Raw genomic sequence first — 53,654 nt, 5'->3', positions numbered from 1 at the left:
GAGAATTCACGTTCCCCTACGAAAGATAGTGTTCGCGTAGACGTTCATTTCTGTTGTTGACATGGTTGTTTAGACATTATATGTGAATCCGGATACCATTGATAAGTATTAACAAAACTGGTAGTGCCGTCATATGTGTAGTGGTAGCATGAACCAATCGTCTACGATAACCGACACGACGATCGCGGACCGCCGTACTCTCGCGACGACGCTCGGCGTCGACGCGCCGAAGGACGGGGAGGTAACGTGGGACCTGCTCGCGGGGCAGGTCGAACCGCAGGCCGAGTCGACGTTCGGCTCGAGAGGCGAGGCGATCCGAACCGATCTCGGGGAGCGGCTCGATCCGGTGTTGCTCGGGGAGGTGCTGGCGGATCTCCGGACAGAGATCGATCGCCTACCGGACGTTCGCGATGCGGGCATCCCTGACGGACCGGAGGGGCCGTATACCGAGGTCGCGGAGCCGGGCTGGCACCTGTACGACCACCTGCTCGAGGTCGGGCTCTTCGAGAGCCTCGACGAGAACCTTCCCCGGTTCACCGCGGAGCACATCGAGAGCACGGCGCGAGAACTGGTCCTCGCGGAGCCGCTGTCGTCCGCGCTCGACGACGTCGGCTTCGACGAGTCGGAGAAGCTGGCCCTGCTGAGCGCCGTCGCGAACAACACCGAGCGTCTCGCGCGGTGGGTGCCGTCGAACCAGATCCCCGAGGGCGTGGAGTTCGACACGTCGAACGTCCCGCCGCTCCATCGGCGCGCGATGGGCGGTACGCTGCTGTGGATCCAGGGGCTCGACAGGCACCTCTGGCAGTACGAGGTGTTGATCACGGACGAGATCCTCGACGACGCTATCCGCTACGTGAAGGCGATGCTGGGCGGGCTGTTCGCCTCGGCGACGGCCGTCCACGACCTCGCGACGGACGAGGCGTTCACCGACGAGCAGTTGACCGCCGCGCTCACGGCGGGCACGGCGGTACAGATCGTCGCCCAGGAGGACCTCCTGCACGACGTCTTCTACATCACGGACGACATGCGCGCACCGAGCGAGTTGAGGTGATCAGACATGGCACTTCGCAACGACAGGGCCGTCCAGGCCGCACGAGACATCGAACTGGTACAGACCGACGACGGCTACACGCTGGAAGGGGGCCCGGAGAACTCCGTGACGGAACAGCACGACACCGATCGCATTCCTGAGGGCGACGTCGACCAGGAGATGCTGAGCAACACGGGGGACGATCCCGAGTCCTGGTTGATGTACGGCGGGAACTACGAACAGCACCGGGCGACGCCGGCCGACACCATCACGCCCGACAACGTCTCCGACCTCGAACTCGAGTACGAGATGTCCGTCGGCACGGGGTCGAGCATGGAGGGGACGCCGATCGTGGTCCCGGGCGATCCGCCGGTGATGTACCAGACCAACGGGCCCAACCACATGAAGGCGATCGATCCCCGCGAAGGAGAGGTGCTGTGGAGCTACACCTACGCGGTCCCGATCGGGGTCGAACTCTGCTGCGACGACAACAACCGCGGCGCAGCCGTCTGGGGCGACAAGGTGTACATGACGACGCTCGACTCGGGCGTCGTCGCGCTGAACCGGTACACCGGCGAGGAGGAGTGGTACACCAGCACCGCGGACCACGAGGTCGGATACTCCGCGACGTGGGCGCCCGTGATCCACGACGGGACGATCTACACCGGCAGCGCTGGCGGCGAGTACGGCGTCCTGGGATTCGAGGCCGCGATCGACGCGGAGAGCGGCGACATCCAGTGGCAGACCGACATGCTCCCGGAGAACGAGTGGATCGGCGAGAGCCGCGAGCACGGCTGCGGGACGACCTGGATGACCCCGACGATCGACGAGGAGGAGGGCGTCCTCTACACGGCGGTTGCCAACCCCGGACCGGACTTCGACGGGACCGTGCGACCGGGTCCGAACTTCCCGACCTGCGGGACGATCGCACTGGACATGGAGAGCGGCGAGCACCTGTGGGGCTTCCAGAGCAGCCCGCAGGACGTCTGGGACTACGACGCGGTCGCGCCGCGGGTGTTGCTGCGCGACGTGGAAACGGAGAACGGCTCCATGAATATGGTCGTGGGCTCGGACAAGACCGGCTGGGTGTACATGATGGACGCCGAGTCGGGACAGCTCCACGAGCGCAGCGAGGAGATCTGCCAGCACATCAATATGTGGGAGATGATCCCCCACATCAGCGAGGACGAGCGGCTCCCGTTCGTCCCGGGCGCACCGGGCGGCAACGACTGGCAGCCGCCGTCGTACAACCCCGAGACGGGGTATGTGAACGTCGTCCACCAGAACTTCCCGCAGGATCTCTACTGGCGCTACGAGGAGTACAGCGAAGGGAACCCCTACTGGGGCGGCGGACTCGACGATCCGGCCTCGGAGATGCCCGACGAGTGGAACGGAAACATCACCGCCTTCGCCGCGGTCGATCCGTCGACGGGCGAGCGGATCTGGACCGACTGGATCCGGAGCGAGGACGAGTTCTACATGTGGGGCGGCTCGATGTCGACCGCCACGGGGCTCGTCTTCAACGGCACCCAGAACGGCAACCTCGTCGCCTACAACGGCGAGAACGGCGCCCGTCTCTGGGAGTATGACTTCGACGTGCCGATCAGCGCCTCGCCGATGAGCTGGTACGACTCCGGCGAGGAGAAGCAGTACGTCGCCGTTCAGGTCGGCGGCAGCGGCTGGCTCCGCCAGGGAACCCGCGGCGACACGCTCGCCGTGTTCTCGATGGATGCCTGACAACCAACGCACCACCTTACCACACACGATACACCAATGACGAACGAACAACGCTCACGTGAAGACGTCTCGCGCCGCGGCGTGCTGAAGGGGACGGCCGCTGTCGCCGGAACGGCGGCGACCGGCACCGCGGGCGCCTATCGCGACGTAATCGATTTCGACCTCCCGGCGGCCCAAAACAACGTCGAGGGTCGAACGATCTCGCTGCTCGGCATCGTCGGCGGCTGGGTCGGCGTCGCCCCGGCGGAGATCGACGGGGTCTCGAACCCGACGCTTCGCCTGGTCGAAGGCGTCGAGAACGAGATCATCTGGACGAACGGCGACGGGGCGAATCACAACTTCACCGTCGCGAACCAAGAGGGAGAGGCCATCGAAGCGTCGGACTTCATAAACGAACAGGGTGAATCACTCTCGTTCACGTACACGCCGGAGGGGGACGAAGCCCAATACTACTGCATGCCCCATCCGGTCCAGATGCGCGGACCGATAGAACTGATCGATCCGGGGGACGTCCACGAACTCCGGGTGCGGGTCGAGGACGAGGAGGGCAATCCCCTCGGAGCGGAGGTGTTCGTCGACGACACGCACGCGTTCTCCGACATCGCCGCCCGACCCGATCCGACGGAAGGGGGTACCGGCGAATTGGAACCCGGCGGCGATGGAAATGAAACGGCCGGCGGGAACGAAACGGCCGGCGGGAACGAAACGGCCGGCGGGAACGAGACAGCTGGCGGCGGGAACGAGACAGCTGGCGGCGGGAACGAGACAGCTGGCGGCGGGAACGAGACAGCTGGCGGCGGAAACGAAACGGCCGGCGGCGGCGCACAGGACCAGGGGGCAGCGGCTGAGGAGCCACCAGCCGTCGCCCGCTTCGACATGCTCGAGAACGGCGACTACACCGTCGAAGTCTGGACGTACGGCCACGAGCGCGTCCGGGAGGAGGTGACGATCGACGGCAGCGACGAGGAACTCACCGTCACGCTGCCGGCGATCGAACCGGGCGAGCCGACCGAAACCTTCTCGCTCAGCCTCGAAGAGGGACAGTGGATCGGCGTGGAACCAGACGCCATCGCCGACGAGGAGAACCCGACGCTCGAACTCCAAGCGGGCGAGAGCTACGCGGTCGAGTGGGAGAACACGATCGGTCGACACCAGCCCGAGGAAGAGAACCGGTACTTCGAGCCGCTCCCCGGGCACAACTTCGTGATCGCCAGCGACGGCGATACCAACGAGTGGAACACGTACGTCCGATCGAACTTCACGAGCGAGGCGGACGAGACCCAGACCGTCGAGTTCGTCGCCAACGAGAACATGGGTGTCTATCTCGACCAGTCGCAGCTCAATGCGGTCGGCGAGGTCACCATCAGTGAGGCGGCCGACGACGGGGGGGACGATGCCGGCGAGGGAGACGACGCCGACGGCGAGGCGAATAACACCGACCTCGGAATGCCGGATACCGCCGACGAGACGGCCGGCAACGAAACGGATCAGGATGGAAACGAGACGGCCCAGGAGGGCAACGAAACCGAGGACGGCTAACCTCCTCCACCGTCGCCGAACGGTCCGGCGCCCCGGATTTCTTCAGCGCGATACCTAGACGTAGTTGACCACCCAGTACCCTGCGTACAGCGCGAGGAGGATCGCCCCGCCGAACCGCGTGACGCGACCGCGGGCGAGCATGACGCCGACGACGAGTAGGCAGGCGGCGAGAAACGGCCAGTGGACCGTCATCACCGCGCCGGCGGTATCGATCGGGCTGAGCAGGGCGATGATCCCTACGTTCGCGGTCACGTAGAACGCCGTGCTGCCGACGACGTTGCCGACGGCGAGGTGGGGTCGGTCCTGTCGGACCGGTTCGACGGTGAGCGCCAGCTCTTCGATCGAGGCGATGAACGAAAGGACCGTCGCGCCGAACGCGAGCCCCGAGACGCCGAGCGCGACGAAGATTCCTTCGGCGCTCACCACCGTGATCCCCGAGCCGATCGTCATCCCGACGATCGCGAGCATCGCGACGGCGAGACAGAAGTACCCGCTTCGATCCTCGAGTTCCGGGACGAACTCGTCGAGGTCCAGATCGAGATCCGCTAGCGGGCGGTCGTCGGCGTTCCGAGCATCGTCCGTAGCGGTCGACCCCGGAATTTCATCATCGCCAGACCCGGCGCATTCGCTCGGATCGATCGCCGGAGTCGCCCCGCCGTTCTCGATCGGCCCCTCGGATTCGTCGGTCGACGCCGCGTCGAGGTCGACGGCCTCCTCGACCTCGCCGGAGAGGAGGTACGTCGTCTCCGATCGGCGCTCGCGCCAGAAGATGCCGGCGAGCAGGGGGACGAACAGGACCGTGAGGATCGCGCCGTCGGTCCAGTCGAGCGTCCCGTCGAGGGCGAGCGCGAACGCGGGCAGCGGTACGAGGACGAGCAGGAGCAGGTAGATCCGGGGGATGTCCATCCGAAACGGGACGAACAGACCCGCGATGCCGACCGCGACGGCGAGGACGAACAGCGACTCGCCGAACACCGTCCCGAGCGCGAGGTCCGGAAGGTCGACGAACGCCGCCGTGACGCCCAGAATCGCGTTCTCGAGATCGACGCCGGCGAGAATCACGGCGAGAAAGAACCCCGAGATGCCGAGCGAGACGGCGCTCTGGGCGACCGCCTCGATGAAGATCTCGACGCACCAGATCACCAGCAAGACGCCTGCCAGGAACAGGACGGCGAGGCCGACGAGTTCCGGAGCCGGGAGCGCCATACGAGCGCTGCCACCACGGCTGCGCACTTAGTTCCGGGCGCGGTTCGCGGTCCGCAATCAGAGCGGACCCGGAATCGGGACGCCGCCGAAGACGAGGAGCGCGAGAAGCCAATAGGCGACGTACAGGCCGGCGAGGACGTAGCCGTGTCGGCGTCGAACGCGGCCGGTGGAGATGGCGTACGCGGCGACGGCGGTCAGGACGATCACCGCGGGGAGGTGGAAGGCGAGAACGGCCCGCGGGATCGTCACGTCGGCGACGAACGCGATCACGCCCACGTTGGCCGTCACCGAGAAGATGACGCTCCCGATGACGTGCCCGATGCCGATCTCCGGCACCCCCCTTCGAACGGGTTCGATCGTCAACAGGAGGTTCTCGAACGTCAGAAACAGCGTGAGCACGGTCGCCCCGAAGACCGTCTCCTCGATCCCCCAGGACTCGACGATCACCTCCGACCCGACCTCGAGCAGCGTCGATCCCAGGACGACGCCGACGAGCGCGAGCAGCGACAGGCCGAGCCAGAAGAATCCCTCGTACCGGAACTCCGTGGCGAATCGATCCTCGGGGATCTCCTCGAGGACCGTGGCGCGATCGACGTCCGCGAGGCTCAGGCGTTCGAGCGGGACGCCCCCGTCGGCCTCGATCCGCTCCGCGATCTCCGAATCCCGGAACACGGGGACGTCACGCTGGACCTCCCGGACGACGATGTAGCCGAGGAGAACGAAGAACATTCCGACGAGGAGGGCACCGTGGACGGCGGTGAGCGTCCCAGCGAGGACGAAGGGGACGAGGACGAACGGGGAGAGCACGAACAGCAGCAGATAATCGCGCGGAACGTCGACGGGAAACGGCCGGACGATCGCCGCGACGGCCAGGGGGATGCCGGTGATCGCGAGTGCGGTCCCGAGCGCGGTCCCGAGCGCGACCCCTTCGAGTCCGCCCGCCCCGAACACCAGCGCGACGGCGGTGTCGTCGAACTCGAACCCCGTCAGGACGAGCGCGAGCGCGAAGATCGAGACGCCGAGACCGATCGCCGTTCTGGTAAGATAACTGATTAGTTTCTCGACGCTGTAGGTGAGCACGATCGCACCGCCGACGAGAACGGCGTACGCGAGCCACGTCCCCTGTCCCTCGATAGCACCCTCGACGAGGTCCTCGATCATGGGCCATACCATGTTGAATGCCACCATATAACTATCATGTCAGATAGAGAATTCCGGTGGAAAACTATACACGCGATCGTCCCGGCGAGCGACGACCGGCGCGCAATCGAGATCCGTTTCGGCTCCGTCGACGAGTAGCCGGACCGATCGCCGGCCGACTCGTCGACGGGGCCGGCTAATCGTCCGCGACGGCGGTCGCCGTCTGACCCGTCGGTTCGTCGACGAGCCATCCGCCGGTGGTGGCCTCCTCGGCCACGTCGGGTTGGAACACCCAGGCGCTCACCGCCAGGATCGGGATCATCGTGACCGCGACGACCGCGTATCCCGCGTGGAGGGTCGGCAGAAACGGTGCGGCGAAGAGCAGCGGGTAGATCGACCCGCCGGAAGAGCCGATGCCGCCGACGACGCCGGCGACCGCGCCCGAATCGTTCGGGAACATCGCGGGAACCTGGGCGAAGATCGCGCCCTCGGCGAATGCACACCCCGTGCCGACGAGGAACCCGGCGACGACGGCGGCGTAGACGTTGCCGGTCATCCCGGCGGCCGTCATCCCGAGCATGGCGAGCACGACGAACACGAGCGTCGCGAAGGTCCACTGCTCGCGATAGCGGCCCTCGAACCACGGGAGGAGGTTCCGCTCCTTCCGCGCGACGAGATCGCTGACGTAGCCGCCGATCGGACGGAGGAATCCGGCCGCGACGGAGAACGTCGCGGCGAACGTGGCCGCGACGACGATGTCGCCCTGGCCGAACGCCTCGCGATAGTAGGTTCCCAGCCAGCCGTTCATCGCGAGTTCGAGGCCGAACGACATGACGTAGGCCACCGAGAGCACGACCGCGCCGTAACGGGTGGCGATGTAACACCACCGTTCGAAGCTCACGCCGGCTTTCGTCGACTCCCGCTTTTCGGCGCTCTTTGCGGCGTCGCCGAAGACGACGTACACGACGCCGAGGACGATCGCGAGGACGCCCGTGTAGAAGAACGCCGCTCGCCAGTTCGCGTCGAACAGGGGCCCGACGTACCCCTCGCCGAAGATCCGCGGCAAAGTGAAGTACGCGCCCAGCCCCGCGCCGGCGTTTCCGATGCCGGCGAAGATCCCCTCCGCCGTCCCCAGTTCGTCGGCGTCGGTCTGGTCGGCCCAGAATCCCGCGGTCGGCTCCTTGTGAACGATCCGACGGGGAATCCCGAGGTGGTTGGCGAGCGCGCGAACCTCGGCCTTGTACAGGTCGCCGATCGGATACGCGTCGGTGGCGCCGTCCCCGTACTTCGTGAAGTAGCCGAGCAACAGCTCCGATCGGTTCGCAGTTCCGAGTACCAGTCGGGATCGGCTGTTCGCCGCGTAGTACGCACAGCACATTCGCAATCGCGCGACCGCGTTCCCGACCTCGATCGGCGCCCCCGCCGATCGCACTCGTTCGTTCCCGGACGCCTCGGTCCCGAGTTCGTCGACGATCGTCCGCCGAAACGCCTCGAAAACCGGGCGTAACTGCAGTTCTTCGAACTCGATCCCCAATCCCGCGGCGATCGTTCGAGCGTCGCTCACGTCGGCCTGCTCGGCCTTGTGACACGGGAGACCGAGGCCGAGCACGCGATCGACGCCGAGCGCCTCGACCGCCAGCGCCGCCGTCACGGTCGAGTCGATCCCGCCGCTCATCGCCACGACGACGCCGTCCGCGTTCGCGTCGGCGACGAGCGATCGAACGCCGGCGCAAATTCGCGCCCGGATTTCATCGAGCGCTCTCTCGTCCGTGAGGAACGGCCGGCCGGTACGATCCTGCTCCGAATAGATGAACGTCTCCTTATTCTCGATCATCGATGACGTTCAGGGCAATATCAGAGAGTTAGTTAAACATTTGTCCCGACCAAACTCATATACCTTAAATAACTAGTCCGATCCACCGAGACGGGCTGCCTCGAGCGCCCGCTCACGACTCTCCCGAGTCGCCGCTTCCGTCGATCGGATCGGCCTGGAGGAGGAACGTCCGCTCCGGCGGCGGCGCGATCCGCAACTCGAGGGACCTGGTGAGTCGGTAGTACTTGCGGTTGCCGCGCATGTACCACTCGACGAGGTCGGCGTCCTCGAGCGTCGAGAGGTGGTGAACCGCGGTCGCGCCGTCCATCCCCGTCGACTCCGCGAGTTCGGAGACGTACCGCGGCCCGCGGGAGAGTTCACGAAGGATTTCGAGCCGCGTCCCGTTCCCTAGCACCTCGATCAGTGACATGTGCACACAGTGGGCGCCCGGCGCAAGAAGGATTTCGCAGGTACGGACCCCGTACATACAGGATTCGACGAACGTTGGTCCAGGTTTATGCTCGTACGCGTGCTACCGAGTGGCATGTCCGATCGAGTTACGCTCCCGGAGGACCGCGATCGCGACCGCCGGACGATCACCGACGGCTTCTTCGAACGGGAGGTGTACCTCTCCCGGCAGGAAACGGCCGCCTTCCTCCGTGATCTCGCCGATCAGATCGAGGCCGATACGTCGGTGACGATCGCGGGCGACGAGTGGGAAATCCCCTTCGAGTACCGCGATCCGATCGAGGTCGAGATCGAGTTCACGAGCCAGCGCGAGCGCGAACTCGAGGTCGAGGTCGAGTTCACCGAGTCGCGCGACGGATCGGGATTGTCGGTTCGGTAGTGCCGGCGCGCCGTCCGATGGCGGCCGACGCCGCGATCGACCGGTGCCGGTTACACGGGATTCTCAGTCCTTCCAGAGCCGCCAGAGCGCCCGGTACAGCGTCCACGCGTCGCAATCGAGGCGACCGCACGCCGATCGGCAGGCGTCGAGGTACGACTCGTAGGCCGCGATCGACGGCGGATCGGGATAGGGGTCGGCCAGTTCTCCGTGCTCGCAAAGCGCCGACCACTCCCGCTCGCCGACCGCGAGACACGCCTCGGGATCGGAAAACTGCAGGAACGCCGAGCCGACCGGCACGTCGACCCCCTCGAGAGCCGTCAGCCGATCGAGCCGATCGGCCGGGTCCGGCGCGCCCGCGACCGCGACGATCGCGTCTCGGACGTCCGTGAAGTCGTTCCGACCGAACCGCTTCTCGCGTTCCCGACGCTCGTCGTTCGGCACCGCGCCGAGAAACCGCCGGTAGTGCCACTGGACGACCCACTCGGCGTCTCGCCAACCGAACTCGCCCGCCGCGAAGGCCTTCGGGAGGGTTTCGATCTGCTCCTGCTCGACGGGGTACAGCGGCTCTTCTGCTCGATAGTCAGCGGCTTTTTCGGTGACGATCGATCGAGTCAGCCCCATCGTTCGTGTCCTTCGCGGTGACGGGGCGTGAGCGTTTCCCTGCGATAAACCGCCGACGTCACTCCGTTCGGCGACCCGTCTCGCACGTCGCGCCGGGAACTCGCATCAGTTCGGGAGGGCGCGTGCTAGAAAGACTCATACACGTGGAGGAAGACGGTACAGGTGTCAGTCGGCCGCGGTAACACACCTAGTAAATCAGAACAATGTCCAGTGACAAGCGCGATCCGGTCAAGACGATCTGTCCGTACTGCGGGGTCGGGTGCGGCATCCAGATCCAGCAGGGCGAGGAACCGGGCGACGTACAGTTTATGCCGTGGGGCGACGCGCCGGTCAACGAGGGGCGGATCTGCATCAAAGGCGGCGCGGCGACGGAGGTCGTCGACCACGAAGACCGCCTCACCGAGCCCCTAATCAAGGAAGACGGCGAGTTCCGCGAGGCGACCTGGGAAGAGGCCTACGATCGCATCGTCGGCGAACTCGAGCGGATCCGCGAGGAGTACGGCCCCGACGCGACGGGCTTTTTCGGCTCCTCGAAGACGATGAACGAGGAGAACTACCTCCTCCAGAAACTCGCCCGCCGGTACGGCACCAACAACGTCGACAACTGCACGCGGATGTGCCACGCCTCGACGGTCTGGGCGCTGCGGACGAGCCTGGGCGCGGGCGCGATGACCAACAGCATGCAGGACCTCCGCGAGGAGGCCGACGTCTTCTGGATCCAGGGGGCGAACCCGGGCGAACAGCACCCGATCGCCAACAGCCAGTACTTCCGGCAGGCGGTGCTCGAGGGCGCGACCGTCATCCAGGTCGACCCCCACGCGAACAAGACGACCCGATCGTTCCAGATCGACGACACCGATCGGCACCAGCACCTCCAGTTGAATCCGGGGACCGACATCCCGCTGCTGAACGTCGTCATCAAGACGATCCTCGAGAGACACGAGGAGAACCCCGACGCGGACTGGATCGACGAGGAGTTCATCGAGGAGCGCACTGAGGGGTTCGAACACCTGAAACGGACGCTTCGGGACTTCGATAAGAAGGCCGCCGCGGAGGAGTGCGGCCTCGATCTCGAGGAGATCGAACTCGCCGCGGAAAAGTACGCGACGGCGGACAACGCAGCCATCTTCACCGGGATGGGGATGAGCCAGCACGCCTGCGGCGTCGACAACGTGCAAAACGAGATCAACCTGGCGCTGATCACGGGGAATCTCGGCCGTCCCGGCACCGGCGTCAACCCGCTGCGCGGCCAGAACAACGTCCAGGGAACCTGCGACGTCGGCGCGATGCCGAACGTCCTGCCGGGCTACCAGCTGGTCGACGACGACGATGCTCGCACGGCCGTCGAAGCGGAGTGGGGCTTCGACGTTCCCGACGAGCCGGGGCTCACGAACGTCGAGCTCTCCCACGAGTTCGGCGAGTCCGTCCACGGGCTGTACGTGATGGGCGAGAACCCCGTCATGTCCGAACCCGACGCCAACCGCGTCGCCGAACGGATCCAGCGCCTCGAGTTCATGGTAGTCCAGGATATCTTCATGACCGAGACCGCGAAGTACGCCGACGTGATCCTGCCGGCGACGACCTGGGCCGAGCGCGACGGCACCGTCACCAACACCGATCGACGCGTCCAGCGGATGCGCGGGGTCGATAAGGTCCACGAGAATACGAAACACGACCTCGAGATCCTCTCGGAGATCGGGACTCGGCTCTTCGGCGCCGAGGAGTTCGACTTCGACGGCCCCGAAGAAGTCTTCGAGGAACTGCGGCAGGTCTGTCCGATCTACCACGGGATGACCTACGACATCCTCGGCGAGGAGGGCGTCCACTGGCCCTGCTACGAACCCGGCGACGAGGGGGACCTGTTCCTCTACGAAGCGGAGTTCGACACGGAAAGCGGCCTGGGCCACATCGAGGGCGTCCGCCACACTCCGCCGGACGAGACGCCCGACGACGAGTACCCGCTGATCCTCACAACCGCGCGTCTCGAGGAGCACTACAACACGGGGACGATGAGCCGCCGATCGCCGACGCTCAATAGACAGACCCCGGAGAACTTCGTCGACGTGCACCCGAACGACGCGGCGCGCTACGGGATCGAAGACGGCGAGAAGGTGGTCCTCACGTCCCGCCGCGGCGAGATCACCGTCGAGGCGCAAGTCACCGAGGACACCAAGGAGGGCGTCGTCTGGACCACGCCGCACTTCGCCGCCGCGTCGGCCAACCGGCTCACGAACGACGTGCTCGACGAGCGGGCGAAGATCCCCGAGTACAAGGCCGCGGCCGCAGAGATCGAGGTCGGCATCGAACCCGCCGGCGACTCACGGTCAGCGGCGGACGACTGACCGAGCGGTCGACGACTGATCGCCACCTCGTCGGGTCACTCATCGGTTTCCGCGGGCTCGTACCACATCGCGACGAGCAGTGCCAGCGCGAACAGGGCGACGCCGAGGAGGGCGTTCGAGACCCACCGCTCGCCCGTCCCGAGTGCTACCGTTCCGCTCGCGATCAACACCGTCACGATCGCGACCGTGGTCGCGCCACCAGCCAGTATCGAGAAGCGTACACCAAACCCGACCATAGCGTCACTCCTATCCAGCCAGTTGAGATAAGGCGACGGCCTGAATTCGCAGCCGTCACTCGACGTCGTCGTGGGTGAGCAGCGATCGATCGCGGTCGCCCGCGGGCGCCTCGTACGTGACGACTTCGAGCAAGTTGCCGCTCGGATCCAGGAAGTAGAACCCCTCGAATTCGCCCCAGTCGTAGGGGCCTTGCTTCGGAAACTGGTCGTTTAAGTCGGCCATCAGCGACTCGTAGGCGTCTCGATCGGTCTCGAACGCGAGGTGGGCTTTGTCGAGCGGGTGATCGAGACCGCGTTCGTCCCACCGATCGGCGCGCCCGGTTTCGACGAGCGTGACGACGGTCTCGCCGACCCGGAACATCGCGTGGGCGCCCTGGAAGTCCGACGGATCCCGCAGTACCTCGAGATCGAGGACGTCGCGGTAGAACGCGTAGCAGGTCTCGAGGTCGTCGACGTCGACGTTGACGTGATCGACGGCGTCCATGATCCGCTCAGACCTCCACCCGTCCGGCGTAGTCCCGGATGACTTCGGCGTCCCTGTCGACGAAGTCGTTCGTCCACACAGCTTTCGGGTCGACGTCTCCCTCCAGCAGGTCGGTCTCGGAAAGCGTGCGCCCGAGCGTGCGCCACCGGTCGCCGTCGTGGGTGCCCCACCCTCGCCGGCGGACGGCGTCGGTGAACTGGAGGTCCGTCGCGGCCGTCTCGAACTTCCGTCGCTCGACGGGGCGTCGTCGCTCGAGCGTGGCGTTGCGCTCGACGAGGACGTCGATCGCCGCCTCGGGATCGCGCGTCGCCGTCGCCCACCCGCGGGCCGTCGCGCGAAGGAACGCGCGGACCGTCTCCGGATTCTCTCGGGCGAACTCGGGACTGGAGACGATCGTCATGCCGTAGACGTCGAGGTGGTTCCCGATCGGCAGTTCGTCGGCGGTCCGATCGTGTTCGCGCTCGAGTTCGTAGCCGTTCGTGACGACGCCGACGGCGGCGTCGACCTCGCCATCGAGGAGTTTGTGCTGGACGCGGTGGTGGGTGTGGTCGTCGACGCCGAGCAACTCGACCTCGTCGCGGATGCCCTCGTCCTCGAGCAACTGGGCCGTCAGGATTCGGGTCTTGGTCGCCGAGGGGGCGATCGTCCGACCGACCAGTTGGGCCGGACGCTCGAGCGGTTCGCCGAAGACGTCCCGAAGGGTGTAGATCGCCGCCGGCGTCTTCCCCGTCACGGCGGCGACGGCGAGCGGATCGAGGCCGCGGCTCTGAACCGAGAGGACGGCGCTCGCACCCGCAAGCGCGAACTCGGCTCGCCCCTTCGCGGCCCGTTCCGCGGCGAACGGCGAGCCGTGGCCCTCGACGAACCGCACGTCGAGGCCCTCGTCCCCGTAGAAACCCCGCTCGCGGGCGAGGAAGTACGGCGCCTGGAACCCGTTCGGCTCCCAGTTGAGCTGGAAGTCGACGGCCGTCGGTTCGGTCGCTGCTCGTTCGTCGGCGGTCGCGGCGTCGGCGGACCGTTCGGACGTCATTGCGACGGCGGCACCTCCAGCCGGAACGTGTCCTCGGGAATGCGATCGACGCCGAGCGCCTCCGCGCCGGCGACCTCGAGCAGGTGATCGAACAGCCGCCCCATCGCCGCGATCGTCTCCCGGTCCCAGTCGGTGACGACCATCTCCCGCCACCCGTCGCGGATTCCGCGAACGACGGCGGGGTCGTCCTCGTACATCATTCGATCGGCGAGTTCCGCCCAGAGATCGTCGTCACGGCGCAGCCGATCGACCGCGTCGGCGTACGCGCCTCTGAACCCGCGGACGGCTCGAGGATTCGCCGTCAGGTACCGCTCGCTCGTGAGGAACGTCGAGATCGGCAGCGTCCGGTCGGCGCCCGAGAGACGTTGCACGAGGTCGGCCACCGGGAGCGCCTCGCGGTACGGGCCCGTCTCGACGATTTCGGGGACGATCTGCCAGAACTGGAGGGCGGCGTCGACCTCGCCGTCGCGCAGCATGCGCGTGAGTTGGACCTTCGATCCCGACTCGACCGACGTCGCCTCGTCCTCTGGATCGAAGTCGTGGTACTCCCGGCACGCGGCCCGCGTCAGGATCCAGTTCTTGTCCAGTCGACGGACCACGCCGATGCGGCAGTTCCGAAGGTCCGAAAGCCCCTCGATCGGCGACGCCTCGGGGACGACGAGGCCGCCGACGGTCCGCCCGTAGGGGTGGACGGCGACGATCGGCGCGCCGCCGGCCCGCTCGCGTGCCGTCGAGATGTAGTCGATATCGATCAGGTCCGCGTCCCCGCCGTGAAGTTTGGCCTCGACCGTCTCCTTGCCGTCCTCGAGTTCGTCCGAGACGAGTTCCACGTCGAGGTGGAAGCCGTGGTCGCGATCGAAGCCGAATCGCTTGATCGCGTACAGCAGATACCGCGGGCTGCCGTTGTGCTCGAACCGGGCGCGCATCACCGGCAGGTCGCCGGGGTCGTCGTGGAGTTCGTCCAGCGCCGCCTGTTGGGTGTCGATATCCATGGTTCTCGTGGATTAGTGGGGTGCGACGATCGCGCCGATCTCCGCCCGCTCGTCGATCAGGTCCCGGTCTTTCATCCACTCGAGGTGGGCGGCCAGGTCATCGGGGTCGGCGAGTTCGGGAACCTCGTACCGCGGGACGGTGACCGACTCGCGGATCGCGGCCAGATCGACGTCGTCGAAGAGATCGGGCGCGACCTCGAGATCGGCTTCGAGCATCTCGAGGTACTGCGCGCGGAACGCCGACGGGTTCTCGTTGATCTCCTCGACGGCGCGGCCGTACGCTCGCATGAACGCCGCCAGCGCGTCGTCGTCGAGATCCTCGGTCCCGACGACGCCGACGTGGTTCTCGAACTCGAGTATCCGCCGGAAGCCGAGGTGGTCCGCGAGCGCGCTGTGCGGATCGAGCAGCGTTGCGGCGTCGACCGTCCCCCCGCGGAGAGCCCGCAGCCGATCGGTCGGCATTCCCTGGTGAACGAGTTCGATCTCGCCGGGGTCGAGGTGCTCCTCGAGCGCCCGGATCGCCGTGTACTCCTGGCCGGTTCTGCGGTTCACCGCGACGGGAACGTTCGCGAGATCGCTCGGTTCCTCGATCGACGTCTCCGGTCGGACGTACAGCGCGTACGGCAGGTCGGCGAACGCGCCGTGGGCGACGATCCGCCCGTCATCGAGCGACCAGGTCCGCTTGAGGCTCTCCCACTTGCAGACCGGGTAGAGGTCGACGTCCGCGTCTCCGGTCAGGGTCTCGTCCCCCGGAACGTACTTCCAGTCGACGCGCCGCCGATCGCGCTCGATCAACTCGACGTCGAGCCCCTGGTCCGCGAAGTACCCCCGCCGCGCTGCGACTCGCTGCGGCAGCATGAACGAGAACGGAAGGTGAAACACCCGTAGCGTGTCACTAAGTGACATACGATGCTGCTGACGGGAAGTGGTGCCATAAAACGTTTCTAGGAAACGTTTATACGAGACGTCGGTCCCGGACACTGTCATCGCCGGACGGGATAAGATTCACGTACCGGATCATCGTGTTCCCATACCGTGGTGGTTGGTTCCATGGATCACGTCCGGGCGGCCGACGCCGAACTCGAAGAAGTCACGACCGGGGTCTACCTGGGCGACCTCTCGACGGGCGATCGGGCGAGCATGAAGTACTGGCGGATCGAGCCGGGGGCCACCCTCCCGACTCACAGCCACGAGCACGAACAGATCGGCTACGTGCTGCGGGGGGCGCTGACGGCGATCGTCGACGGGCAGGAAGTACGCCTCGAGGAAGGCGACGCCTACAGGTTTCCGAGCGGGCAGCGCCACGGCGCGGAAAACCGGGGCGACGAACCTGCGATCGGCCTCGGAGTTCTCGCGCCGCCGCGAACCGAACCGGACTGGCGGGAGTGAGTTGACCGACCGCGTTCGGCACGAGTCGACGCTCGCCGACCGTTACGCGTCGGATACCGCACGGTCCGGCACCCACTCGAGGACGGGACTCGACTCGGGAACGGCCAGCGAGACGATCGATCGCCCGCACGCCTCGCACGCGACGTCGATGGCGATCTTCGGGCGTCGACAGCAGTGTTCGAGGCGCTCGACGCGAGCGTCGAGTCGGCCGTCGCATGCGGGACAGCGCTCCCTGAGGAGCCGCAGTCCCGCGAGCACGTCGCGGCGATCGTCCGGATCGAGCGCGGCCCAGCCGTCGAGTTCGTCGCGGAGTTCGCGATCGGCGGCGACGTCCGCGGCGAGCGCCGCGTCCGACTCCCACCGGACCAGCCGATCGCCGTCGAACTCGACGGTCGCGTCCCCGCGTCGATCGACGGTGTCGGCGTCGAACGCGGCCGCGATCGCGTCCGCGTCGGGCGCGGCGACGTCGTCGGTCGGGTTCGTCTCGCGATCGAGCCGATCGCGCCATCGCGCTCGAAACTCGACCGTCAGCCGAACGTCGCCCGCCTCCCGGATCACCACGTCGGCGGTCGAAAGCGCGGCGACGGCGTCCTCGAAGTCGGCCGTCTCGATCGTCGGTCGCTCCCAGCCTCGTTCGGGAGCCTTACCGAACCAGGACAGGACGGACGCCGGGAAGTACCGACGGGTGAGCGCGGGGGTGCCGGGAATCAGATAGCCGCGGAGGTAGATGATTGCCAGGAAAACGGCGAACGCGAGCGCGCCGACGGGGGCGGAGCCGACGACGCCGAGGCCGATCGCGAGGCCGATCGCGATCGCGACGTTCACCGCGGTACACGGCGAACAGCGGTTCTCACCGGTGTACTCGGGCCGTGCGAACCGCGCGAGCACATCCGACGCGTCGATCACTGGCGATCACTGCGGGAGATACGCCGCCCGCGCTGAAAAAAGCACGACCGATGGTATCGAACGGCCCGTTCGGGGTCGACCGATAGCGACCGTCGATCGACGGACGCTACTCTCGGGGAACAACTCCTCCACGGAGCACTCGAAGTAATCGGCCGACCGATAGGCGAGTTCGAGAGACGGATTGTACCGCCCTCGCTCGAGCGCGCTGATCGTCTGTCGGGTTACGCCGATCTCTCGCGCGAGTTCTTCTTGGGTCACGTCCTTCATCGCACGGTGGACCTTGATCGTGTTCTCCATGCTATCCGCCCAGCGGATCTCCGTACCTCACGACGACGTACCCGATACCCAGCGAGACGAGTCCGGCCGCGATATAGACGGTCCTGACGCCCTCTTCCGACGTTATCCGGAAAAACGAATCGAAGACGATCGCGTTGATCAGAATTCTCTTTTCGCGCGGCGAGGACGGGTCCGTCCTCCTCTTCGTGCTCCGCTACCCGGACGAAGTGCATCCCACGGACGACCGCGAAAACGCAGTTCGATCGCTCGTCGCCGGTTCGTTCCCCCCGAAAGCCCGAGCGGACGACGAGTCGGCCGCTACTCTCGATCGGCGTCGTCCCGCCCGATCAACAGCGGATCACGGATTTCGAGGGCCGTCTCGAACTCGTCCTCGCGATCGGCGCGCCGACCGACCCGAAGCAGCTGTTCCTCGTGCGCGCGGCGGACTGCCGACCGCTCGCGATCGCTGAACCCGAGATCGTCGCCGAGTTGCTCCCAGTGGTTCCGGTCGACGAAGAACGCCTCGAACGCCTCGCCCTCGTAGACGCGCTCGTACTCGCGGCGATACCGCTCCCGGTCCGCCGTCAGCCGCTCCTGTACGAGGTCGACGAGATCGGGCAGCCGCGCCGGCTGCACGCTCGACTTCGCGGCCGTGAGCAGAAGCACCTGCCCCTCGATCGGCTCGCCGGCCATCAGCCACCCGCGCGCATCGCCTTCTGGGCGAACCGATCGACGAGCGGTTCGAGCGTCTCCTCGTCGCCCTCGAAGACGACCGTCACTTCGGTCAGCGTCAGCGAGGGGCCGATCCCGACCTGCTCGGAGGAGAGGGTCGCCGACCAGTCGTCGCCCTCGACCGCGCCGTTGTCGACGCGCTCGCCGCCCAGATTCGTCAGATAGCGGATCGCGAGGCGTTCGGAGATGCCGCGAAAAGAGCGCTCGATACGCGTTCGCCGTTCCATACCGCGGCTTCGATCGCCAGCCTGATAAAATCGCGTTCGACGGCACGGAGTCCCGTTCTGGAACTACTGTACGGTATCTTCGATCGATGGGGACACTACGAAAGCCCCTGGCGCTGCCGACTCCCAGGCTCGCTGCGGTCCTCGCCTCACTCCGTTCGGCTGCGGTCCTTGTGTCGCCCGGGTTCGCCGGCAGCGCCAGCCCCTTTCAGTCCCACCCGCGATGGCATCCCGGTCAGCCGAAACGGGTGGGACTGAAAGGGCTGACACGCTCGACCACCCAGGTGGTCGAGCGTGTCAGGGGCTTTCGTGGTGTTCTCGATCGCGTCAGCGCTCACCACGCAGACTCCGAAATAGGTCAGCCGATCGCTCTGAACAGCACGACCGCGCCGACGCCGGCACACAGCGCGAGCAGGATATTCTCGGTTCGCCACATCACCAGGACGACGAGACCGGCGGCACCCCACTCGGCCGGGCCACCGGCTGCCAGTTCCGGGCCGAGGATGGCGATCACGATCGCGCCGGGCAACACCGAGAGGCCGGCTTCCAGCCGATCGCTCACCTCGATCCGGCTCAGGAGCCACAGTCCGCCCACCTTCGTCACTGCCGTCACGCCGGCCATCGCGAGTATCACGGCGACGACGAGGGGATCGAGCGCGAGAGCGCCCTCATGGATCATACCGGATCACCTCGACGCTGGCGGCGACGAGGCCGCCGAGCAGGATGTACCACCGGCCGGGGAGGAGGTCCGCCGCGAGAACGGCCGTTCCGAGCGCGACGAGCCACGGGACGAGCGTCGATCGGCCCTCCCAGAGTTCGGCCGCGAGCGCGACGAAAACGGCCGCGAGGATGAAGTCGAAGCCGTACGCCGCGGGATCGCCGACAGTCCCGCCGAAGAGCGCGCCGACGATCGTCGCGCCGACCCAGAAGATCCAGATCGCGATCCCGCTGCCCAGCAGGAACGCGCCGCGGCGGTTGCCCGCCTTGAAGTCGCGCATCGTCAGCGCCCAGTTCTCGTCGGCCATGAGCAGGAGGCTCCCGTAGCGCCGTCCCGCCGAGAGGTGGCGGAACCACGGCTGCAACGCCGCGCCCATCAGCGAGTACCGGAGGTTGATCGCGAACGTCGTCGCGACGATCGCCGCGATCGGGATCGGGTCCGCCCAGAGTTCGACGGCGACGATCTGCGACGCGCCGGCCAGGACGAGCGCGCTCATCATCGCCGCCTCTGCGACGCTCAGGCCGGCTTGAGTGGCGAGCACGCCGAACGCGATGCCGTAGCCGCCGACGCCGAGCGCGATCGGGACGCACGTGAGGAAGCCGGCGCGGACCCCCCGCCGATCGAACGGGACGGGGGCGCGGTCCGGACCTGCCGCTCGCTCGCCGTCCGTCTCGTCCGACGGCCCTGCCTCCCGACTCGTCGCGGTCGATAGTCGTGCGGCCTCGTCGCCCGTCCGGGACTCCGATCGCATTGCATCCTCCTCGAAGCGCGACGCGTAAAGCGATCTCGAAAGGGGAACACCCGGTCGTCGAGACCGGCGCGACGGGGAGCGTCGCGTCCGTCCGACGATCCGACGGACCGAAGAAGACGACCGCGAGAATCGATCGGTTACGCCGCCCCGCCGGCGACCGGCGGGAACACCGACACCACGTCGCCGTCGTCCAGGTCGGTCGCCGGACCCGCCATGTGAACCACGTTTCGCCCGTTCTTGAGGACGTTTAGCTGCGGGCGGATCGCGTCGCCGTCCTCCGCGAGCAACCGTCCGTCGAGGCCGTCGTACTCCGCTTCGAGGCCCGCGAGAACGTCGCCGACGGTCGCGTCGTCGTCGACCGTACGCGTTCGCTCTTTCGTGCCGACCGCCTCACGAAAGGTGGCGAAGAACCGAAGTTCGATCTCCATATTCGGTTCTCGTCCCGCGGCGACATAAGTCCGGGCGATCGGCGGGAAGCGTTCGCCAGGGGCGATTCGCGGATCGAGAGCGGGCGCCGGCCGGGATCCGCGCTCAGGGGGCCGACGCCGCCGGCGAGGACGTGTAGGAGACGGCGTCAACGTCCGCGCGCTCGAGGGCGTCGTCGATCGCGCTCGCGCCGATCTCCGTCGCGGCGGCGGGATCGTCGGCGTCGACGACGACGGTCACGGTGAACGCGACCGCGATCGTGTACGGATCGAACGGCGCCGTCGGGTGCTCGTACACCGTCGCGTCGTCGATCGCCCAGTTCGCGATCGTCCCCTCGGCCGCGAGCGATTCGAGATTCGCAGTCAGTTCCGCGGCGGCGGCGTTGCAGGCGGTCGTGTCGGTCCCCTCGTGCAGCGTCACGAGCGTCGTTCCCTCGCGAGACACGGCAAACTCCATGCCCCCTGTACCCAATGCTGGGATTTGAACCCTTGGGCTGCGTGAACGTGTCTCGGGTCTACCCGTCAGCAATCCGACCGATATCCCGATCGGGTCCGATCGCGCCCTCGGTCAGACTCAGCCCGTCCACCGATCGCTTCGCGAGGCGATCACGTCCAGTCCGGGACTGTAGTAGCGGATCGGCTCCTGGTCCGGCCGTCGGAAGCCGTTGGCCGCGAGCAGCGTATTCGTCTCGACGACGGCATCGGCCGGGTAGAGCGTCCACGGGTTGTGGTCGACGGTCGTGGTCCGAAGGGTACCGTCCGGCGCCTCCGTGTAGAACCGGTAACGTTCGACGAGAAACCGGGCCAGCGGATCCTCGGGCGCAGAGAATGGCTCTCCGGTCGGCCAGTAGCTGGCCTCGTAGCGCGCGGGGCGATCGCCGGGATGACGGCGCCGACTCGAGAACCGAACCCGGCCGTCGTCCCACTCGAGCGAGATGCGAGCGTAGTAGTACGGCAGGTGGTGGAACGCGCGAGCGCCGATCACGCTCGCGATCCCCTGGGCGTCGAGGCTGAAGAAGTAGACCCCCGGCTCGCCGTCGCAGGTGACGTACGTCCGCAGGTTGAGTTCGGGTAGTGCGACGCCGAGACCGATCGGAAGTCCACGCGGCCGAACGGCGACGTTGGTGAACGGGACCGCCGAGAGCCAGCCCGTCCCGTCGTGTTCGTCGACGGCGAGTCGATCGGGAACGTGGGCGTCGAGGAGGGACGCGTCGATCGGCCAGTTCTCGAACAACAGGTGTCGCCACCCCATCTCCAGCGGGAGGACCATACGCAAAACCTGTCGGCGGAGACGAAAACGTTCCCGTTTTCGGCGAGTCGCGATCGGCGATTCCGACCGGTGAGAATCCGCTGCCGCCCCGAGCGGTCAGGACTGCAGCGAGTCGTAGACCCCAGCCACCTGTTCGAGCGAGTGCTCGACCGAGAGCATCGCCCGACGGCGCCGGCAGAGATCCGAGAGTCGATCGTTCTCCGCGAGCGCCCGGTGGATCGCCCAGCGGAACTCCGCCAGGTCGCCGGATTCATACCGGTAGCCCGTCTCGCCCTCGATGACGCTGTCCGTGAGCGCGCCCGCGTCCACGGCGACGACGGGCGTCCCGCAGGCGGTCGCCTCGAGCGCCACCAACCCCTGCGTCTCGACCGGACTGGGGAAGACGAAGACGTCGAGCGCCGAGTAGAACTCGGGGAGTTCCTCGCGCTCGAGGAAACCGAGAAAGCAAACGTCTGCGTTCGCGTTCGCGGCGTACGCCTCGAGGGCCTCGCGATCGGGGCCGTCGCCGCCCAGAACGAGCGCACAGTCGGTTCCGTCGACGACGTCGATCGCCTCCCGCAGGTTCTTCTCCTCGCTGTGTCGGCCCGTGTAGCCGAGCAGCGGCCCCGAAGGGATATCGTACCGGTGTCGAAACGCCGTCGTGTCCATCGGGCGGAAGAACTCGGTGTCGATGCCGTTCGAGACGACGGTCGCGTTGACGTCAACGTCGACGTTATCGACCAGGTGCTGGCGCGCGAACGACGTCGGGGCGATCACGTGGTCGACGCGCTCGAAGAACGATCGCTCGTAGCCCCGGCAGATCCACTTGAGGCCGCCGACCAGCGAGTCGGGGACGTGCTGGTCCGCGCGATCGGCCAGCAGCGTGTGGTAGGAGGCGACGACGGGAACGTCGTACTCGTGGGCGAAGCGCAGCCCGGCGATCCCGACGGTAAACGGCGTATGGAGGTGGACGACGTCCGAGGGTTCGAGATCGTCGGGGATCGCTGGGAGTCCGAGCCGGTACTGCGGGTACAGCGGCGCTCGCACGCTCGGGAGCGCGTACTCCCCGTCACCGGGTTCGTAGCCGTCCATCTCGGGGAAAACAACGTCCATCGACTCCCGACATCGGGGCCACCGCTTGCGCCAGAGGGATACCGTGTACGTGACGCCGTTGACCGTCGGCAGATATAGGTCCGTGAACGCGGTGACTGTCGCCGTGTTGGCCATCGTTCGGCGGTTTCTCGTCGCGAACCAAATTGGTTGTGAAACCGATACGTCGACGCCGGCCGGCTGACGCGCGCGAACTCGTCCAGCCGATCGATCCGGTTGTCCCGCTGATCCGGTCGCCGCACCGATCCGATTGCCGCGGTGCGATTCGATCGGTCCGGACCGCCACGACGCGTGTCAGTCGATTCGAAACGCGATGTCGTGTGCGGAGAGGAGCGACCGCATCTGTTTGACGCCAGTAGCCGTATCCCAGCCGTCGCCCCGGTAGTGTTTGAGCGGGTGGCGGAGCCACGAGTACTCGCGGTGGGCAAACACGTCGACCGCGTCGCCGCCGTTTTCGAACAGCGCCACGTGCAACTGCCACGTCGCGATCGGCGACTTCCGTCGGACCCAGCTCCCGGCGGAGAGCCGGCCGTCCTCGTGTACTTTCAGGGACGCGATCGGTTCCGGTTCGAACGCCATCTCCTGAAGCTGCGCTCGAAACTCATCGAGGCCGTAGTGGGCCGTGCCGACGTACTCGTCGGGGTGCTGGATACACTGTGCGAACCCACCGAGCGGTTCCTTGACTCGGTGGAGCGTCGGGAGAACGCGACGCCGAATGCGCGTCGTCAAATCGATCGTCTGCGACCGGTTTCGATCGTCGTCCGGTCGTCCGTCAATCGCTGCCACAGTACGGCTATCGAGCACGCGGTCAAAGCCCTTGTGGCTTGTGCCTGTTCACACGCAGCGTACTCGACAACAAACGTTCACGTTCGCTGATTCGCGCGCGGAGAGGGTCACCGTGTCGCGAATTCGCGGACTCCCGCGGCCGAGGCGGACGCTCGAGGAAACCGACCAGTTCGGCGGGACGGACGATCCATTAGAGATCCCGCAGACGAATGCCGTCCTCGACCAGTCGCTGGTTGCGCTCCCGATCGAGGTGGTCGGCGAGGTCGTCGTGCTCGTAGAGCTGGGCGATCACGTCGGCGTACAGCGTCCGCCACGCGATCGCGTAGATCGGCGACTGTCCCCACGCGCGCAGCTCCGGGACCAGGTCGTCGTAGGTTTCGTGGCGGTCCTCGAACCGATCGATCGCGTCGAGCACGATCCCTGCCGCCTCGCGCTCGTCGTCGGCTTCCTCGATCGCCTGGTTCAGTCGTCTCTCCCACCCCGCGACCGCCTGCTGCATGTCCGGGCCGGCGACCGCGTCGTCGTCGGGCAGGCGATCGAGCAGCGGTTCCGGCACGCCGAGAGAAATCTCGTCCATACGATCGCGTACGGACCCCGCCGGCAAGAAACCTCAGGCCGTTCGATACCCGCCGTCGCGGATCCGCCGACTCGATTCCTGCAGTACCAGATCGTCTGCCCTCGCAGCACAGCGAGCGCGAATCCGGTTGGTTCTCGCAACGGTGAGCCACACGGGATTTCGTATAGCGCTATACGATGTATTCTGTGCGTTACTCCGCAGATCGAGTCGAAATCGCCGAACGGATCCGTCGCGTACAGCCGCTCTCGCTCGCAGTTCGGCGAGCGACGCGCTGCGCGCGAGTCGCTCGCGTCCGACCCCGAACTCACTTCGACGGCCGTACGAATCCAGTCGGCGAGGGCTCGCGAACGTGATCGTTCGCGATCGACGGAAGCAACCGGAGTGCGGTCGGCGAAATTCCGATTGACTCTCGACCCGCCAGTGCAACAGGAAGGAGCGATCGCTGCACGCCGGTACCGACACCGCCACGCGGCGTCGCGCGCCGACTCCCGCGCGGTCGACGTCCTCGACTCACCGAAGCGTTCCGAAACGACGGCGATCGGTCCGATCGAGAACTCCGATCTCGAGACCCTCAAGTGGGGTTCGCGAGCTGAGGACGCCCCTTCGGTACTTCGCAGCTTCGACTGTCGACCCGGGTCGTCCGCGACCCCAGTCGAACGCGCGACCAGTTCCTGTAGGCGTGCGAATATATTTGGCGTTCGTACCGGAATCCGACGATATGGATCTCGGTATACGGACGGCAGTCTCCGCCGACGCTCGCGGCGTCCGAAACGTTCATCTCGCATCAATCGAGGGGTCGCGGGGACGGACTACATCGACGAACAGGTCGCAGCGTGGGCGCACGACCACGACCTGGAGCGGTATCCGATCGAATCCGATGGAACGTACTTCGTCGTCGCGGAACGCGACGATCGGATCGTGGGCTTCGGCTGGATGAAACCTGACGCGGACGACTACTTTCAGCGCCCGATCCGGGGAGAGATTACCGCTATCTACGTCCATCCGTCGATCACCCGCCGCGGCGTCGGATCGCGCACTCACGACGAACTCGAAGCCCACGCCCGGCGAGAAAGTGTCGAGGTGCTCGGACTGTGGGCGTCCCGCAACGCCGTGGCGTTCTACGAGGCGCACGGTTACGATCGCGTGGCCGAACACTCGCTTGAGTTCCACGACGCGAGGGACCTGTCGTTGAGATGCGCAAGGCCTTCGATCGATAGCGGATCGCGCCGTTCGAGGCGCTCGCCGTCGGTTCGAGACGAGCGAGTCGAGCGCCTGGCCTATCGGCGTCGGCGCTCGGCAGCGACTGCCGTGCGATAAATCACATATCACGATATCAAATCGCAGAATCGGCGCAACACAGTTTCGGAGGATGAGGTGTTTCAGACCTGTTTCACGCAGGCTTCACCGCGATCGTCAGGGGCGGTCGGGGTTCTAAACCCGATTTCCGGGTGAAAATTAAAGAATGTGGGAACAAACTGTGACCATCGGTGGGCTCTCTGTTAATGCCTCAGAAAATGATTCTACGAGGAGTTCAAGCTTCTTCGTATCTGGATGAATTTCCGTGGCGAATGCAAACATACAGTACTATCTCCGTTTCTACCCAACCACGCATCAGAGTATAAAGTACGGATACGAAACCAGGACGGACAGCACTTGAGGTGCTCAATTACGCAAAATTGAAGAACCGATTACTGTCAGCACACTTCTGGACGGCATCACGCAGTTCGTGGCTGAAGCGGTGGTTCTATGCTCGCCAGAACGCCGATTGAGCCGGGAACGTCTCGGAGCCGAGATCCCGACGAAGCGACGGATTCACGTATAGGTAGTCGTGGAGTGCAGTGTCGTCCCAGCCGTTGAGTTTTTCGAGGAGAAACACTCGGACCAGGATCGTCATCGGGTACGTCCCCGAGTACGGCGCGAACGTACACTGATCTATCGGTAGCTGACGGACCAGTGTCTCGATGTCAGCATAGACGGTCGTGTGCTCGCACCACGACTGCACAATAGTCGTGACCGCTGAGACGAATTCGTTGATATCATCATTTGTCCCATCGGATTCAACAGCAAACAACGGGGGGACGGTCCGACGAGCGCCATCTAGTGAATCAGTTAGCTAACTCGTGAACTCGCCACGCGTCGCAACAAGACGACGACGATCCCACCAAACACGAGGTCAAACACACCAAGCACTACTACCGCTGGCACAATGGTATTCCAGATACCGGAGAACGCCGTCACATCGATCACCGTGAGGACATCCTGGCCGAGCATCAGCGCACGGACGGCATCGACACCGTACGTGACCGGGTTGACCGTCGCCACTACCTGCATCCACTCCGGCAGGGCGCTGACCGGGACGAATGCACTCGAAGCGAACAGCAAAGGAAACTGCAACATATACGCCCACATCGCGGTCGATGTAGCATTCTTCGTCACGAGCGCAGCGATGTTTGAGAAGGCTACAAACCACAGCGAAAACACGATGGCGATGGCGAAAACTCCGAGTACGCCTCCCAGTCCTGTTTGGATGTAGGTCTCGACCGAGCCGCCGGAATCGATCCACAAGATGAGGTATCCGAGCACGAGAATCATCGCCGTTTCAATGATAATTCGGATCACATCAGAGAGGGCTTTTCCAAGAAACATCGCCCCACGGTGGGTCGGTGAGACGAGTATTTTTTCGAACATGCCACTCTCCATGTCGTCGATCAACCCCAATCCAGAGTGGATGGCTACCGTCATGGCTGAGAGGATGACGATGGCTGGCGTGAGGAAGGTGATATAGGTAACATCCGCTCCAATCAATTCTTGGATTGGCCCTTCGGCAATCTGCCCGAACACCTGCGTGAATAATATCAGAAATATAAAGGGCGTTAACAGTGCCTCGAACACCACGGACGCGTTACGGACGGTTTTCCGAAGCCAGCGTTTGAGCGTGATCCAGACATCGACAGGAAAACTGTTGCCAGCCGCCCGGTGTTCGGCTACCCGCTCCGTTTCGGTCGTACTCATCGACCCACCTCCGTCTGGACGGTGTCACCCGGCTGGTCTTCGTCGGCCGTCTCTTCGCTCGCTGTTTCGCCAGTGATGGCGAGGAAGACGTCGTCGAGGGTCGGCGACCGAACGTCGAATCCGGTGACCGTGAAGCCAGCATCTCGCAGTGCGACCAAGAGGTCGGTCCCGGCTTGGCGTGCGTGTTCGGACGTGATAGCGATGCCCTCGTCGGTGCGTTCGATGATGTCGTTCTCGAACAGCCCCGAGTTACGTGCTACGCCCTGGGCTCGGTTACGCGTCTCGGCAGTCGGATCTTCGAGCGTAATATCGAGGACGTCGCCGCCGACCTGCGATTTGAGCGCGTTCGGTGAATCAGTGGCGATGAGTTGTCCGTTTTGAATCACCGAGAGACGGTCGCAGAGCTCGTCAGCCTCTTCCAGGTATTGGGTCGTGAGAAACATCGTCGTCCCTTGCTCGTTGATTTCACGGAAGTGCTCCCACAGGCGGTTTCTGGCTCTCGGATCTAACCCAGTCGTGGGTTCGTCGAGGAACACGAGCGGTGGCTGGTGAACCAGCGCGGTCGCAACGTCGAGGCGCTTTTTCATCCCACCGGAGAACTCTCCAGGCTGCTTGTCGGCGACGTCCGCGAGATCGACGAGATCTAACAGGTCGTCGATCCGCTCGGCGCGCTCGCTTCGGGGAACGCCGTACGTTTCACACGCGTACTGGATGTTCTCGCGGGCGGTGAGTTCCTCGTCCACGCTCGTCTCTTGGGCCATATAGCCGATCGACGAGCGGACAGCGCGGGAGTCGTCAATAACATCGAAGCCGTTGACGGTCACCGACCCGGCAGTGGGCTGTAGCAACGTCACGAACGTCTTGATCGCGGTGGTCTTCCCCGCCCCGTTCGGCCCTAAAAACCCGAAGAACTCGCCCTTCGGGACGTCGAGGTCGATGCCACGCACCGCCCGGGTGCCGTCCGAGTACGTGAGTTCGAGGTTCCGCGCTACGATCGCCGTCGAGGACGTCTCCTGTGTCTCGGTTGGTGCGATAGGCACGGTCACACTTCCTCCTCCCCTTCGCCGTTCTCTAGCACTTCGTTCGTTATCTCGACATCACTGACCGCGAGAAATCCCGTCGGAGTCGTCGTCCACAGCAGGGGAGAGCTAACTCGCTGCTCTTCGTACGATCCGGCTGGATCGCTGCCAGTCACGAGTGTATCATCTGCCAGTCGTCCAGTAACTCCTGTCGGAGCATCGGTGCATCTTTTGTTGATCTCTCGCGTCTGCATTTTCTGTCTCACGGAGGGAGAGAGACGCCGTTTCCCCTCCAGGATTACTCCGCTCATGAGCGTGATGTTTATAAGTCCACCATTCTCACTCGCGTGCATGATACGGTCCGTAGCACTTCATCCAGAGAGACGATTCGAGCGAGAACGAATAATGCGATAGAGTACGTGAACCTCGACTATAATGAGATACATAACCGTCGTCATCGCCCCAACCGAGGAATACCTTCGATCGAGCAGCGACCAACAGATGCTGGAAACCGCCGACGATCCGAGAGAGATATGGATCGATGATACGCTCGTCGCGACCCAAGAAGCGATACACTACGGCAATCTTCTCGATGATGGGACCGCCGTTGCGATCGTGCAATTTCGAGGTGATGCTGATCGGCTCGCTGAGCTGGAAGACGAAGTTCCGGAGATCATCTCGTGCACCGTGACGGGTGGTGAGACGTGGCTGGCGTATCTGCACTACGAGCCTGACGAGGTTGAAAGAGCCATTTCCGAAGTGATCGATACCGAAGCGATCAGCATCGACTGGCCGGTGAGAGAGACTGCTGACGGGGTGCAAGTCACGCTCTTCGGTGAGGACGCGGCCCTCCAGCAACTAATTGCGAGTATCCCTGATGAGATGGACCTGAGACTCGAGCGGGCAGGAGAGTATCAACCACAGTTGGATGACCCAGTGGCGCAACTCACCGACCGGCAAAAAGAGATCGTGCGTGCAGCGATCGCAGCGGGATACTACGACGTCCCACGGCGTACAACACAGCGCGACTTGGCGACCGAACTCGGATTGTCACAACGGACGATCGGAGACCATCTTCAGCGGGCAGAAGCAAAGATCATCCAATCCGTGGTTATCTGAATTTGGATAGAGGTAGTTATCATGATCGACAAATTCCGAAATTAATCCTGGCAGCATAACTTCCGCGGGAGCTATGCACGACGAATCCACCTCGCTGACTTCTGACTTGGGTTGACTTTCGGAAGTTTCGGAAGCAACCCGCCGTGGCTTAAGAGGGTTCGTGCGAAAGAGGAAGGTGTGATCGTCGACGGCCGCGTCCTGCGCGAGGATTTCGTGCCCAGCGAGGTGGTGCACCGCCACGACGAGGTGAACCTCCTCTCGGAGACCCTAGAGCCGCTGCTGTACGATCGGCGACCGGAACCGTCGTTTCTGTTCGGCCCGACCGGCGTCGGCAAGACCTGCATCGCGCGCTACACGCTCGCCCAGTTGCGCGAGCAGGAACCGTCGGTCGAGGTCGCCTACGTCAACTGCTGGCAGGAGTACACCCGGTTCCGGGTGCTCTATAGCGTGCTGGAGGCGGTGGGCCGGACGGTTGACATCCACCGATCGAGCCCGAAGGACGAACTGTTCGGGCGACTGGCGGAGACGGACGATCGACCGATCGTCGCCATCTTAGACGAGGTCGACCAGTTGGAGGAGACCGCCGCCCTCTACGATCTCCACCGGCTTCCCCACGTCTCGCTCGTGCTGATCGCCAACCGCGAGGAGGAGTTGTTCGCGAGCTTCGACGATCGGGTCCGATCGCGCTTGCGGGCCGGCACCCGGGTGCAGTTCGACCGCTACGGCACGGATGAACTCGTCGCGATCCTCGCCGAGCGGGCGACTCAGGGGCTCCAACCGGACGCGATCTCCGAGGGCCAGCTGCGAACGATCGCCGACGCGGCCTCCGGGGACGCCCGCGTGGGGATCGGCATCCTCCGATCGGCGGCCCGCCGCGCGGAGCGCTCGGGTGCGGCGTCGATCACGGACGAGGCCGTGGGGGCGGCCATCCCGGACGCGCGGACGGCCATCCGCCGCAAGACGGTCGAGGGGTTGATCGAGCACCAGCGGATCCTCTACGACGTGATCGCCGAGGCGGACGAGATCGAGCCCGGCGACCTCTACGCGGAGTACGAACGACGGGTCGACGACCCGAAGACCAATCGCACGCTGCGAAACTACCTGACGAAGATGGTCCACTACGACCTGATCGAGGCCGTCGGCCAACGCCGGGGACGAACGTACCGGCTCGTCGACGACGAGTCCGATCGCGACTGAGCGGTCCGGTTTCGAGCCGCGGGTCGACCGCCCGTGTTTCGGTCCGGGTTCCGATGCGGAGATCCAGTCGCTCGACCGAGATGTCGACGAGACCGGCCGTACGGCCGGTCGAGCCGGCTTCCCGCGAGTACCGGACGGTCGGCGGACCGGCTCGACGCGTGTGCCGAGGGGCGGACCCGCGCGGTCGCGACCGAACCGTCTCCTCGAGCGGATAGTCGCCGGGAATCGACCGTTCGGGCACTACATTTATCCCTGTTAGCGGGCTTTTTTGTAGCAATCCGTTCCATGGCTCCGTCCGATCCTCCGGCAGGACAGCTCGAGTCGCGCGTTCGCCAGCAGGAAGTCGTCGCCGAACTCGGACAGCAGGGTCTCGAGTGCGACGACCTCGATCGGCTGCTGTCCGACGCGGCCGTCGCGGTCCGCGACGCGCTCGCAGCGGACTACTGCGCGGTCCTCGAGTTGTGTTCCGACGGAACGACGCTGCGTCTCAGACAGGGGGTCGGCTGGCGGGACGGCGCCGTCGGCTCGGCGACCGTGCCGGCCGATCGGAACTTGCCGGCGGGACGCGCGCTGGCGGCGGAGCCGATCGTGGTCGACGATCTCCGGAACGAGGAGCGATTTTCGGGCCCCGAACTGCTGTGCGAGCACGGCGTGACGAGCGGGATCAGCGTCGTCGTCGGGTCGGTCGACGATCCGTGGGGCGTTCTCGGCGTTCACACGGCGGACCGTCGAGTGTTCGCGGATCACGACGTTCGCTTCGTCGAGAGCGTCGCGAACGTCCTCGCGTCGACGATCGATAATGAGCGAACCAAGCGCGAGCTTCGCGAGGAGACGGCCCTGAAGGACCGAATCGTCGAGGCGAGTCCGATCGGGATCATCGTCGCGGACGACGACGGGACGATGACGGTCGCGAACGGACGAGCCGAGGAGATCACCGGGCGGGACCGCGAGGAACTGGCCCGGATGTCCCACGGCGACGACGAGTGGGACCTCGTCGATTCCGAGGGCGATCCGCTTCCGGCGGACGCGGTGCCGTTCAACCGCGTCAGGGAAACCGGAGCGCCGGTGTTCGACGCCGAGTTGGGTATCCGTCGACCCGACGGAGAACGGGTCTGGATCCTCGAGAACGCGATGCCGATCGTCGAGAGCGACGACCTCACCGGCGTCGTCTCCGAGTTCGAGGACGTCACCGCCGAGCGGCGGTATCGCACGGAGCGGCGCCGCCTCGCGGCCGAGCTCGAGGCGACGTTCGATCGGATCTCGGACGCGTTCTTCGGGCTCGATACGAACTGGGAGTTCACCTACGTCAACGATCGCGCGGCGGAACTGATCGATCCCGACGGGTCGGGGCTGGTCGGCAAGACTCTCTGGGAGGTGTTCCCGGCGACGGTCGACTCGACGTTCGAGCGGGAGTATCGCCGCGCGATGGACTGCCAAGAGCCGACGTCGTTCGAGGCGTACTTCGCGCCGCTCGAGACGTGGTTCGAGGTCAACGCCTACCCCTCGGAGACGGGGTTGTCGGTGTACTTCCGCGACGTCACCGATCGAAAGGAGACCGAACGGGAGCTGCGAGCGACCAACCGAACCCTCGAGCGGCTGTACGAGATCACCGCGGACCGGGAGCGATCGTTCGACGAGAAGGTCGATCGACTCCTCGACCTCGGCCGCGATCGGCTCGGGGTCGACATCGGGTTCCTGGCGACGATCGACGCGTCCGCGGATCGGTTCGAGGTGACGCACGCGAGCGCCGCGACCGACGGGTTCGAGTCCGGAATCGAGAGCGAGCTGTCGAAGACGTACTGTCAGGTGACGATCCAGTCGCCGGGCGTGCTCGGCTTCGTGGACTCCCCGATCGAGTCCGGGATCGACGACGCGGCCTACGAGGCGTGGAACATCGAGTGCTACCTCGGCGGCCGGGTCGACGTCGACGGCGACCTGCACGGAACGCTCTGTTTCGTGGACGAGTCGCCGCGATCGACGCCGTTTACGCCCGCCGAACGGTCCTTCGTCGAACTCGCCACCCAGTGGGTCAGCTACGAACTCGAGCGCCAGCGGTATCAGGACGACCTGGAGCGGTACGGGGAGTACACCGACGACGTCATCGACGCGATCGACGACGTCTTCTACATCCTGGACGCGAACGGGGACCTCCAGCGGTGGAACGAGACCGCCAGCGACGTCTCGGGGTACTCGAAGGCCGAGATCGAGTCGATGCACGCGCTCGAGTTCTTCGCCCCGGAGGATCGCGACGCGATCGCGAGCGCGATCGAGGAGGCCTTCGAGTCCGGCACCACGCGCGTCGAAGCGACGGTGCTGACGAGCGACGGCGAGTCGATCCCCTACGAGTTCGTCGCGTCGACGCTCGAAGATCCGAGCGGGAATCCGGTGCTGACGGCGATCGGCCGGGACATCACCGAGCGACGGGCGACCCAGCGGCGACTCGAACGACTCGTCGCGGACCTCGAGGAGTCCAACGGACGGTTAGAGCAGTTCGCCTACGCCGCCAGCCACGATTTACAGGAGCCGTTACGGATGGTCGCGAGCTACCTGACGCTCGTCGAGCGCCGGTACGCGGACGAACTCGACGAAGACGGCGAGGAGTTCATCGCGTTCGCCGTCGACGGCGCCGATCGGATGCAGGAGATGATCGACGGGTTGCTGGCGTACTCGCGGGTCGACACGCAGGGCGATCCGTTTCGGCCGGTCGAGACGGCGGCGATCGTCGAGGACGTACTGATCGATCTCGAAGTGCGAATCGAGGAGACCGGCGCCGAAGTCGACGTCGACTGGGACGCGCTTCCGCGGGTGTTCGGCGACGAGGGGCAGCTCCGACAGCTGTTCCAAAATCTGTTGGATAACGCGATCACCTACGCCGGCGACGAAGCCCCACGTATATCAGTGTCGGCCGAGAAGAGTGCTACAGAGAGGATCGTCTCGGTTCGTGATCAGGGCATCGGCATCGACCCGGACGACACGGACGACATCTTTCGGGTGTTCAACCGCCTCCACAGCGCCGACGAGTACGCGGGTACGGGGATCGGCCTCGCGCTCTGTCAGCGGATCGTCGAGCGCCACGAGGGGGCGCTCGAGGTCGATTCCGAACCGGGTGACGGATCGACGTTCTCCGTCATCCTTCCACACCCCAACACGGGAGCCAGCAACCAATGAGTGAGTCAGGTACGTTTCAAGCGGAGCCAGCACAGATACTCCTCGTCGAGGATAATCCGGGCGACGTCCGGTTGACCGAGGAAGCGTTCAAGCAGGGCCGGATCGAGAACGACCTCTATACCGTCTCCGACGGGACGGAGGCACTCGAGTATCTCAACCAGCGCGGCGAGTACGCCGACGCGCCGCGGCCGGATCTCGTCTTGCTCGATCTCAACCTCCCCCGGACGGACGGCGAGGAGGTCCTCGCGGAACTCAAAGACGATCCGGAACTCCGGTCGATCCCGGTGATCGTCCTGACGAGTTCGCGCGCCGAGGAAGACGTCGTCAGATCCTACGAACTGCACGCGAACGCCTACCTCACGAAGCCTGTCGATCCCGACGAGTTCATCGAGACCGTCCGCGCCTTCGAGAAGTTCTGGTTCTCGGTCGTGCGGCTTCCACCGGAGGAGAACCGCTGATGGGCGAAACCGACACCCGATCGGAGAGCGATGAACGCGGCGAGCGCGCCGAGTGGCGACGCGACCGGCCCGCGGACAGCGCCGGCGCGCTCCGGATCCTGCTGATCGAGGACAATCCCGGCGACGCGCGGCTCATCCAGGAGATGGTCCGGGACACCGAGGAGCTCACGCAGCGGGTCAACCTGGTTGACTCGTCGAGCGAGACGCCGGACGTCGTCCGAGAAACCCGTCTCGAGGACGGCCTGGAGACGCTGGCCGCGGAGCCGACCGACGTCGTCCTGCTCGATCTGAACCTGCCCGACAGCAGCGGACTCGAGACGCTCGAGACGGTCTGCGAGGCGGACGACGACACGCCGATCGTCGTGCTGACCGGCCTGCGCGACCAGGAGATCGGCGTGCAGGCGATCCAACGGGGCGCACAGGACTTCCTCGTCAAGGACGAAGTGACGAGCGAACTGCTGGTTCGGACGATCCACCACGCGATCGAGCGCGCCCGCCAGGAGCGCGAGCGACTCCGCCAGCGCGAACAGCTCGAGGCGCTGAACCGCCTCAACCGGATCGGCCACGACATCACCCACGCGGTCATCACGACCGAGACGCGGGCCGAACTCGAACAGCGAGTCTGCGATCGGCTGACCGAGTCCGACGCCTACCGGTTCGCCTGGGTCGGAAGCGTCAACCCCGGAAACGACCGCGTCGTTCCGAAGGCGGCGGCCGGCGTCGAGGACGGCTACCTGGACGAGATCGTGGTCACGACCGATGAAGACGACGAGACCGGTCAGGGACCGTCGGGGACGGCGATCCGGACCCGCGAGGTGCAGGTCGCCAACGAGACCTGGTCGGACCCCGAGTTCGATCCGTGGAGCGACCCGGCGTACGAACGCGGTTACCGGTCCTCCGCGGCGATTCCGATCGTCCACGAGGATCTCGTCTACGGCGTGTTGAACATCTACTCGTCATCGGCGCGCGCATTTACGGCGCCCGAGACGACGATCCTCTCGCGGATCGGCGACATCATTGCCCACGCGATCACCGCGATCGAGCGGCGTGACGCATTAGTGAGCGACGCCGTCATCGAACTCGAGTTCCGGATCGAGGAGATGGCCGAGGAACTGGTCCGCCTCTCGGCACAGGAGTCGTGTCGGATCGAGTTCGAACAGCTGATCCGCGGCGACGAGACGCTGCTGGCGTACGGCTCGGCCCACGACGTTTCGGAAGAGATGTTCCGCGAAACGGTCGACGAGACGAACGGGATCAGCGACGTCCGGGTGCTCGGGGCCCACCGCAACGCCTTCGAGTTCGAACTCGTCGCTCCGGCCGCCGCCTCGCTGTTCGAGACGATCGCCACCCACGGCGGACGCGTCAGGTCGGCGACGATCGACGACGGCGAGTTCCGGTTCGTCGTCGAACTCCCTCAGGGTCGGGACACCCGGCAGATGATCGAACTCATCAAGGAGCAACACAGCGAGATCACCTACCTCGCCCAGCGGACGACCGAGCGGAACGATCCCGGCGGCTCGGGCACGACGTCGGTCCTCGAGAAGGAACTCACGGAGAAACAGCGGGCGGCGATCGAGACGGCCTACTTCGCGGGCTACTTCGACTGGCCCCGCGAGAGCACGGGCGAGGAGATCGCCGAGCGGCTCGGGATCTCCCCGGCGACGTTCAACCAGCACCTCCGGACGGCCGAACGGAAGTTCTTCGACTCCGTTTTCGGGGAATAAGTTCGATCGGCATCGTTCGCTGCGGTCGCGTGATTCTCTGACCGCTCCACGATTGAGAACGACACGAAAGCCCCTTTCATCCCCACCCGTAGCGGCTGGTCCGACTGCTACAGGTAGGGATGAAAGGGGCTTTCGTGGCGTCGTCGATCGCGTCCGCTGTGTTACCGTCTGCGCAGAACACAACTACCCCTTCGGAGTCCGAACGTGATCGTCGTCATTCGAAAGCTCCGATTTGAAGCGGCTCCACGACGGAGATACGCGTGCCCATGTCTGTTGGAGAACTCGGTCCCAAGAACGTCGTAACGGCCAGCCGCGACACCGAACTGCCGGCGCTGACGGAGTCCTTCGAGAACGAACAAGTCGGCGCAATCGTCATCACAGAAAACGACGAACCCGTCGGGATCGTGACCGACCGCGACGCCGCGCTCGCGATCCACAGCCACGACGACCTCGCGTCGGTCACTGCCGAGGAGATCATGGCGGAGAACCCGGCGACGATCCGCGACGACGAGGATCCGATCGAGATCTCGCGGATGATCGACGAGCACAACGTCCGTCGGTTCCCGACCGTCGACGGCGACGGCAAACTGACCGGGATCGTGACGCTCGACGACCTCGTCGCGACGATCGGCGAAGAACTCGACAACGTCTCGGAAACAATCGAGGCGCAGTCGCCGGAGTACAGCCCCTGAATCGGGACGGGGTCGATCGGCGACGGCCGCTCGCTCTTTTAAAAAGCACCGATCGAGAGGGCTCTCTGGGAGCGTCTCGATCGGGTTGAATCGCGCAAAATAGTTGTGGGATCAGGCGCCGCGGGGCTCGCTCACGGTTGCCGACGCGTCGTCGATCTTCCGACCCTCGTAGGCCACGACCGCCATCGAGAGGCCGGTCATGAAGAGGCTGATGCCCACGAGCAGGCCGATGACCCAGGGGGTGTCCGCGGGGAACGCGGTCCAGAGGAGAGCCGCCAGGACGAGCGAGATCGCGCCGCTGAACGCGACGGAACCGCGTCCGGGTTGGTCGGCCATCCGCATCGCCATGTACAGTTCCGCGATGCCGTCGACCACCAAGTAGGCGACCAGCAGGATCGTGAGGGTCACGAGGCCGACGATCGGGTTGACGAGCAGGAAGATCCCGGCGATCACCGAGACGACGGCGAGGACGAGCTGCCAGAGCGAGCCCCTCCAACCGCGTGCGGTGACCGCGTGGGCGGCGTGGACGACCGCTGCCACGACGAGCAGCGCGCCGAGTCCGAGCGTTACCGAGATGCCCGCGGCGAACGGGAGTGCGATCGCAAGGATACCGATAAGGGCGACGACGCCGCCCGCGAGGGCGAGCGTTCGCCATCCGCGCTTGAGGGAGTATCCAGGTTGTGAGTCTACTGTAGCATCACTCATGTGATTCACCGGACATAACTACGCCGCAAGAGTATATAAAGCAGATTACCGATTTGACAGTCTATCCCGATACCGGACCGGTCCGAAAACGGGATTGAGACGCGCTGTGAACGATATCTTCCGATTTTCGATCGTCGATCTGTTCGGTTCGTTACTCGAAAATCGAACCGGGGAACCTACGTCGACCGTCGGCGTAGTGTCGCCTATGGGCGACGATCGCGCCGATGGAGACATCGAGACCGGCGGCGACGCCGATACCGGCAGCGGTAGCGATACCCACGGTGCTACCGAGAGCGCCGATCGACTCGAGTGCGATCTCTGCGGCGATCGCGTCCCCGCAGCCGTCTATCGCGAGCACCTGCTCAAGGAGTGTCCGGGTCGTTGATCGGCTACGTCTCCTCGACGTGGCGGATCTCGCAGGCGATGCCGCGGGTGCTTTCGGCCATCTCGCGGCCGAACATCTCGGCGCGGCCGACGCCGAAGGCCTTAGGGCCCTCGACGACGACCTCGTCGCCGACGCGGATCTCCTCGTCGGCGTCGACGACTCCCGGCGCGAGGACGCTGCCGTGGGGGACGAAACCGTCGATCTCGACGCGTTTGACCGGGACGTCGCTGTCGACCCAGTGGTTCGCCCCCTCGAGCGTAAAGGAGAGGGTGCCGTACTGGGGCACCATCGTCGCGAGTTGGGTGTCCTGGCGATCGCGAACCTGAATCTTCGGGTACCGACTCGTCGTCTGGATGTCAGAGAAGAGGTCGTCGCCCGCGCCGTCGCCGAGCAGGTAGTCCGCGATCGCGCGGACGGTGTTGTGCTCGCGCTCGCGTTTGCTGTACTTCAACTCGCCCGACAGCGCCTCCGAGAGGTTCGACAGGGACTCGTCGTCGGTGGGGTGGCCGCCCTCGGGGACGGTGTACTCGATCTCGAGGTCGAGATCGTCCGCGACCCGGGAAACGATGTCGCGGTACCCCTCGTCGGGCACGTGGGCGACGATCGACGGGTACTCGTTACGCTTTAGGTACCGCCGGAGGACCTCGCTCACGAACTCCTTCTCGTCCTCGGACCACCGGCCCGTGACCACCGTGTCGTAGTGCTGGGCCGGGTAGGTCGTCTCCAGTTCCTGCGGAACGACGCCGATCGGGCTGGTCATCGAGACCAGGTGGGCGCGCCACTGGATGGCGTCGTGGAACTGCCGGTGACTCTGGGACTCGCTGTAGGGTTTCGCCGCCGAGCACGGCACGAGCACGAGCGGGTTCCGGAACCGGTTTCGGTACCGGGTCGTCACGCGATCGGCGTAGCGCTGGATCTCGACCCGTCGAAGCGCGTCCTCGGTCGCGGCGCTGATCTCGGCGTCGCGGAGGATAGGCGTTCGTTCCTCGAGGTACCCCCACTGCGAGTCGAGTTCCCGCATCGCGGCGGTGAGCCACTGGTCGTGGCGGGCCTGTCCCTCGACGTAGTCGCGGAGCCGGCCGTCGCGAATTCGCCGGCGGACGATCCCCAACTCGGCTAGGAGCGCGTTGACGTTGTGCTCGGCGCAGTCCTCGCGGGTGAACTCCTCGCGGGGTTTCTGACACGCCGGACAAGAACACGGGAGCTCCTCCAGGTCTTCGAGGAAGTACGCCTCGTCGGTCGTGAGGTACCGACCCTCGGTTCCCTTCACGACGGCCGCCGTCTCGTCGAACAGGTCGACGCCGGCGTAGGCGAGCACGGCGACGTTGCGGGGCGTCGCGACGCCCGAAAAGAGCAGGGCTGTGTCGGCGGGAATCGCCTCGCGGACGTTCACGACGGCCTCGACGAGCGCCGCGCCGTGGCCCATCACGGACTGGACGTTCGAGAGTACGTAGGCGTCGGTGCCGTGGTCGTCGGCGCTCTCGCTCGAGACGACGGCGACGCTCGGGTAGTCGACATCGGGATAGTCGACGGCGAACGACTCCTGGACTTCCGCGGCGGTGCCCCCCGGAAACGATCGGTGGGGAAGCACGGTGAGCGTCGACTCGTCGCCGTCGGGGACCTCGCGATCGGCGCTCCAGAGCGACCCCGCGTCCTCGAGGACGCCGTCGACGAGCCCGGGCGTCGCCCGCGACGACTCGAGGCGGAGTTCGCCCACGCGCGCGGCCCCGTCGCGTGCGTGTACTTCGAAGTACTCGGTCATACCCGATATGACCGGGGAGCGCGAAAGAGGCTGTCGATAGCGACTGCCTCTCGACGGCGATCAGAGCGCGCCGCCGCGTCTCGGAACCCGTCGAGACCGTCCCGACGATCGATCCGAGCGCTCCGGCGGCGTCGGTCGCGGGAACCCCGCGTCGCGTAACGCGAAAATCGCCGTCCGTTTTCGAACGGCGTTCACGGGCGGTCGTATCACTATGGACGAATTTATCGAGAGTAGAACGTATGTACTATCGACACCGTCACGTTACGATGACGCTACCGGTCGCGAGCGGCGACCCGAGTCGCTCAGGCCCGCTCGAGGAACCTCGCGCTCGCGGACGTGTGGCCGCGGTTGAACGAGAGGACTTTGACACCGATCACGTCCGTCTCTTCGAGTCCGTCGGGCAGATCCTCGACGAAGACGACGAACCCCTCCACCTTGCAGACGGCGTGGCGTTCGCCGGAGTGGTGGGTGGTGAACTCCTCGATCGCGACCGTCCTGACGTCGCCGATGTCGACCGGCGGCTCGCGCTCCGTTGCCGCTTCGTGTCGCTTCCGGGACTCCCGCCGGTCCCCGGACGGGCCGCGAACTCGCCCGACCAGCCACGACGCGAACAACACCGTGACGAGCAGTCCGAGGACGATCGACGCTTCCGCGATCATACACGGAGTGGGCGGTCCGTCCCTCTTCGCTGTTCCGGGTTCGATCGGGAGCAAGCGATCGTGGTCCGAAGTGGAACCGGCGGACTGGAAGGTGGCCCTCACGCGCGTCGGCGGCGTCGGGATGGCGCTCTTCGGCGGGATCGGATTGTTGGCTGCTCTCATTGGCTAGCTCGTCTCGACGGCGGACTGCGGAGCATCCGTCCGGAACCGCAACCGGATCGGCGGCGGGCCGAACCGATCGAAATTAAAACGGCTGCTGGTCGATCAGGCCGAGCTGGCGCATGAACCCGAACGCGTCGTCGTTGACCCGCCGCTCGGTGATCCGACCGTCTTCGACGTGATCGAAGATCATGCCGGTGACGTCGATCTCGTTCCCGGTCGGTTCGACCCCGAGGAGTTCCTTCTCGTGCGTTCCCGTGGTCCGAAATCGCGTCGCGACGGTATCGCCGTCGGCGATCATCTCCTCGACGGTCATCTCGAAGTCGGGGACGGCGCCACGGAAGTTCTCGACGAGCCATCGGTACTCGTCGGGGCCGCGAACGTCCTCTTCGACCATCGGATTCCGGTAGACGAAGTCGTCGCTCACGAGGTCGTCGATCGCGTCCAGGTCGTCGCCGTTCCAGATCTCTTCGACGTCTCGGCGGACGGTTTCCAGCGGGGATTGTGCGGGCATCGAATCACCAGGGCAACGCATGCCACCATCAGAGATAACGCTTTGCCACCGCTGCGCGATCGACGTACCGCGATCCCGTCGCGAAAGCGAACCGCTCGGCGCGCTATCGCGCCTCAATCCGCGGTCAGATCGATCGACACAACCTCGTCCGGAATCCGCTCGAGCGCCGCGTTGTGCCAGCCGTCGTGGGCGAGCGCGAACTCCGTCTCCGGGTTCGCCTCGGCCAGTCGCGCGACGCCGGCGGCGGCGGTCTCGATCGCCGCCCGATCGATCCGGCTCGGCACTTCGGCGGTGAGCGGGTAGCTCTTCGAGAGCGCCCGCGGAAACGGGCCGAACGGGGGCTCGACGCGCCAGGACTCGTCGTAGTCGGCGTCGTCGACCGACCGGCCCGTCGTGAGCAGCAGCGAGTCGGGGACGGCGAGTCGATCGAGCCGCCGGTGGTGACGCAGGACTTCGGGCCGGCGGGCGCTCTCGTGAGAGGTGTAGAAGAACGAGCCCTTCGAAACGGGGTCGGTGTGCTCCAACTGGTCGGCGTGATCGAGCATGGCGCGGTAGCCGTCGAGCATCGCGGGGTGCGATCGGGCGCGCTCGTCGACGAGTTCGAGGAGGTTGCCCGCGCGGATGGCCTGCTTGATCCGGCGGAGCTCGGCGAACGTGACGTGGAGGTTGTGCGCGGCCAGTTCCTTCTCCCGGGGCTTGTCGGGCAGTGCCCGAAGCTCGTCGGGGGTGTGTTCGAGACAGACCGGACACGAACAGGGGAGGTAGTCGAGGTCGTCCAGGTAGCGGGTACCGCGGACGGTGAGGTAGCGATCGTCGCGGGCGTACAGCGCGTAGGCGGCGGAATCGAACAGATCGCAGCCCATCGCGACCGCGAGCGCGAACATCATCGGGTGGCCGGCGCCGAAGAGGTGGACCGGCGCGTCGGCGCCGAGGCCGCGTTTCGCGGCGGTGACGACGTCGACCATATCGTCGTAGCGGTAGTCGTTCATCAGCGGGACGACCGCTCCGACGGGGAAGACGTCGAGACCGGTCGCGTCAGCGTGTCGGCCGGCCTCTGTCCGGAGGTCCGGGTAGATCGATCCCTGAACAGGCGCGTTGACCAGCATATCGCCCGTGTCGACCGTCTCGGCGATCTCGAGGCGTTCCTTTGTGAGCTCGAGTTCCCGCTCGGCCCGCTCGCGGGAGACGTCCGGCGGCGTCGGGATGTCGACCGGCGTCCCGATGTCGGAGCCGATCCGGTACTGAAAGTCGAGGATCTCCTCGGTGGTGACGTCGATCTCGCCGTATTCGGAAAGCTGGAACGAGCCCGAATCGGTCATGATCGCACCCGGGAAGTCGAGGAGGTCGTGGAGTCCCTCCTCGAGGGCGCGCTCCCGGACGTCGTCGGTTCCGTGGATGATATACGAGTTCGTGATGAGAATCTCGGCGCCGAACTCCTCGGCGAGTCGGCGGGGGCTGATCGTATCTAAATTCGGATTGATCACCGGCAGGAGAGCCGGCGTCTCGACGGTGACGTCCGCACGCGGCACCGTGAGTTCGCCGATTCGGCCGCCCGCGTCGGTGTCCCGGAGTTCGAAGCACTCGCGCATCGATCGTCCGTTGGGCGGTCCGACGTAAGTCAGTGAAGGTTTGCGATCGATCGGCCGCGTTGGGGACCTCGATTCGGGAAGACCGCCGGGACCGAGTCGGAGCCGCGGTCCGGGACGTAGCGACGGTTGTACGCGTTCTAACACGCCGTTTCGTCGAGATAATCCCGTAACAGTCGCCCCGTTTTAGCCGAATTCGGCCGGTATGCTGGGCTGTATGGAGTTACGATCGACGCCGACGGTAGCGCGTGTTCACCCGTCGCCGCTCCCGGAGGCGGCGTCTCACTCGTCGCCGAATAGCCGGTAGTACGAGACCGCGAGAACCGTCCGCCCGTCGCGAATCGTTCCCGCCCGCACCGCGTCGAGCAGGTCCTCGAACGGCGTCGTCGAGACGCGGATGCTCTCGTTGTGATCGAGTTGCTGTTCGGCGGTCGGCCGACAGCCGCGGGCGACGAAGAAGTGCAAGACCGCATCGGCGATCCCGTTCGCCGGCTCGACCGTGATCAGGGGATCGAGTCGATCGGCCTCGTAGCCGGTTTCCTCGGCGAGTTCGCGGCGAGCGGCGGCTTCGAGGTCGTCGTCGTCCGGTTCGGTCCCGCCGACGGGCAATCCACGACTGATTCGGGAGACTGCCTGTCGCCACTCCTCGATGCAGACGACGTCGCCGTCGGGGGCGAACGGGAGAATGCAAACGCTCGCCGGTTCGGAGAGGTAATCGAAATCGGTCTCGGTCCCGTCCGGGAGACGAACGGACTCGTTAACGACGTCGAATCCTGGGCAACTGTAGGCTACTCGGCGATCGCGCGTCTCCCAGGCGAGTGGATCCGTCGGCATACCGGCCGGTACGGCGGTCGACGACAAAAACGCCGCGTCACGCCGCGACCGCCGACAGCCGCGATCGAACGCTCCGCTCGCGCTCGGAGCGACCGTTCTACGCGGTCCGTTCCAGCAAATTCGGACAGTGTATCATGTCTATAACAAAGCCACGAATCGGTGAACGTCGTCACTCAGAGGGTGATCCATGGATCAGCTAACTGGATTCCAGCGTGACTTGCTGTACGTTATCGCAGGCAAAGATCGACCGTCCGGCCAGGAGATCCTCGACGACATCAACAGTTACATCGATCAGCCGGTCACCCACGGCCGGCTGTATCCGAACCTCGACACTCTCGTCGAGAAGGACCTCGTCGAGAAGGGGCAACTCGATCGTCGGACGAACTACTACGCGCTGACGCCGAAAGGCACGCGCGCGTTACAGCGGCGCCAGGAGTGGGTCGACCAGTACGTCGACGTCTAGTCGACCGCTCGCGTCGTCTTCTGTTCGCATCGACGCCTCATAGCTCCGAGTCAGAACGCCCCGTCGAGACGCTTCACGCGGCCGCTGCTACGGAATGACGGTCCGAGCTTGGTTCAAAACCGAGGAGCGATCGCCGCGTCGTCGGGGAGTGGCGATCGTTACTGCCCGTCGAACGACACCCGCGAGAGATCGGCCTCGAGTTCGTCGATCTCCTCGTTGAACGCCGCGACGAACGCCGGGACGTCGCCCGCGAGTCGCCGCACGTCCGGCGCGGCGGCCGGCCCGTACTGGGAGACCAGATAGGTGCCGTCGCTGCCGCCGACGCGCAGGTACGAGGCCGCGTCCCCGTCCCACTTCAGCTCCCAGCGCCGACCCGACACCCGCGTCGCGTAGGAGCCGTACTCCCCCTCGTACCGGTGGAGTTCGCCCGCCATCGCGTTCGCCACGTCCCGAATCCGATCGAGGATGCGATCGCGCTCGGCGACGAGGTCGGCCGCCGACGCGACCTCGGGGAACTCGTCGGGCGTCTCGGCGAGCAGCCCGTCGAACGAGGCGAGGTGATCGTTGAACGTCGCGATAAGGTTCTCGTAGTCGGCCATCGCGCTCTCCAGGGGTTCGGGTTCCGGTGGCTGTTTGCTCGAGACGACGTAGGTCTCGGAGCCCGACTTCGGTTTGAAACGGAGGTACTGGACGTCGCCCGCCTCGTACTTGAGCGTCCACTTCCCGCCGGCGGTCTCGAACGTCTCCTGTCCGTAGTCGCCGCCCTGCAGGACGGCCAGTTCCCGCGCCATCTGTCCCGCGTGAGCCCGAACGCGCGTCGTCAGTTCGTCCCGCCGCCGAGCGACGTCGGCCGCGTCGTCGACGTCCGCCTCGAGTCCGTCGGTCATTGTACTCGGGAGGGGCCGACAGGGGGTAACGGTTGCGACTTGCGGCGTCCTGCCGTCGCGATCGCCTCGCCGACGCCGATCGACTGACGCGTCCCGACAGGTGCAGGTGTCACACGAGTGTCTGACTGACTTTCAAGCACGTGGCTGTGGCCCTGGAGTGTATGGCACCACGCCGCCCTCACCCTCGCTCGAAGTGGAACCCACAACCGCTCGACGTCCGTCGCGCCCCGGTCCCGGCATCGCCGCGATCGCGCAAACCGGCCGCACAACCGTCGATCGCCGGCAAAGAACGCCGCCGCGCTCCGGAGCACCGTCGTCGCAGGGGAACCGAGTCTCGGACCTTCGGAGACTCATGAGCGGTTCGCAGCAACTCGGCTGGACCGCGGTAATCCAGATCCGAACGGTCGTCCCCTTCGTGGTCGCCCTTGGGGTCACGATCCTCGGCGTCATCCTCTACGTCGAGCTCGTCGCCCTCCTGCTCGACGTGCTGCCGACGCTGCTGGGTTAGTCGGCGCTTCGGACTGCAATTCGGCGTCTCACGGCGGATACCGATCGGCGTAGTCGTCTAACAGCGTCCAGAGATGCGTCTCGTCGGCCACCCGGTGGCACACCCTCACCAGCTCCTGTCCGGTTTCGGTATCGGTCACCTCGAACAGCCACTTCGCGTCGAACGTCGAGCCGACGTTCGTGATCGCGGCGAGGCGGTAGCCGCGATCGTGGACGAGTCCCACGGCGTGGCGATCGTCGATCCGCAGCGTCCAGGTCATCGCCCGTCCATTCCGATTCCAGGACCGAATAGGTTCGTGTGACGCGCGTCATCCCGCGAGCGTCGTCGCGGGCCGACGACCGCTTCGGTTCCGGCCGAAAGCGGCATCGATGGCCGTTTCGCGTATTCGATCGGTGCGACACTGGCGTCTCGGGTGTACTCTATAGTGATATTGCGACCACCTAGCAAGAGTTGTAGTCTGCGCGATCGAGCGTCCACTCGAAAATGAACCTCTCTCAGATGCCGAAGATCGCCGCCGTGTGCGCTGACTGTGGAGGAATATTCGCCGCTCGCGAGCGTCCCGACGGGACGATCAGCCCGATCGGGACCGCGGGACGCTGTTCCTGCGGGAGCGAGGAGTTTCGGCGATTCGGGTGAGGGGCGCGATCGGCCCCAGAGCGTTCGTAGCTCGATCGGCGGCTTGTGCGGACGGGCGGAGCGGATCGCTCGAGTAGTCAGTGTCGCGGCGATCGTCGCGGCGCTCACGCCCGTCGGCGCCGACGAGACGGCTCATCGAGAATCACCGTCCTGCTCGGCGAACGTACTTCAGGAGTGATCCTGTGTTGTTACTCCTGTAACAACAGTATTGTTAAACCCCGTACCTTCCTTCTCACTGGCGATGGTGGCGGGGGATGAAGAGAATAATGGTCGGCTGATGGTACAGTGTACCGAGTGTGGGTCCGCGTATGCCGCACGCAGGACCGGAGACGACACGCTCCTTCCGATTGGAGCTCGAAACGGGTGCTCGTGCGGAAACTCAACGTTCGTCGAGGTCGAGGGCGAAACGATCCTCGAGTTCGGTGCAGACGATGATACCGGTGGAGGGAACTGATTAATACTGCCTGTAGAGCGACCACCGTCCGGTCTATCCCTCGATCTTCGCTCTCGGTGGCGCGACGAACTTATTTGCCGATCGCCTGATGGACTCGACGACCGATCGGCGTCTGCGTGCCGCTCGATAGTGTAAGTGTGGGAGTAAAATGGGCCGGCGCAGCGAGAAACTACCCGCGTACAGCGTACTCTCGGCTGTAGCCTTTACACGATGTACAAATACCATCGTATCGATCGGTCTAACACGGTGTTCCGTGTCTTGCAAAGCGAATGCGACGGCCACGGGCGGATTGGATGACGCGAGCCGACGATGCGATTCTCGAGTTCCTTCTGAACGAGGATAACGAACCGATCGTGGTGAACCCATCCACCGTTGAGGCGAACGTTGATTACAAAATCTCCCACGTCCGTCGTCTCCGAGCGTTACAGGACGGTGGACTGGTCGAGTACTACGACGAAGATCGCGGGCTGCACCGGATCTCCGATCACGGTCGGGCATACCTCAACGGTGAGCTCGATGCTGACGATCTCGAGTAAGGCGGGATCAGTTCTCTGCCGCCTGGATCTACTAGTAAGCTCTCGAACTCGCTCTGACCGCGGTCAGTGAGCTCGTTGAGCGCCACTGGCTGTACGTCGTCTACCATTGTCTCAAACCGGCTAGACTGTCGAAGGGACATACTGCGCGACCAGGGTCGAGGCCGACGCTGATCGGCTCGAGGCGCCGATGTCGGCCGTAACGGCGATCGCAGCATCCGCCGACGGCACCGGTCGATCGCAGTTGACTCTTTCGGGTGCGAACATGATCGCTCCAAGCGTTCGAACTGGCTCGTTCCCAGCCTCAGAAACCGCAAAAATGAGAAATTAATGAAACGATGGCTTATCTATGGGTTCCAGTTCCCAACAGTACCTGAAGTTCCCTCATATTCTGAGACGACTGTGATGCTCGCGTCATCAACACAGGTAGCAGTCCCGCCTATTGACAGTGGATTACCGCTATTGACGGGATTCCCGCCACTATCCACACAATTGTTCCCGTCTTGGATCCAGACCTCTCCATTATCGGTCCACTGGTCTTGGATAAAGGTGACTGTCACCTCACCAGGACCACCCGAAGCCGGTTCGTGGTCGAACTGAATACCGGCAGCAGGTCCGACACTCTGGCTCTGACCGAGATCGAGCACGAATGCTGCGATCACGGCCGCGAGAATGATGGTTATGGCAACCATTAGGATTACGCCTATAACAGGTGATACTGCTCGCTCCTCCTCGGAGTTCTTCTGTTTGTTCTTTTCAATCATTCTCATGGGTTCCAGTTGCCAACAGTCCCGTCCGTCCCTTCGTACGTAGCGGTGGCTGTAATTGGAGTGTCAAGTTCGGAGCCAGAACACGTAGTTGTACTGCCGACACTTAGGTCAGTACAAGAGGTAGAGGTATCTCCGTCACAATGTACAGTAACATCACCATCAACACGGTCTTCTTGGATATACGTAACTGTCACCTCAGTACCATCTGAGTTTTCGTCGAATTGAATGCCAGCCGCGGGACCCACACTTTGGCTCTGGCCGAGATCAAGCACGAACGCCGCGATCACGGCCGCGAGAATGACGGTTATGGCAACCATCAATATTACGCCGATAACGGGTGATACTGCCCGCTCCTCCTCATTTCCGATCAGCTTCTTGCCGATTGTGTCTAACATGTGTAATCAAAGCACCGCTGAACGGTAGGGAAGCTTATACCCAGGATTATGGTAGCCCGAGACGCGCCGGGAATGGGGGCTTTCCACACCATCCCTGCGCGCACCTTCCTGCCGCCCCGCATTTCGGTGCTGGTAGCAACCAGTCTCCTGGGGGGATATATAATTAAGGAATCGTGAATGTCTCAGTGGCTGAAAAGGCTTTCAGAAGTGATAATCAGACCCACATAGAAGGGTTACAGCACCCCCTTGAAGCGCCACCATCTTGCGGTTTTGATTCGGCGAGAACTACGCAATAACCGTTATAGCCGATCGGTTCCACCTCAGATTCATGAGAGATTCGAGTTCGATCAATGAGGAGGCGCTCGCGCGCACCTTCGACGGCGGGTACTACCCGGATGCGTGGCAAGCAGTCGAACAGTATCGACGCGCGATCGACTATGCCCGAACGAACGACTGTAAATCGAGTGCGACGGCATCGGCACTGGATCTTCCCCGAGGCCGGCTTCGGACATGGATCGATGACGGTGGCGCTCCCGATGCCGCCCGAGCGATCGAGACGGCACACAATCGTGGGTGGTTCGACATCGAGTTCGACGATCCTGAGTTTACAGGGCTGAACGCGCTCATCGCGAACGTGCTTTCCGGTGGCTCGATCGCGGAGCAACACTACCAGCCGCTGTTTGCAGTCAACCGGCGCAATGAGGATTCACACGTGTTCCAGGCGCTGGATCTCGTCGGGGTTGACTACGCGAGCGAGCACGAGGACGATCGCGGCGGCGAGCCTGCCCGTGTTCCGGTGGCACGGCGGTGGCAATCACCGCGATACCAAGCAGACAAAGATTCCGATAAATGCGGTTTCCTAACTCGCCGGTTAAATATATGAGATCACGTCTCTCTTGAAATCATCTAGCTTTGATAGAATCCCGGTATCCGTGTTACGGACAGATGCCATAAATAGCACTGACTTTACTCGAAATAACATGAATTTATCTCCAGTCGGTCAGTCAATTCGACACCGGCTTTAACCCTCTCAGACGCGAACCAGCGGTATGAGTATCGTTGCGGAGTTTTCTGTTAGATCCGACGACTTTGCACTAAATCACGCCCTCACAGAAGCACCGCACATGGTCGCCGAGATCGAGCAGGTTGTGGCGACGATGGAGGACAAAGTGATGCCGTACTTCTGGGTGAGCGGCGGCGATCACGCGGAGTTCGAAGCGGCGTTCGAGAATGACGAATCGGTGACGAACGTTGCTCCCATCGACGAAGTGGATGGAGCCATCTTGTATCGCGCCGAGTGGACGCAGAACGTCGAAACAATTGTCTACGCGTACATCGAACTCGGGTCATCGATTCTGCAAGCGATCGGCCGGGACACGAACTGGGAACTCCGGATGCGGTTCGACGATCGAGAGAGCCTCTCCGACTTCCAAGCGTATTGCGAGGAGAACGGCATTTCGTTCGAACTCAACCGAATACAGGAGCAGGAACAGCCGATGGCGAGCGCCCAGTACGATCTCACGACGAAGCAACGCGAGACGCTGGTCACTGCGCTTGAAGAAGGGTACTACGAAGTCCCTCAGACGATCTCGATGAGCGAACTGGCTGCCCAGATGGGAGTCTCACAACAGGCACTCTCAAAGCGGTTTCACGCGGCGCATAAGAACCTTATCACGAGTACCTTGACGTTCACCCACCCGGATGATGAATGAGTTACTGTTAGCAGAATTTCCATATCATGTGTCATACGGTAGTCAATACAACCAAGTACCTCTTCCGCAAGGTAGCTGTTTATGCATACATGGCAGAGACCCAACGTGCATACGAAACCAGCGAGAAGACGACCGACGGCCGGCAGAAAGTAGCAGGGAGGTGTTGTGAGTGCGGTGCAGTCTACTCCGCGTGGGTTCTTTCTAATGGCACTGTCCACCCGATCGGGAAGAAGGGCGGTTGTCGGTGTGGCGCATCAAACTTTGAGGCCATCTCAAAATAACCCCCTTGCGGGACCACATCCCTGCAGGAGGAACCGTTCGGTATGCAACCGTGTTGATCAGTAGTCTCTTGGTTTTGATTGGAACTTTCAGCTCGAGGAGTGTCGACGTCCGCGAACTCATAGCGGCCCCTCGCACGCGTCACGAACCGGCGCGCGTACAGTCCGCGCAGAGACGGCGAAGGCCGGTGATCCGATCGCCGCAGCGTTCGCACTCGTCGAAGTCGACAATGCGGCTCATCTTTCACCCTCCTCGCTTCTCGTGGGATTCTCGGAATCTGAATACGATTGCTCCGTAGCCGTGCAGAGCGGGTGTTTTGGAACGAATTTCCCGCACCAGGGACCTACATGATATTTATTACAGAGGTTGAAGTTGCTGGCACCTTTTTTAATCCTCGGGGTGATCGCCTTGGGCGACCACAATCGCATTGTGGCCGTCTGTAGACGCTGTGAAACAGCATACGCAGCGAGAGTGCTTTCGGACGGACGGATCCGGCCGATAGGAGTCAACTCCTGTCGCTGCGGATCCACGGAATTCCGATCACTCAGGTGAACAGCACCATTTGAAACCGGTGCAGTCCCCCTGTTTCTTTGGCAATCAGCTTCCGACCGTAGATACTCGTAATCAGTTGCGCTTGTAGAGCGACCGCCGTCCGTCCGAATCTCTCGGTCTTGACTCTCAACAGCACGACGAGCCCGCTCGTCGGTCGCCTGCTGGGCCGGATGAGCGATCGTCGTCTGAGTCACGACGTCGTACAGCTGGTTCGCCGGGACGGACTCAGACATCGGCCTCACCTCCGTGCCGGCCGGGTGACGTCTCCGGATGGGGGATCGCGACGTCTTTCCCCGCAGCGGAGCCGCGGCTCAGTCGCCGGTAGGAATCGCACTCGCCACAGCGGTGGGCGCGATCGTCACGCGCACCATCCCGTAGAACCGCCGCTACGCGTAAGGAAATGCGGAAAAAGGGGTATATCCAGTGGGCCGGCGCAGATTCGAATGTATGCGAGACGATCGCGCTCACTTCGTTCGCGCGCTGCGACTCGCGTGTTCGAACTGCGCGTATTTCCCACGCACCGCAGACTCGTCACTACGTTCCTCGTGATGCGGTGCGGGAGAAAGTGGGCCGGCGCAGATTCGAACTGCGGTTACGGCCACCCGAAGGCCGAAGGATACCAGGCTACCCCACCGGCCCGCATGTGGACTGTGAGCGGCGGGTCGTTTAACGCTTCCGAAAACCGATCCCGGATCGCCCGACTGCGAGGCGCTTCCCGTCGATCAAAACCGCTCGTAGCCCGCCGTATCCAGGTAGTGGTGGGCGATCGTGATCGCGTGATCGGCGTGCAGCAGTCGCGGGCCGAGTCGGAGCCGCCGGTCGGCCCGGTTCTCGAGCACGGCCGCCTCCTCGGGGGTGAAATCGCGGTGGTCCGAGAGGACGAAAACTGGATCCGCCAGATCGGCGATACGCACGTCGGCGATCGGCGCGCCGTTTTCGTGGAGCTGGATCACGGGTCCCGCATCCGCGAGGTCGTCGAGCGTGGCCTCGAAGCCGCACCGGTAGAGTTCGACGCCGGGACTGGGGTCGGCGGGCAGCGCGCCGATCGCTTCGTCGCGGTGTTCGAGCGCGGTTCGGACGAGGGCCGCCGTGCTGCGTTCGTCGGGATTGAGCCTGCGGAGTTCGCTGCCGTCGAAGCGGATCGTGAGTTCGTCCTGCAGAATCAGGTGCGCGCGAACGTCCTCACGGATCCCGTGGGAGGTGACGAACGACGACGTGATCGATCGGCAGAGCGCGTCGAGCCGTCCGGCGCCCCCCGCGAGGTCGTCGAGCGAGAAGTCCGGCTCCGTGGGCGCGTCGTGACCGATGAGTACGAAGTGACGCATACGTGGGCAAACGGGACGGCCGGCAAAGCAGCCACGGTTTCGGTCGTCGGTGTCGGATTCGCGCGGCGGTCAGGACTGGGCCAGTCGCCCGAGACGATCGATCGAAGCGCGAACGTAGCCGACGCCGGGGCGGCCGTCGACGTACCAGACGGCGGCGGCGACGGCGAACAGGACCAACTGGAAGACCTGGTAGGGTCCCATCGCGTAGTAGTTGAAGATCGCGTCGAGGAGGCCGCTGACGGGTTCTTCGGGAGGCTGCTCGAGGATCGGCCACAGGAGGTACGCGGCCCCCGAGACGTCGCCGGTGAGGACGTCGGGCGGAAGGTCCGCGAGGAGGTGCGAGTAGTAGCCGAGCCCGAAGGCGCCGGCGATTTCGCGGCGGTCGAAGCGGACGCCGATCGCGTAGCTGGCGGACACGACGAGCGTGGCGACGAACAGCGAGTGTGCGAGCGTCCGGCCCCCGGGGAGGACGCCAAAGGTCCACGCGAGCGGTTTATCCACCAGGTCGGGGGTCTGCGATCCGATCGCGAGCGCGATCGCCGGCAGCGCTCGCGGCGGGCGATCGAACCGGACGTGTGTCCAGACGGCGTAGCACAGATACGCGACGGCGAGGTGTCCCCACGGCCACATCCCGCGGACGTATTCCGGGCGTCCCGATAGATGTATCGACTCGCGACGGGCCCCGATATCGAGAGTGAATCGCGTTGCATAGGCAGGGCCAACGGTTTCCACGATCACAGAGCAGGGTACACATATATGGCAGACTCACAGGTGTCGCGATCGAACGGACGGGAGTTGTTGTCGAAGCTCGCGGGACGGCCGTGCCCGTACTGTCCGGACGGCGAGCTAACACGGGACGTCTACAAGGACAACGAAGCGGTGGTCTGTAACACCTGCGAGACGCCGCACGTTCAGGTCTGGTAGTCGCTTCGGTCGCGGTTCGAATTTTAACGGTTGATCAGTTCGACCGCGCCGATCCAGGCGTCGTCGCCGCGGACGGCACGCCAGCCCTCGTGGGCCGCTGAACATCGCAGATCCATCGGCTGACCGTGCTCGCACCGTCGCCGTGCGTCGCTCGGACTCGATCGTCGACAGAGCGGACAGCGGACCCCATTTGATTACCCCACACAAGGTAATATTTATCGTTTTTTACCTGTTCGGTTGTCAGTCAGTAACGTGAAATTAACCGTATTGCGCCCGCGAGATCGGGTCCGCGGTGCGGCCTGACCACATCGATTGCGAGCGACGATCACGATCGGCTCGATCGCGATCCGTCGTACTCGTGCCCGACGACGAGCGCGAGGGCGTGGAGGACGAGCAGGCCGACGAACAGCGAGAACCGAGTCATCGAGTCGATGCCGACGAGGACCATCGGCACGTAGACGATCGGGAGGACGGTTCCGAGCCAAAACCCGACGGCGGTGAGCGACTGGGCCATCCTCTAGCGCATCGATGCGAGATCGACGAACGAGTCGTCGTGGGCGGTGATCCAGGTCGTCATCAGTTCGTCATCGTCCGCCCCTCGCGGAAAGATCGCACACTCGTCGGGTGCGTCGGGGTTTTCGATGGTCACGTGTTCGAGGTCGATCGGCTGTTCTTCGCGGCGGACGGGCAGGGTATCGGTCTCGTGCTTATCGATATCGTTCGTCATCGGAATCCAGGCGGCGGGAGGTCGCGCCGAGTGAACGTACCCGCTATCCACCTATTGTTATCGACTAGCTAACCGCTTCGAACGGACGGAAGCGACGCGGACGATTCGGATTTCGCCCGTCGTTTCGGACGTCGAGAACGTATCGAATCGCGACGTGTACGGCGCCGCTACGGCGTTCGATGGACGAGCCCCGTCGGGATGGATCGGCGTAGGCGATCGTTTCCCCGCCGCTAGGGACGATCGAGCCCGTGTCGCGAGCGACAGTGGTAGAGTACGAACGAGGCCCAGGAATTACTCGACCGGCGGTCGCGCGCCGAGGGTCAACATCGTCGACCG

The 53,654-nt window shown here is 64.6% G+C and carries 61 protein-coding genes, 1 tRNA gene and 3 pseudogenes (1 of these 65 only partly in view); 22 read left to right on the top strand and 43 right to left on the bottom strand.

All coding sequences use genetic code 11. From position 1 onward, the window contains the following. Positions 1-148: 148 nt before the first annotated feature. From MUH00_RS11900 to MUH00_RS23210, 4 genes and pseudogenes are all read left to right on the top strand, one after another. The gene (locus MUH00_RS11900) at positions 149-1,051 is read left to right on the top strand and encodes a hypothetical protein (RefSeq protein WP_246998798.1); all 903 of its coding nucleotides are present in this window, start codon (positions 149-151) and stop codon (positions 1,049-1,051) included. Between the two features lie 6 nt (positions 1,052-1,057). After that, the gene (locus MUH00_RS11895) at positions 1,058-2,767 is read left to right on the top strand and encodes a pyrroloquinoline quinone-dependent dehydrogenase (protein WP_246998796.1); all 1,710 of its coding nucleotides are present in this window, start codon (positions 1,058-1,060) and stop codon (positions 2,765-2,767) included. A 36-nt stretch (positions 2,768-2,803) separates the two neighbouring features. Next, positions 2,804-3,199 (top strand): annotated as a pseudogene (locus MUH00_RS23215) (twin-arginine translocation signal domain-containing protein); the annotation flags it as partial. A 226-nt stretch (positions 3,200-3,425) separates the two neighbouring features. Next, on the top strand, positions 3,426-3,713 hold the full coding sequence (locus tag MUH00_RS23210) for a hypothetical protein (protein ID WP_425603054.1): 288 nt from the start codon (positions 3,426-3,428) through the stop codon (positions 3,711-3,713). Between the two features lie 647 nt (positions 3,714-4,360). Here the strand turns inward: MUH00_RS23210 and MUH00_RS11885 are convergent. The 4 genes from MUH00_RS11885 to MUH00_RS11870 all read right to left on the bottom strand — a co-directional run bounded on the left by MUH00_RS11885 (position 4,361) and on the right by MUH00_RS11870 (position 8,895). Beyond that, positions 4,361-5,512, bottom strand: coding sequence for a sodium:calcium antiporter (locus MUH00_RS11885; RefSeq protein ID WP_246998792.1), 1,152 nt, complete (start codon positions 5,510-5,512; stop codon positions 4,361-4,363). A 57-nt stretch (positions 5,513-5,569) separates the two neighbouring features. Further along, positions 5,570-6,673, bottom strand: a complete 1,104-nt coding sequence (locus MUH00_RS11880; protein WP_246998790.1) for a sodium:calcium antiporter — start codon at positions 6,671-6,673, stop codon at positions 5,570-5,572. 175 nt (positions 6,674-6,848) lie between these two features. After that, on the bottom strand, positions 6,849-8,486 hold the full coding sequence (gene nadE, locus MUH00_RS11875; RefSeq protein WP_246998788.1) for an NAD(+) synthase: 1,638 nt from the start codon (positions 8,484-8,486) through the stop codon (positions 6,849-6,851). 112 nt (positions 8,487-8,598) lie between these two features. Next, entirely contained in the window at positions 8,599-8,895 is a 297-nt protein-coding gene (locus tag MUH00_RS11870; RefSeq protein WP_246998787.1) for an ArsR/SmtB family transcription factor, read from the bottom strand. A gap of 114 nt (positions 8,896-9,009) precedes the next feature. Between MUH00_RS11870 and MUH00_RS11865 the strand changes: the two genes are divergently transcribed. After that, positions 9,010-9,312, top strand: a complete 303-nt coding sequence (locus MUH00_RS11865) for an amphi-Trp domain-containing protein (protein ID WP_246998786.1) — start codon at positions 9,010-9,012, stop codon at positions 9,310-9,312. A 63-nt stretch (positions 9,313-9,375) separates the two neighbouring features. Here the strand turns inward: MUH00_RS11865 and MUH00_RS11860 are convergent, their stop codons facing one another. Continuing rightward, on the bottom strand, positions 9,376-9,933 hold the full coding sequence (locus MUH00_RS11860) for a hypothetical protein (protein ID WP_246998785.1): 558 nt from the start codon (positions 9,931-9,933) through the stop codon (positions 9,376-9,378). Between the two features lie 203 nt (positions 9,934-10,136). Here MUH00_RS11860 and fdhF point away from each other — a divergent pair, with 203 nt between their 5' ends. Next, positions 10,137-12,275: a formate dehydrogenase subunit alpha gene (gene fdhF, locus MUH00_RS11855; RefSeq protein ID WP_246998784.1), complete on the top strand. Its 2,139-nt coding sequence runs from the start codon at positions 10,137-10,139 to the stop codon at positions 12,273-12,275. A 35-nt stretch (positions 12,276-12,310) separates the two neighbouring features. Here fdhF and MUH00_RS11850 read toward each other — a convergent pair whose 3' ends face one another. The 5 genes from MUH00_RS11850 to MUH00_RS11830 are packed head-to-tail and all read right to left on the bottom strand — an operon-like array spanning position 12,311 to position 15,923. Beyond that, positions 12,311-12,511: a hypothetical protein gene (locus MUH00_RS11850; RefSeq protein ID WP_246998783.1), complete on the bottom strand. Its 201-nt coding sequence runs from the start codon at positions 12,509-12,511 to the stop codon at positions 12,311-12,313. Positions 12,512-12,566: 55 nt separating this feature from the next. Further along, positions 12,567-12,995 (bottom strand): VOC family protein, encoded by a 429-nt coding sequence (locus MUH00_RS11845; protein WP_246998782.1) that lies wholly within the window; start codon positions 12,993-12,995, stop codon positions 12,567-12,569. 7 nt (positions 12,996-13,002) lie between these two features. Then, positions 13,003-14,025, bottom strand: coding sequence for an ABC transporter substrate-binding protein (locus MUH00_RS11840; protein WP_246998780.1), 1,023 nt, complete (start codon positions 14,023-14,025; stop codon positions 13,003-13,005). Next, entirely contained in the window at positions 14,022-15,017 is a 996-nt protein-coding gene (locus tag MUH00_RS11835) for an ABC transporter substrate-binding protein (RefSeq protein ID WP_246998778.1), read from the bottom strand. Before MUH00_RS11835 ends, MUH00_RS11840 begins: the two co-directional genes overlap by 4 nt. 12 nt (positions 15,018-15,029) lie before the next feature. Beyond that, positions 15,030-15,923 (bottom strand): ABC transporter substrate-binding protein, encoded by an 894-nt coding sequence (locus MUH00_RS11830; RefSeq protein ID WP_246998775.1) that lies wholly within the window; start codon positions 15,921-15,923, stop codon positions 15,030-15,032. Positions 15,924-16,067: 144 nt separating this feature from the next. Here MUH00_RS11830 and MUH00_RS11825 point away from each other — a divergent pair, with 144 nt between their 5' ends. Beyond that, positions 16,068-16,406 (top strand): cupin domain-containing protein, encoded by a 339-nt coding sequence (locus tag MUH00_RS11825; RefSeq protein ID WP_246998773.1) that lies wholly within the window; start codon positions 16,068-16,070, stop codon positions 16,404-16,406. Between the two features lie 42 nt (positions 16,407-16,448). Here MUH00_RS11825 and MUH00_RS11820 read toward each other — a convergent pair whose 3' ends face one another. The 12 genes and pseudogenes from MUH00_RS11820 to MUH00_RS11765 all read right to left on the bottom strand — a co-directional run bounded on the left by MUH00_RS11820 (position 16,449) and on the right by MUH00_RS11765 (position 24,160). Continuing rightward, entirely contained in the window at positions 16,449-17,312 is an 864-nt protein-coding gene (locus MUH00_RS11820; protein WP_246998771.1) for a DUF8054 domain-containing protein, read from the bottom strand. A gap of 117 nt (positions 17,313-17,429) precedes the next feature. Further along, a pseudogene (locus MUH00_RS23090) lies at positions 17,430-17,609 on the bottom strand (helix-turn-helix transcriptional regulator); the annotation flags it as partial. A 297-nt stretch (positions 17,610-17,906) separates the two neighbouring features. After that, positions 17,907-18,281, bottom strand: coding sequence for a DUF8048 family protein (locus tag MUH00_RS11810; RefSeq protein WP_246998769.1), 375 nt, complete (start codon positions 18,279-18,281; stop codon positions 17,907-17,909). Continuing rightward, entirely contained in the window at positions 18,281-18,547 is a 267-nt protein-coding gene (locus MUH00_RS11805) for a MoaD-like domain-containing protein (RefSeq protein ID WP_246998767.1), read from the bottom strand. The genes MUH00_RS11810 and MUH00_RS11805 overlap by 1 nt, the downstream gene beginning before the upstream one ends. 355 nt (positions 18,548-18,902) lie before the next feature. Next, positions 18,903-19,223 carry an AzlD family protein gene (locus MUH00_RS11800; RefSeq protein ID WP_246998765.1) on the bottom strand — a complete coding sequence of 107 codons (321 nt, stop codon included), beginning with the start codon at positions 19,221-19,223 and terminating at the stop codon, positions 18,903-18,905. Continuing rightward, positions 19,213-20,013 carry an AzlC family ABC transporter permease gene (locus tag MUH00_RS11795; RefSeq protein ID WP_246998763.1) on the bottom strand — a complete coding sequence of 267 codons (801 nt, stop codon included), beginning with the start codon at positions 20,011-20,013 and terminating at the stop codon, positions 19,213-19,215. The genes MUH00_RS11800 and MUH00_RS11795 overlap by 11 nt, the downstream gene beginning before the upstream one ends. 137 nt (positions 20,014-20,150) lie before the next feature. Then, positions 20,151-20,441 carry a ubiquitin-like small modifier protein 1 gene (locus MUH00_RS11790; protein WP_246998761.1) on the bottom strand — a complete coding sequence of 97 codons (291 nt, stop codon included), beginning with the start codon at positions 20,439-20,441 and terminating at the stop codon, positions 20,151-20,153. A gap of 103 nt (positions 20,442-20,544) precedes the next feature. Then, entirely contained in the window at positions 20,545-20,895 is a 351-nt protein-coding gene (locus MUH00_RS11785; RefSeq protein WP_246998759.1) for a hypothetical protein, read from the bottom strand. Positions 20,896-21,012: 117 nt separating this feature from the next. Continuing rightward, the gene (locus MUH00_RS11780; RefSeq protein ID WP_246998757.1) at positions 21,013-21,708 is read right to left on the bottom strand and encodes a YqjF family protein; all 696 of its coding nucleotides are present in this window, start codon (positions 21,706-21,708) and stop codon (positions 21,013-21,015) included. A gap of 96 nt (positions 21,709-21,804) precedes the next feature. Then, on the bottom strand, positions 21,805-22,914 hold the full coding sequence (locus MUH00_RS11775; protein ID WP_246998755.1) for a glycosyltransferase: 1,110 nt from the start codon (positions 22,912-22,914) through the stop codon (positions 21,805-21,807). Positions 22,915-23,091: 177 nt separating this feature from the next. Continuing rightward, positions 23,092-23,583, bottom strand: a complete 492-nt coding sequence (locus MUH00_RS11770) for a hypothetical protein (protein ID WP_246998753.1) — start codon at positions 23,581-23,583, stop codon at positions 23,092-23,094. Between the two features lie 190 nt (positions 23,584-23,773). Continuing rightward, the gene (locus MUH00_RS11765; RefSeq protein WP_246998751.1) at positions 23,774-24,160 is read right to left on the bottom strand and encodes a DUF7971 family protein; all 387 of its coding nucleotides are present in this window, start codon (positions 24,158-24,160) and stop codon (positions 23,774-23,776) included. Positions 24,161-24,541: 381 nt separating this feature from the next. On the opposite strand from MUH00_RS11765, the gene MUH00_RS11760 reads away from it, so the two are divergent. Then, positions 24,542-25,477 (top strand): GNAT family N-acetyltransferase, encoded by a 936-nt coding sequence (locus MUH00_RS11760; protein WP_246998749.1) that lies wholly within the window; start codon positions 24,542-24,544, stop codon positions 25,475-25,477. 427 nt (positions 25,478-25,904) lie between these two features. On the opposite strand, the gene MUH00_RS11755 is transcribed toward MUH00_RS11760, so the two are convergent. The 4 genes from MUH00_RS11755 to MUH00_RS11740 form a co-directional block, all read right to left on the bottom strand. Next, positions 25,905-26,054, bottom strand: coding sequence for a hypothetical protein (locus tag MUH00_RS11755; protein WP_246998747.1), 150 nt, complete (start codon positions 26,052-26,054; stop codon positions 25,905-25,907). A 215-nt stretch (positions 26,055-26,269) separates the two neighbouring features. Further along, entirely contained in the window at positions 26,270-27,172 is a 903-nt protein-coding gene (locus MUH00_RS11750; protein WP_246998745.1) for an ABC transporter permease, read from the bottom strand. Then, the gene (locus MUH00_RS11745; RefSeq protein WP_246998743.1) at positions 27,169-28,212 is read right to left on the bottom strand and encodes an ATP-binding cassette domain-containing protein; all 1,044 of its coding nucleotides are present in this window, start codon (positions 28,210-28,212) and stop codon (positions 27,169-27,171) included. The genes MUH00_RS11750 and MUH00_RS11745 overlap by 4 nt, the downstream gene beginning before the upstream one ends. Positions 28,213-28,214: 2 nt before the next feature. Continuing rightward, the gene (locus MUH00_RS11740) at positions 28,215-28,544 is read right to left on the bottom strand and encodes a hypothetical protein (protein WP_246998741.1); all 330 of its coding nucleotides are present in this window, start codon (positions 28,542-28,544) and stop codon (positions 28,215-28,217) included. 82 nt (positions 28,545-28,626) lie between these two features. Here MUH00_RS11740 and MUH00_RS11735 point away from each other — a divergent pair, with 82 nt between their 5' ends. From MUH00_RS11735 to MUH00_RS11710, 6 genes are all read left to right on the top strand, one after another. Then, positions 28,627-29,310 (top strand): helix-turn-helix domain-containing protein, encoded by a 684-nt coding sequence (locus tag MUH00_RS11735; RefSeq protein ID WP_246998739.1) that lies wholly within the window; start codon positions 28,627-28,629, stop codon positions 29,308-29,310. A gap of 177 nt (positions 29,311-29,487) precedes the next feature. After that, positions 29,488-30,507: a Cdc6/Cdc18 family protein gene (locus MUH00_RS11730; protein ID WP_246998737.1), complete on the top strand. Its 1,020-nt coding sequence runs from the start codon at positions 29,488-29,490 to the stop codon at positions 30,505-30,507. Between the two features lie 285 nt (positions 30,508-30,792). Next, complete coding sequence (locus MUH00_RS11725; RefSeq protein WP_246998736.1) at positions 30,793-33,675, top strand: PAS domain S-box protein; 2,883 nt, start codon at positions 30,793-30,795, stop codon at positions 33,673-33,675. Next, the gene (locus tag MUH00_RS11720; protein WP_246998734.1) at positions 33,672-34,133 is read left to right on the top strand and encodes a response regulator; all 462 of its coding nucleotides are present in this window, start codon (positions 33,672-33,674) and stop codon (positions 34,131-34,133) included. Before MUH00_RS11725 ends, MUH00_RS11720 begins: the two co-directional genes overlap by 4 nt. After that, positions 34,133-35,857: a bacterio-opsin activator domain-containing protein gene (locus tag MUH00_RS11715; RefSeq protein WP_246998732.1), complete on the top strand. Its 1,725-nt coding sequence runs from the start codon at positions 34,133-34,135 to the stop codon at positions 35,855-35,857. Before MUH00_RS11720 ends, MUH00_RS11715 begins: the two co-directional genes overlap by 1 nt. Positions 35,858-36,123: 266 nt before the next feature. Beyond that, positions 36,124-36,549: a CBS domain-containing protein gene (locus tag MUH00_RS11710; protein ID WP_247003952.1), complete on the top strand. Its 426-nt coding sequence runs from the start codon at positions 36,124-36,126 to the stop codon at positions 36,547-36,549. Positions 36,550-36,660: 111 nt separating this feature from the next. Here MUH00_RS11710 and MUH00_RS11705 read toward each other — a convergent pair whose 3' ends face one another. Then, on the bottom strand, positions 36,661-37,254 hold the full coding sequence (locus MUH00_RS11705; RefSeq protein WP_246998730.1) for an HdeD family acid-resistance protein: 594 nt from the start codon (positions 37,252-37,254) through the stop codon (positions 36,661-36,663). A gap of 205 nt (positions 37,255-37,459) precedes the next feature. Here MUH00_RS11705 and MUH00_RS11700 point away from each other — a divergent pair, with 205 nt between their 5' ends. After that, positions 37,460-37,639 (top strand): hypothetical protein, encoded by a 180-nt coding sequence (locus MUH00_RS11700; RefSeq protein WP_246998728.1) that lies wholly within the window; start codon positions 37,460-37,462, stop codon positions 37,637-37,639. 4 nt (positions 37,640-37,643) lie between these two features. On the opposite strand, the gene arcS is transcribed toward MUH00_RS11700, so the two are convergent. Together arcS and MUH00_RS11690 are read right to left on the bottom strand one after the other, a co-directional pair. Continuing rightward, positions 37,644-39,401 (bottom strand): archaeosine synthase subunit alpha, encoded by a 1,758-nt coding sequence (gene arcS, locus MUH00_RS11695; protein ID WP_246998726.1) that lies wholly within the window; start codon positions 39,399-39,401, stop codon positions 37,644-37,646. 302 nt (positions 39,402-39,703) lie between these two features. Next, complete coding sequence (locus MUH00_RS11690; RefSeq protein WP_246998724.1) at positions 39,704-40,060, bottom strand: TRAM domain-containing protein; 357 nt, start codon at positions 40,058-40,060, stop codon at positions 39,704-39,706. Here MUH00_RS11690 and MUH00_RS23335 point away from each other — a divergent pair. Then, positions 40,056-40,229 (top strand): DUF6199 family natural product biosynthesis protein, encoded by a 174-nt coding sequence (locus MUH00_RS23335; RefSeq protein WP_486606284.1) that lies wholly within the window; start codon positions 40,056-40,058, stop codon positions 40,227-40,229. The genes MUH00_RS11690 and MUH00_RS23335 overlap by 5 nt on opposite strands. A 75-nt stretch (positions 40,230-40,304) precedes the next feature. Here the strand turns inward: MUH00_RS23335 and MUH00_RS11685 are convergent, their stop codons facing one another. The 3 genes from MUH00_RS11685 to MUH00_RS11675 all read right to left on the bottom strand — a co-directional run bounded on the left by MUH00_RS11685 (position 40,305) and on the right by MUH00_RS11675 (position 43,153). Further along, entirely contained in the window at positions 40,305-40,733 is a 429-nt protein-coding gene (locus tag MUH00_RS11685; RefSeq protein ID WP_246998722.1) for an ester cyclase, read from the bottom strand. A gap of 113 nt (positions 40,734-40,846) precedes the next feature. Continuing rightward, positions 40,847-42,322 (bottom strand): tRNA guanosine(15) transglycosylase TgtA, encoded by a 1,476-nt coding sequence (gene tgtA / locus MUH00_RS11680; RefSeq protein ID WP_246998720.1) that lies wholly within the window; start codon positions 42,320-42,322, stop codon positions 40,847-40,849. A 279-nt stretch (positions 42,323-42,601) separates the two neighbouring features. After that, positions 42,602-43,153 carry an NUDIX hydrolase gene (locus tag MUH00_RS11675; RefSeq protein WP_246998718.1) on the bottom strand — a complete coding sequence of 184 codons (552 nt, stop codon included), beginning with the start codon at positions 43,151-43,153 and terminating at the stop codon, positions 42,602-42,604. Between the two features lie 187 nt (positions 43,154-43,340). Between MUH00_RS11675 and MUH00_RS11670 the strand changes: the two genes are divergently transcribed. Beyond that, positions 43,341-43,616, top strand: coding sequence for a PadR family transcriptional regulator (locus MUH00_RS11670; RefSeq protein ID WP_246998716.1), 276 nt, complete (start codon positions 43,341-43,343; stop codon positions 43,614-43,616). Positions 43,617-43,774: 158 nt separating this feature from the next. Here the strand turns inward: MUH00_RS11670 and MUH00_RS11665 are convergent, their stop codons facing one another. Next, the gene (locus MUH00_RS11665) at positions 43,775-44,503 is read right to left on the bottom strand and encodes a profilin-fold protein (RefSeq protein WP_246998714.1); all 729 of its coding nucleotides are present in this window, start codon (positions 44,501-44,503) and stop codon (positions 43,775-43,777) included. Between the two features lie 352 nt (positions 44,504-44,855). Here MUH00_RS11665 and MUH00_RS11660 point away from each other — a divergent pair, with 352 nt between their 5' ends. Next, positions 44,856-45,011 carry a hypothetical protein gene (locus tag MUH00_RS11660; protein WP_246998713.1) on the top strand — a complete coding sequence of 52 codons (156 nt, stop codon included), beginning with the start codon at positions 44,856-44,858 and terminating at the stop codon, positions 45,009-45,011. A 28-nt stretch (positions 45,012-45,039) separates the two neighbouring features. Here the strand turns inward: MUH00_RS11660 and MUH00_RS11655 are convergent, their stop codons facing one another. After that, the gene (locus MUH00_RS11655) at positions 45,040-45,270 is read right to left on the bottom strand and encodes a hypothetical protein (protein WP_246998711.1); all 231 of its coding nucleotides are present in this window, start codon (positions 45,268-45,270) and stop codon (positions 45,040-45,042) included. 1,124 nt (positions 45,271-46,394) lie between these two features. Here MUH00_RS11655 and MUH00_RS11650 point away from each other — a divergent pair. Then, positions 46,395-46,637: an ArsR family transcriptional regulator gene (locus tag MUH00_RS11650; protein WP_246998709.1), complete on the top strand. Its 243-nt coding sequence runs from the start codon at positions 46,395-46,397 to the stop codon at positions 46,635-46,637. A gap of 344 nt (positions 46,638-46,981) precedes the next feature. On the opposite strand, the gene MUH00_RS11645 is transcribed toward MUH00_RS11650, so the two are convergent. Both MUH00_RS11645 and MUH00_RS11640 read right to left on the bottom strand, forming a co-directional pair. Continuing rightward, positions 46,982-47,404 carry a type IV pilin domain-containing protein gene (locus MUH00_RS11645; protein WP_246998707.1) on the bottom strand — a complete coding sequence of 141 codons (423 nt, stop codon included), beginning with the start codon at positions 47,402-47,404 and terminating at the stop codon, positions 46,982-46,984. Beyond that, positions 47,401-47,799 carry a type IV pilin domain-containing protein gene (locus MUH00_RS11640; protein WP_246998705.1) on the bottom strand — a complete coding sequence of 133 codons (399 nt, stop codon included), beginning with the start codon at positions 47,797-47,799 and terminating at the stop codon, positions 47,401-47,403. Before MUH00_RS11640 ends, MUH00_RS11645 begins: the two co-directional genes overlap by 4 nt. 328 nt (positions 47,800-48,127) lie before the next feature. Here MUH00_RS11640 and MUH00_RS11635 point away from each other — a divergent pair, with 328 nt between their 5' ends. After that, the gene (locus MUH00_RS11635) at positions 48,128-48,682 is read left to right on the top strand and encodes a hypothetical protein (RefSeq protein WP_321576059.1); all 555 of its coding nucleotides are present in this window, start codon (positions 48,128-48,130) and stop codon (positions 48,680-48,682) included. A gap of 166 nt (positions 48,683-48,848) precedes the next feature. After that, positions 48,849-49,511, top strand: coding sequence for a helix-turn-helix domain-containing protein (locus tag MUH00_RS11630; protein WP_246998704.1), 663 nt, complete (start codon positions 48,849-48,851; stop codon positions 49,509-49,511). Positions 49,512-50,567: 1,056 nt separating this feature from the next. Here the strand turns inward: MUH00_RS11630 and MUH00_RS23205 are convergent. From MUH00_RS23205 to MUH00_RS11615, 4 genes and pseudogenes are all read right to left on the bottom strand, one after another. Further along, positions 50,568-50,711 (bottom strand): annotated as a pseudogene (locus MUH00_RS23205) (DUF7563 family protein); the annotation flags it as partial. A gap of 197 nt (positions 50,712-50,908) precedes the next feature. After that, positions 50,909-50,981, bottom strand: a tRNA-Pro gene (locus MUH00_RS11625). Between the two features lie 83 nt (positions 50,982-51,064). Beyond that, the gene (gene trmY, locus MUH00_RS11620; RefSeq protein WP_246998702.1) at positions 51,065-51,667 is read right to left on the bottom strand and encodes a tRNA (pseudouridine(54)-N(1))-methyltransferase TrmY; all 603 of its coding nucleotides are present in this window, start codon (positions 51,665-51,667) and stop codon (positions 51,065-51,067) included. 69 nt (positions 51,668-51,736) lie between these two features. After that, entirely contained in the window at positions 51,737-52,297 is a 561-nt protein-coding gene (locus MUH00_RS11615; RefSeq protein ID WP_246998694.1) for a metal-dependent hydrolase, read from the bottom strand. Positions 52,298-52,423: 126 nt separating this feature from the next. Between MUH00_RS11615 and MUH00_RS11610 the strand changes: the two genes are divergently transcribed. Further along, positions 52,424-52,591, top strand: a complete 168-nt coding sequence (locus tag MUH00_RS11610) for an HVO_A0556 family zinc finger protein (RefSeq protein WP_246998692.1) — start codon at positions 52,424-52,426, stop codon at positions 52,589-52,591. 325 nt (positions 52,592-52,916) lie between these two features. Here the strand turns inward: MUH00_RS11610 and MUH00_RS11605 are convergent, their stop codons facing one another. The 3 genes from MUH00_RS11605 to MUH00_RS11595 all read right to left on the bottom strand — a co-directional run. Further along, on the bottom strand, positions 52,917-53,105 hold the full coding sequence (locus MUH00_RS11605; RefSeq protein WP_246998690.1) for a DUF8028 family protein: 189 nt from the start codon (positions 53,103-53,105) through the stop codon (positions 52,917-52,919). A gap of 3 nt (positions 53,106-53,108) precedes the next feature. Next, entirely contained in the window at positions 53,109-53,318 is a 210-nt protein-coding gene (locus MUH00_RS11600) for a DUF7511 domain-containing protein (protein ID WP_246998688.1), read from the bottom strand. 291 nt (positions 53,319-53,609) lie between these two features. Next, positions 53,610-53,654: the end of a S1C family serine protease gene (locus tag MUH00_RS11595; protein WP_246998686.1), read on the bottom strand. Its footprint extends 1,071 nt past the window's final position; only the last 45 of its 1,116 coding nucleotides appear in the window; its start codon lies off the right edge, out of view — the gene reads right to left on this strand; it ends in the stop codon at positions 53,610-53,612.

The organism is Halosolutus gelatinilyticus, assembly GCF_023028105.1.
Taxonomy (GTDB): domain Archaea; phylum Halobacteriota; class Halobacteria; order Halobacteriales; family Natrialbaceae; genus Halosolutus; species Halosolutus gelatinilyticus.
Note: the sequence above shows the minus strand (reverse complement) of the source record. Positions and strands in the feature narration are given on the sequence as shown.

What these genes read in the sequence shown, in the direction of transcription:
- MUH00_RS11900 (WP_246998798.1), top strand. Translation starts at nt 149, where the DNA reads ATGAACCAATCGTCTACGATAACCGACACGACGATCGCGGACCGCCGT.
- MUH00_RS11895 (WP_246998796.1), top strand. Translation starts at nt 1,058, where the DNA reads ATGGCACTTCGCAACGACAGGGCCGTCCAGGCCGCACGAGACATCGAA.
- MUH00_RS23210 (WP_425603054.1), top strand. Translation starts at nt 3,426, where the DNA reads ATGGAAATGAAACGGCCGGCGGGAACGAAACGGCCGGCGGGAACGAAA.
- MUH00_RS11885 (WP_246998792.1), bottom strand. Translation starts at nt 5,512, where the DNA reads ATGGCGCTCCCGGCTCCGGAACTCGTCGGCCTCGCCGTCCTGTTCCTG.
- MUH00_RS11880 (WP_246998790.1), bottom strand. Translation starts at nt 6,673, where the DNA reads ATGATCGAGGACCTCGTCGAGGGTGCTATCGAGGGACAGGGGACGTGG.
- nadE (WP_246998788.1), bottom strand. Translation starts at nt 8,486, where the DNA reads ATGATCGAGAATAAGGAGACGTTCATCTATTCGGAGCAGGATCGTACC.
- MUH00_RS11870 (WP_246998787.1), bottom strand. Translation starts at nt 8,895, where the DNA reads ATGTCACTGATCGAGGTGCTAGGGAACGGGACGCGGCTCGAAATCCTT.
- MUH00_RS11865 (WP_246998786.1), top strand. Translation starts at nt 9,010, where the DNA reads ATGTCCGATCGAGTTACGCTCCCGGAGGACCGCGATCGCGACCGCCGG.
- MUH00_RS11860 (WP_246998785.1), bottom strand. Translation starts at nt 9,933, where the DNA reads ATGGGGCTGACTCGATCGATCGTCACCGAAAAAGCCGCTGACTATCGA.
- fdhF (WP_246998784.1), top strand. Translation starts at nt 10,137, where the DNA reads ATGTCCAGTGACAAGCGCGATCCGGTCAAGACGATCTGTCCGTACTGC.
- MUH00_RS11850 (WP_246998783.1), bottom strand. Translation starts at nt 12,511, where the DNA reads ATGGTCGGGTTTGGTGTACGCTTCTCGATACTGGCTGGTGGCGCGACC.
- MUH00_RS11845 (WP_246998782.1), bottom strand. Translation starts at nt 12,995, where the DNA reads ATGGACGCCGTCGATCACGTCAACGTCGACGTCGACGACCTCGAGACC.
- MUH00_RS11840 (WP_246998780.1), bottom strand. Translation starts at nt 14,025, where the DNA reads ATGACGTCCGAACGGTCCGCCGACGCCGCGACCGCCGACGAACGAGCA.
- MUH00_RS11835 (WP_246998778.1), bottom strand. Translation starts at nt 15,017, where the DNA reads ATGGATATCGACACCCAACAGGCGGCGCTGGACGAACTCCACGACGAC.
- MUH00_RS11830 (WP_246998775.1), bottom strand. Translation starts at nt 15,923, where the DNA reads ATGTCACTTAGTGACACGCTACGGGTGTTTCACCTTCCGTTCTCGTTC.
- MUH00_RS11825 (WP_246998773.1), top strand. Translation starts at nt 16,068, where the DNA reads ATGGATCACGTCCGGGCGGCCGACGCCGAACTCGAAGAAGTCACGACC.
- MUH00_RS11810 (WP_246998769.1), bottom strand. Translation starts at nt 18,281, where the DNA reads ATGGCCGGCGAGCCGATCGAGGGGCAGGTGCTTCTGCTCACGGCCGCG.
- MUH00_RS11805 (WP_246998767.1), bottom strand. Translation starts at nt 18,547, where the DNA reads ATGGAACGGCGAACGCGTATCGAGCGCTCTTTTCGCGGCATCTCCGAA.
- MUH00_RS11800 (WP_246998765.1), bottom strand. Translation starts at nt 19,223, where the DNA reads ATGATCCATGAGGGCGCTCTCGCGCTCGATCCCCTCGTCGTCGCCGTG.
- MUH00_RS11795 (WP_246998763.1), bottom strand. Translation starts at nt 20,013, where the DNA reads ATGCGATCGGAGTCCCGGACGGGCGACGAGGCCGCACGACTATCGACC.
- MUH00_RS11790 (WP_246998761.1), bottom strand. Translation starts at nt 20,441, where the DNA reads ATGGAGATCGAACTTCGGTTCTTCGCCACCTTTCGTGAGGCGGTCGGC.
- MUH00_RS11785 (WP_246998759.1), bottom strand. Translation starts at nt 20,895, where the DNA reads ATGGAGTTTGCCGTGTCTCGCGAGGGAACGACGCTCGTGACGCTGCAC.
- MUH00_RS11780 (WP_246998757.1), bottom strand. Translation starts at nt 21,708, where the DNA reads ATGGTCCTCCCGCTGGAGATGGGGTGGCGACACCTGTTGTTCGAGAAC.
- MUH00_RS11775 (WP_246998755.1), bottom strand. Translation starts at nt 22,914, where the DNA reads ATGGCCAACACGGCGACAGTCACCGCGTTCACGGACCTATATCTGCCG.
- MUH00_RS11765 (WP_246998751.1), bottom strand. Translation starts at nt 24,160, where the DNA reads ATGGACGAGATTTCTCTCGGCGTGCCGGAACCGCTGCTCGATCGCCTG.
- MUH00_RS11755 (WP_246998747.1), bottom strand. Translation starts at nt 26,054, where the DNA reads ATGACGATCCTGGTCCGAGTGTTTCTCCTCGAAAAACTCAACGGCTGG.
- MUH00_RS11750 (WP_246998745.1), bottom strand. Translation starts at nt 27,172, where the DNA reads ATGAGTACGACCGAAACGGAGCGGGTAGCCGAACACCGGGCGGCTGGC.
- MUH00_RS11740 (WP_246998741.1), bottom strand. Translation starts at nt 28,544, where the DNA reads ATGCACGCGAGTGAGAATGGTGGACTTATAAACATCACGCTCATGAGC.
- MUH00_RS11735 (WP_246998739.1), top strand. Translation starts at nt 28,627, where the DNA reads ATGAGATACATAACCGTCGTCATCGCCCCAACCGAGGAATACCTTCGA.
- MUH00_RS11725 (WP_246998736.1), top strand. Translation starts at nt 30,793, where the DNA reads ATGGCTCCGTCCGATCCTCCGGCAGGACAGCTCGAGTCGCGCGTTCGC.
- MUH00_RS11720 (WP_246998734.1), top strand. Translation starts at nt 33,672, where the DNA reads ATGAGTGAGTCAGGTACGTTTCAAGCGGAGCCAGCACAGATACTCCTC.
- MUH00_RS11715 (WP_246998732.1), top strand. Translation starts at nt 34,133, where the DNA reads ATGGGCGAAACCGACACCCGATCGGAGAGCGATGAACGCGGCGAGCGC.
- MUH00_RS11710 (WP_247003952.1), top strand. Translation starts at nt 36,124, where the DNA reads ATGTCTGTTGGAGAACTCGGTCCCAAGAACGTCGTAACGGCCAGCCGC.
- MUH00_RS11705 (WP_246998730.1), bottom strand. Translation starts at nt 37,254, where the DNA reads ATGAGTGATGCTACAGTAGACTCACAACCTGGATACTCCCTCAAGCGC.
- MUH00_RS11700 (WP_246998728.1), top strand. Translation starts at nt 37,460, where the DNA reads ATGGGCGACGATCGCGCCGATGGAGACATCGAGACCGGCGGCGACGCC.
- arcS (WP_246998726.1), bottom strand. Translation starts at nt 39,401, where the DNA reads ATGACCGAGTACTTCGAAGTACACGCACGCGACGGGGCCGCGCGCGTG.
- MUH00_RS11690 (WP_246998724.1), bottom strand. Translation starts at nt 40,060, where the DNA reads ATGATCGCGGAAGCGTCGATCGTCCTCGGACTGCTCGTCACGGTGTTG.
- MUH00_RS11685 (WP_246998722.1), bottom strand. Translation starts at nt 40,733, where the DNA reads ATGCCCGCACAATCCCCGCTGGAAACCGTCCGCCGAGACGTCGAAGAG.
- tgtA (WP_246998720.1), bottom strand. Translation starts at nt 42,322, where the DNA reads ATGCGCGAGTGCTTCGAACTCCGGGACACCGACGCGGGCGGCCGAATC.
- MUH00_RS11675 (WP_246998718.1), bottom strand. Translation starts at nt 43,153, where the DNA reads ATGCCGACGGATCCACTCGCCTGGGAGACGCGCGATCGCCGAGTAGCC.
- MUH00_RS11670 (WP_246998716.1), top strand. Translation starts at nt 43,341, where the DNA reads ATGGATCAGCTAACTGGATTCCAGCGTGACTTGCTGTACGTTATCGCA.
- MUH00_RS11665 (WP_246998714.1), bottom strand. Translation starts at nt 44,503, where the DNA reads ATGACCGACGGACTCGAGGCGGACGTCGACGACGCGGCCGACGTCGCT.
- MUH00_RS11660 (WP_246998713.1), top strand. Translation starts at nt 44,856, where the DNA reads ATGAGCGGTTCGCAGCAACTCGGCTGGACCGCGGTAATCCAGATCCGA.
- MUH00_RS11655 (WP_246998711.1), bottom strand. Translation starts at nt 45,270, where the DNA reads ATGACCTGGACGCTGCGGATCGACGATCGCCACGCCGTGGGACTCGTC.
- MUH00_RS11650 (WP_246998709.1), top strand. Translation starts at nt 46,395, where the DNA reads ATGACGCGAGCCGACGATGCGATTCTCGAGTTCCTTCTGAACGAGGAT.
- MUH00_RS11645 (WP_246998707.1), bottom strand. Translation starts at nt 47,404, where the DNA reads ATGAGAATGATTGAAAAGAACAAACAGAAGAACTCCGAGGAGGAGCGA.
- MUH00_RS11640 (WP_246998705.1), bottom strand. Translation starts at nt 47,799, where the DNA reads ATGTTAGACACAATCGGCAAGAAGCTGATCGGAAATGAGGAGGAGCGG.
- MUH00_RS11635 (WP_321576059.1), top strand. Translation starts at nt 48,128, where the DNA reads ATGAGAGATTCGAGTTCGATCAATGAGGAGGCGCTCGCGCGCACCTTC.
- MUH00_RS11630 (WP_246998704.1), top strand. Translation starts at nt 48,849, where the DNA reads ATGAGTATCGTTGCGGAGTTTTCTGTTAGATCCGACGACTTTGCACTA.
- trmY (WP_246998702.1), bottom strand. Translation starts at nt 51,667, where the DNA reads ATGCGTCACTTCGTACTCATCGGTCACGACGCGCCCACGGAGCCGGAC.
- MUH00_RS11615 (WP_246998694.1), bottom strand. Translation starts at nt 52,297, where the DNA reads ATGTGGCCGTGGGGACACCTCGCCGTCGCGTATCTGTGCTACGCCGTC.
- MUH00_RS11610 (WP_246998692.1), top strand. Translation starts at nt 52,424, where the DNA reads ATGGCAGACTCACAGGTGTCGCGATCGAACGGACGGGAGTTGTTGTCG.
- MUH00_RS11605 (WP_246998690.1), bottom strand. Translation starts at nt 53,105, where the DNA reads ATGGCCCAGTCGCTCACCGCCGTCGGGTTTTGGCTCGGAACCGTCCTC.
- MUH00_RS11600 (WP_246998688.1), bottom strand. Translation starts at nt 53,318, where the DNA reads ATGACGAACGATATCGATAAGCACGAGACCGATACCCTGCCCGTCCGC.